We start from the raw sequence: 51,343 nt of genomic DNA, 5'->3' as shown, positions 1-51,343 counted from the left end.
GCCCCTTCCAGGTCGCCAAACTAAATAAGCGGGAATAGTTCAGTGGTAGAGCGCAACCTTGCCAAGGTTGAAGTCGCGAGTTCGAATCTCGTTTCCCGCTCCATAATAACTTGGGTGCATAGCTCAGCTGGATAGAGCAACGCCCTTCTAAGGCGTGTGTCCGGGGTTCGAATCCCTGTGCGCTCATTAAGAAAAGTTTACTATATTTTATAGTAAACTTTTATATTGTTTAAAAAGACACAGGATACATGTATATTACCTGTGTCTTTTTCTTTACAAACTTTAAACCTTCTAAGAGTTACAGTATATTCATTAATATTGTAAACATATAAATGCTAATGTATAATAGTTTACAAGACATTTATAAAAGTTCTAGTTAGAAGGAATCACTAACTATAGGATAAAGTCTATATACATTATATTGTATACTTTATAGTATTAATATATTAGAATGATTAATTAACTTATAAATTAATTGTACTTATATAATGAATTATGAAAAATTAAGTATTATAGAGAATTGACAATGTAATGTAACATTTATAGGTTATACTAAATGAATTATAATAGTATAGGTAATAGATGCATAAGTTTGAGAATATGTGTGTTATTTTACCTATAGAAAATAATTTCTAATAGTATTTGTAGTAGTATATTAAAATAAATTTATCTAGACTAGTTATAAAGCAGATTATTATTTTAAGGCAAGAATTACATTAATAAGTTAATAAGATAATATTTATGATAGATAATGTTTCAGTTATATAATTAATGAGCAGATTATAAAATTTATTTTAGTAAATATATATTAATTAATGATATATTAAATAGGTTCTATAGCATAAAACTGTGTTAAGGCGCGAGTACTATTTTGTATTCGCGCCTTGATGGTTTGAATTATTTGACCTAAAACTAACTTTAATAAAAATATACATTTATTGAATCAATATTTTTTATGTCTTTAGAGATTATTTAACAATCTCGAACCATAAAATTAGAATTATTTACACAAAAGTTAAATAGTTTGTATAGAGTTAGATTTATATAGTATAATACATAGTGTAAATAATTAAGAAGTTATCAAACAGGAGGATAAAACTGTGTTAGATATAAATTCTTTTTTAAATGGATTTTTTAATATAATATTAAGAATGAGTATATATGATTTAATTGACATATCTATAGTAGCGTATATTTTTTACAAAATATTTATGTTTATAAAAGATACAAGAGCAGAACAAGTATTTAAAGGGATAATATTTCTTTTACTAGCAACTCAACTTAGTAACACTTTTAAACTGCATACCGTTTATTGGATATCTCTTAAAGCTCTAGATTATGGAGTTATAGCTGCCCTTATAATTTTCCAGCCAGAATTTAGAGCAGGACTTGAGCATATAGGAAGAGCAAAATTTAATTTATTTGGAAAGAATGTAAATACATCAGAAGAGACTCTTAATAGAAATATAGAGGAAATTGTAGAGGCATTATATTCACTTTCTAGACAAAAGATAGGCGCTCTTATCATAATGGAAAGAGAAACTAGAATAAGTGACATAATAAATACAGGAACTATTATTGATGCTGAGATTTCTAGACAGCTATTAATAAATATATTTATACCAAATACACCACTACATGATGGAGCTGTTGTAATTAGAGATTCCAAAGTAAAGGCAGCTGCATGTTTTTTACCTCTGACAGAAAGTAAGGATTTAAGCAAAGATTTAGGTACTAGACATAGAGCGGGAATAGGTGTAAGTGAAGTATCTGACTGTATTACACTGATTGTGTCTGAAGAAACTGGAGGCGTTTCAATCGCTAAATCAGGTAAGTTATATAGAGATATCTCTAGAGAAAGAATGATGAATATATTACGTAGTAATCTAAAAACAAATACAGAAACAAGAAGTTTTTTCAAAGGTGGTATATTTAAATGATAAATAGACTGAAAAATAATACCAAAATAAAAATAATATCATTTTTAAGTGCAATTGCATTATGGATGTATGTTATGGCTGTAGTTGACCCTGAAGAAACTAAGGGGTTTGAGGATATACCTGTATCGATAAGTAACATGAGTGATTTAAAAGATAAAAATCTTGTTATATATCCAGACGAAAAATTAACAGCAGATGTATATATAAAAGGTAGTTTATCAAAGGTACAAAGTGTAAAAAAAGAGGATATACATGTATATGGAACTATTGAAGACCCAATACAAGGACAGAAAGAAGTATATTTAAAAGCAAATATTCCTCAAGGTGTCACTATAGAATTTAAACATGATGTTTTAGTAGTGAATCTTGAAAAAAATATAAAAGAAAAAAGAGATATAAAGGTAGAAGTAAGTGGAAATTCAAAAAGAAATATAAACAAAATTGAACTTAGTAAGAATGTTGTCGATGTTTCGGGACCAAGAAGTCTGGTTAATGAAGTCAAAAGTGTAAGAGCTAACTTAGATGTTGGAAATCAAACAGAGGACTTTTCTAAAAAATTAGAATTAATTCCATTAAATAGTAGTGGAACAAAGGTTGAAGGTGTAACATTAAGCTCATCTTTTGTAACTGCACAAATAGAATTATTAAAAGAAAAGATGGTACCAATAAGAGTGAACTTGAAGGATGGTAAAGATAATGATGCACTGAAAAACTATAAATTAAGTGCAGAACAAGTTACAATAAAAGGAAAAAAAGAAAATATAGACAAAATAAATTATATTAAGACAAAACCTGTTGATTTAGCTGATTTAGCTGATGGAGGAGAAAAAGAAGTGAGTTTAGAGGTTCCAGAAGGTATAACTCTTGAAGACAGTTCTATAACAATAAAATTAAATGAAACAAAACAGTTAAGTGCAGAGTTTCTATACAATGTAGAGGATATTGAATTAAGAAATATACCAGCAAATATGGATAATCCAAGTATAATTTCTGATGTAAATATAAAAGTTGTAGTAGAATCGACAGAAGACTTAAGCAAGTTAAATAAAAAAGATATTTCATTGTTTATCGATTTATCACAAGGACCTGAAGAAGATAGTAAATACAAAGTAAAATATGAAACAACATATCAATTTAAAAAAATAAATATAGAACCTAATATTGTTGAAGTGGAATGAACAAATATTTCGAATATTTAGTTGTTACAAGATGCGACAAAAAAACCTATAAAATTAAGTTTGTTAATTTTATGTTTTTGTTGCATCTTGTTTATTTTAGTTATATTATAAAATAAGGACAATGAGATATTTGTTAAATCTAAAAAGTACTAGAAATTATGAAAAAAGACTGATAAATAGATTTAAATAAATATTTTTGAATTAAATATTTCAATTATCCCTAGGAAAACGTTGCTGAACGAGTTATAATTTAATTGAGATATAAAAAGTTCTATTTCAAAAAATTCAAGATGAGGTGGAAATGCATGAAAAGCTTTGAAGAAGTAATTAAGTTTGCAAAAGAAAGAGGACCTAAAACTATATCAGTAGCATGTTGTCAAGACAAAGAAGTTTTAATGGCAGTTGAGATGGCTAGAAAAGAAAAAATAGCAGATGCTATTTTAGTAGGTGATATAGAAAAGACTAAAGAAATTGCAAAAAGCATAGACATGGATATCGAAAATTATGAACTGATAGATATAAAAGATTTAGCAGAAGCATCTCTAAAATCTGTTGAATTAGTTTCACAAGGAAAAGCCGACATGGTAATGAAAGGCTTAGTAGACACATCAATAATACTAAAAGCAGTTTTAAATAAAGAAGTAGGTCTTAGAACTGGAAATGTATTAAGTCATGTAGCAGTATTTGATGTAGAGGGATATGACAGATTATTTTTCATAACTGACGCAGCTATGAACTTAGCTCCTGATACAAATACTAAAAAGCAAATCATAGAAAATGCTTGCACAGTAGCACATTCATTAGATATAAACGAACCAAAAGTTGCTGCAATATGCGCAAAAGAAAAAGTAAATCCAAAAATGAAAGATACAGTTGAAGCTAAAGAACTAGAAGAAATGTATGAAAGAGGAGAAATCAAAGGTTGTATGGTTGGTGGACCTTTTGCAATTGATAATGCGGTGTCTTTAGAAGCAGCTAAACATAAAGGTATAAATCATCCTGTAGCAGGAAGAGCTGATATATTATTAGCTCCAGATATTGAAGGTGGTAACATATTATATAAAGCTTTAGTATTCTTCTCAAAATCAAAAAATGCAGGAGTTATAGTTGGAGCTAAAGCACCAATAATACTAACTTCTAGAGCAGATAGTGAAGAAACTAAACTTAACTCAATAGCTTTAGGTGTTTTAATGGCAGCAAAGGCTTAAATTTAAGGGGGAAATAGGCAAATGAGCAAAATATTTAAAATCTTAACAATAAATCCTGGATCGACATCAACTAAAATAGCTGTATTTGATAATGAGGATTTAGTATTTGAAAAAACTTTAAGACATTCTTCAGAAGAAATAGGAAAATATGAGAAAGTGTCAGACCAATTTGAATTCCGTAAACAAGTAATAGAAGAAGCTCTAAAAGAAGGTGGAGTAAAAACATCTGAATTAGATGCTGTAGTAGGTAGAGGAGGACTTCTTAAACCTATAAAAGGCGGTACTTATTCAGTAAGTGCTGCTATGATTGAAGATTTAAAAGTAGGAGTTTTAGGAGAACATGCTTCAAACTTAGGTGGAATAATAGCAAAGCAAATAGGTGATGAAGTAAATGTTCCTTCATACATAGTAGACCCTGTTGTTGTGGATGAATTAGAAGATATCGCTAGAATTTCTGGTATGCCTGAAATAAGCAGAGCAAGTGTAGTACATGCTCTAAATCAAAAGGCAATAGCAAGAAGATACGCTAGAGAAATAGGTAAGAAATACGAAGATATAAATCTTATAGTTGCTCACATGGGTGGAGGAGTTTCTGTTGGAGCTCATAAAAATGGTAGAATAGTAGATGTTGCAAACGCATTAGATGGAGAAGGTCCTTTCTCTCCAGAAAGAAGTGGTGGATTACCAGTAGGTGCATTAGTAAAAATGTGCTTTAGTGGAAAATATACTCAAGATGAAATTAAAAAGAAAATAAAAGGTAATGGTGGATTAGTTGCATATTTAAATACTAATGATGCTAGAGAAGTTGAAGAAAGAATTGAAGCTGGTGATGAAAAGGCTAAATTATTATATGAAGCTATGGCATATCAAATCTCTAAAGAAATAGGAGCTAATGCAGCAGTTCTTAAGGGAGATGTAAAAGCAATACTATTAACTGGTGGAATCGCATATTCAAAAATGTTTACAGAAATGATTACAGATAGAGTTAAATTTATAGCAGATGTAAAAGTTTATCCAGGAGAAGATGAAATGATTGCATTAGCTCAAGGTGGACTTAGAGTTTTAACTGGTGAAGAAGAGGCCCAAGTTTATGATAACTAATGATAAAAGAATAAGAATCATAACTGGTCACTATGGAAGTGGTAAAAGTGAATTTGCGATGAACTATGTTATTAAATTAAGAGATATGGTTTCTGGCAAAGTTGCTATAGCCGATTTAGATGTGGTAAATGTATACTTTAGAACTAGAGAAAAGAAAGAACTAATGAAATCTTTAGGTATACAACCAATTGATAGCTCAATCAATGCTCCAACATTAGACTTACCAGCAGTATCAGCAGAAGTAATGTCTCCTATGGTGGACAATTCATACAATTCTGTTATAGATTTAGGTGGAGATAATGTAGGTGCCAGAGTTATAGGAAGATTTAGTCATTTGTTAAAAGAAGGCGACTATGATATGCTTTTTGTAATAAATGCAAATAGGGAGAAAACTCAAACTTCTGAAGAAGTTATCCAATATATAAAGGAAATAGAAAAATCTTCTAAGTTAAAGGTAACAGGTCTAATTAATAATACTCATCTTATTAGATTTACTACTATTGATGACGTTTTAAGAGGACAGAAAGTTGCAAAAGAAGTTTCTGAGAAATGTAATATACCTATAAGATATGTTGCATGTTTAGAAAATCTTGTTGAACAGTTACCAAAAGACATAGAAGGAGAAATTTTTCCTATAAAATTATATATGAGAGAAGATTGGATGTAGTTTGAGCTCAAATATATAGAAAGTTTAAGGAGGCTTAGGTAAATGGCTAAAGGAAAAGTATCTTTTAATGAAGAACGTTGTAAAGGTTGTGGATTATGCGTTGAAGCATGTCCAGTAAAAATCATACAATTAGACTCAAATGTAATAAACAAAAAAGGGTATAACCCAGCAACTGTTTTTGAAATGGAAAAATGCATAGGATGTGCAAGTTGTGCAACTATGTGTCCAGATGTAGTTATAACAGTAGAAAGAGATTAATTTAATTAATATTTAAGGGGGAATTTTAATGGCTAAGATACTTATGAAAGGTAACGAAGCATTTGGAAAAGCAGCTATAGAAGCTGGTTGCAAATATTTCTTCGGTTACCCAATAACTCCACAAAGTGAATTACCAGAATATTTATCAAGAGAGTTACCAAAGATAGGTGGAGCGTTCGTTCAAGCTGAATCAGAAGTTTCTGCAATAAACATGGTTTATGGTGGAGCAGGTGCAGGAGCAAGAGTTATGACTTCTTCATCTTCACCAGGAGTTGCTTTAAAACAAGAAGGTATAACATATGCAGTAGGTGCAGAAGTTCCTTGTGTTGTACTTAACGTAATGAGAGGTGGTCCAGGACTAGGAAGTATACAACCTTCACAAGCTGACTACTTTATGTCTACAAGAGGTGGAGGAAATGGAGACTACAGAACTCCAGTATTCGCACCAGCTACAGTTCAAGAAGCTGTTGATATGATAATGGAAGCTTTTGACGTTGCAGATTACTACAGATCACCAGTTATGGTAGTTGCAGATGGTATGATAGGTCAAATGATGGAGCCAGTTGAATTTAAAGCTCCTGAAAAGAAAAGAGAATTGCCTCCTAAAGATTGGGCAACTGTTGGAACTAAAGGAAAAAGAGTACCTAATGTAATAAACTCTCTATACTTAGAGCCAGAAGTACTAGAAGACCATTGTTGGCATTTACAAGAAAAATTTGAAGCAATGGAAAAAAATGAAGTTCAATACGAAATGTACAAAACAGAAGATGCTGAATTTGTATTTGCAGCTTATGGAACTACTTCAAGAGTAGTAAAAAGCGCAATTGATATATTAAGAGAAGAAGGAATAAAAGCAGGTCTTATAAGACCTAAAGTATTATGGCCATTCCCATTTGAAGCATTTGACCAAATTCCTAATGCTAGAAACATATTAACTGTTGAAATGAGTATGGGACAAATGGTGGAAGATGTTAAAATGGCAGTAGAAGGTAAATTACCAGTTTACTTCCATGGAAGACCAGGAGGAATGACTCCAACACCAGCAGAAATAGTTGAAAAAGCTAAAAAAATTATTGCCGGAGAATTGGTTGCAGGAGGTGCTAGATAATGGCTGTTGTATTTAAGAAAACTGAAGGATTACAAGATACCCAAACTCACTACTGTCCAGGATGTACACATGGTATAATCCATAGATTAGTTGGTGAAGTATTAGAAGAATTAGGAGTATTAGGTGATGCTGTAGGTGTTGTTCCAGTTGGATGTTCAGTTCTAGGATATAAATATTTTAACTGTGACACTCAAGAGGCTGCTCATGGTAGAGCACCAGCAGCTGCTACAGGAATAAAAAGAGTTCATCCTGAAAATACAGTATTCACTTATCAAGGTGATGGAGACTTAGCTTCAATCGGTACTGCTGAAATAGTTCATGCAGCTGCTAGAGGAGAAAAAATAACTACTATATTTGTAAACAATACAACATATGGTATGACTGGTGGGCAAATGGCTCCAACTACACTAGTTGGACAAAGAGCTACTACTGCTCAATCAGGAAGAAATGCTGAAACTCAAGGTTATCCAATAAGAGTAAGCGAAATGTTAGCTACATTAACAGGAGCTGTATTTGTAGAAAGAGTAGCAGTTGATACTCCAGCTCATGTTAGACAAGCTAAAAAAGCTATAAAGAAAGCATTCCAAGTTCAACAAGCAGGATTAGGATTTGGAATAGTAGAAGTATTATCTACTTGTCCTACAAACTGGGGACTAGCTCCAAATGATGCTTTACAATGGTTAAGAGACAATATGATACCATACTATCCATTAGGAAATTTCAAAAATGTTGAAGTTGAGGAGGTGAAGTAAATGTCTACAGCTAGAGTAATATGTGCAGGCTTCGGAGGCCAAGGTGTTATGTCTATGGGACAATTACTTACTTATGCAGGAATGCTAGAAGGAAAAGAAGTTTCTTGGTTACCATCTTATGGACCAGAAATGCGTGGAGGTACAGCAAACTGTGCAGTAACTGTATCTAGTGAACCAGTTGGTTCTCCACTTATAACAGATGATGCAACTGCAGCTATATTATTAAACATACCAGCATTTGAAAAATTCAAAGATGATGTAATCCCTGGTGGAAAAATAATAGTAAATAGCTCTTTAATAAAAGAAAAAGTTGAAAGAACAGATGTAGATGTTTATTATATACCAGCAAATGAATTAGCAGTTGAGTTAGGAAATGACAAAGTTGCTAATATGATAATGTTAGGAGCTTACTTAAAAGTAGCTGATACTGTAGATATAGAATCTGTATTAGAAGCATTTAAGAAAGTTTTCGGACCTAGAAAAGAAAAATTCGTTCCATTAAACAGAGAAGCTCTACAAAAAGGTATGGATGCTGCATGTTCTGTAGCAACTAACTAATAAAGAAAAAAGATGTCAAAAAAAAGACAATAGAATTATTTCTATTGTCTTTTTTGCTGATAAGTATTAAAATGTTTTTATGACTGAAATTAAGAATATAATGATATTTTATGAACTATAAAAATATAATATAAATTGCAAGCTTTTCAATTATGGAAGGAGAATCTTTAGTGAGAAAGTATTTTGGAACTGATGGAGTTAGAGGAGTAGCAAATACAGAATTAACATGTGACTTAGCATATAAACTTGGTAGAGCTGGTGGTTTTGTCTTAGCTCAAGGAGACCACAGGGTAAAAGTAGTGGTAGGTAAAGATACGAGAATATCAGGAGATATGTTAGAAGCATCTTTAATAGCAGGACTTATGTCTGTTGGATGTGATGTTATTACTGTTGGAATAATACCAACACCTGCAGTGGCATATTTAACTAGAAAATATGGTGCTGATTGTGGCGTGGTTATATCTGCATCTCATAATCCTGTTGAATATAATGGAATTAAATTCTTTAATAAGAATGGATATAAATTGGATGATGAAATTGAATTAAGAATAGAAGAGTATATAGATGATATAGATAAAATTGAATGTCTACCAATTGGCGAAAATGTAGGAAGAAAGTTACATGAACATTATGCACAAAGGGACTATGTAGACTATCTGAAATCAATAATAAGTACCGATTTTAAAGGATTAAAAGTAGTATTGGATTGTGCAAATGGTGCATCATATAAAGTAGCACCAATAGTATTTGATGAATTAGGAGCAAGTGTAATTTCAATAAATAGCTCACCAGATGGAAATAATATAAATTATAAATGTGGTTCTACACATCCAGAACAACTTCAAAATGCTGTTTTGGAACATAATGCTGACTTAGGTCTTGCATATGATGGAGATGCCGATAGATTAATTGCTGTAAATGAAAAGGGTCAAATTGTTGATGGAGACCATATAATGATATTGAGTGCTTTAAATTTGAAGAAAAATAATAAATTAGCACAAGATACTTTAGTAGTTACAGTTATGAGTAACATAGGATTAACAATAGCTGCTAAAGAAAATGGAATAAATTTATCTACTACAGCAGTTGGAGATAGGTATGTTTTAGAGGATATGGTTAAGAATGGATACAATCTTGGTGGAGAACAATCTGGACATATGATATTCTTAGATTACAATACAACTGGAGATGGAGTACTTAGTTCTTTAATACTTGCAAATATAATCTTGCAAGAAAAGAAACCTTTATCAGAGCTTGCATCAATAATGAGTCAATATCCACAAGTATTAGTAAATGCAACAATAAAAAATGAAAATAAAACTAAATATATGGAATATCCAGAAATAAAAACTGAGATAGAAAGAATAGAATCTATTTTAGATGGAAATGGTAGAGTTTTGATAAGACCATCAGGAACTGAGCCATTAGTTAGAGTTATGTTAGAGGGTAAAGAGGAAGGTCAAATAAAAGAATTAGCAACAAATTTAGCTAATCTTATACAAGAAAAATTATCGTAATTTATAAGGGTATTCTCAGGTATAAATACTGAGAGCACCTTTCTAAGCGCCAGAACTTAGTTATAGACATAATTATTAAGTAACATAGGAACTAAGTTGACGAGGTCAGAGTTAATCGAATTGTCGGCGGATGCTCTGCGGTGTGTTTACCATCGAAAGACTTCTTTAAATAATAGGAGTAATCCTATGGACAAAGGGAAGCCAAAGTAAACTTATATGACCTAACTCTTAAAATATATAAATAATATTTTTTAGGAGGACACAAATAATGTGTGGAATAGTTGGATATTTAGGAAGTAGAAAGGCAGCAGAAGTTATAGTAGAAGGACTTTCTAAGCTAGAGTACAGAGGTTATGACTCTGCAGGAGTAGCAGTTAATAATTCTAATGGAGAAGAGCTTGATATCAGAAAATTTAAAGGTAGACTTTCTGTATTGGCAGAGGATTTAGAAAAGAATCCTATTGATGGAAATTTGGGAATAGGGCATACAAGATGGGCAACTCATGGAGAACCATCTGATGTAAACTCTCATCCTCATTTTAATCAAGCTAAAACAATAGCAGTTGTTCATAATGGGATAATAGAAAATTATATGGAAATAAAAGAGGAGTTAATCTCTGAAGGTGTTAAATTTGAATCTCAGACAGATACAGAAGTAATAGCACATTTAGTAGATAAATATTATGAAGGTAATTTATTAGATGCTGTATACAAAACTATATCAAAATTAAGAGGAGCTTATGCACTAGGTGTTATCTGTAAAGAACATGGAAATGAACTAGTTGCAGTAAGAAAAGATAGTCCTCTTGTAGTTGGTGTTGGTGAAGGAGAAAACTTTATAGCGTCAGATATACCTGCCTTATTAAAATACACTAGAGATGTTTATTTCTTAGAAAATGGAGAAATAGTTCATCTAAAAGATGAAAACGTAACAGTTTATGATTCTAATAGAAATCTAGTAGAAAAAGAAGTATTCCATGTAACTTGGGATGTAGAGGCTGCATCTAAAGGTGGATATGATTACTTTATGTCAAAAGAAATTCATGAGCAACCAACAGGTGTTAGAGAAACGCTAGAAAGAAGACTTGATGACAATGGAAGCATAGTTTTAGATAGTATAAATATTTCTAAAGAAGATTTAGATAAAATAAATAAAGTTTATATAGTGGCTTGTGGAACAGCATATAATGCTGGATTACTTGGTAAGTATGCTATAGAAAAATTTGTAAATATACCAGTAATAACTGATATAGCATCAGAGTTTAGATATAGTGACCCATTTGTAGATGAAAATTCATTAGTAATATTAGTTAGTCAATCTGGTGAAACAGCAGATACTTTAGCAGTATTAAGAGACTCAAAGGCTAAAGGAGCAAGAATACTTTCTATAACTAATGTTGTAGGTTCATCTATAGCTAGAGAATCAGATGATGTTTTCTATACTTGGGCAGGTCCTGAAGTAGCCGTTGCATCAACTAAGGCATATACTACTCAAATAACTTCTCTATATATGATAGCTCTAGACTTTGCTATTAAGAAAGGAACAATAAATAGAGAATTTTATGATAGTATGATTTCTAAGATGAAAGAAATACCATCAAAAATACAAGAAATACTAGATAACGAAGAATATATAAAAGAAATTGCTAAAACAGTTGTGAGTTCTGACCATGCATTCTATTTAGGAAGAGGAATAGATTATAGTTTAGCAATGGAAGGTTCATTAAAATTAAAAGAGATTTCATATATACATGCAGAAGCTTTTGCAGCAGGAGAATTAAAGCATGGAACAATAGCTTTAATAGAAAAAGGAACTCCTGTAATTGCTATAGCTACTCAAGAAAAATTATTTGAAAAAATGGTTTCTAATATGGAGGAAGTAAGAGCAAGAGGTGCTTATGTAGTAGCTATAGCTCAAAGTCACAATAAGGATGTTGAGAAAGCTGCTGATAGAATAATCTATATACCAAATTCAGATGATATTTTATCTCCTATATTAGCAGTTGTACCAATGCAATTACTTGCTTACCATGTTTCTGTATTAAGAGGATGCGATGTTGATAAACCAAGAAATCTAGCTAAGTCAGTAACAGTTGAATAAAAATATATTAAAAATTAAATAGATAATATTTATTAAAAAGCTCATTCTATTGTTTGTATTTTATAGGATGAGCTTTTTTATAAGAATTAAGCATGTTTTTTTGTTATAATTAATTTAATACTTTATGAGAAAACAGTTTTAATTTAATGAAATAATTTCAAATAAAAAAATATTATAAATAGGAGAATAAATTATGTCGGATGATTTTAAAAAGAAAAATAAAGAAGATTTTTTTATTAATCTCGAATCAATTTCTACTGAAATTTTACAAGAAAAAATACAAGATAAATCTTGGATTGTAGTTGATACTCGTTTAAATGATGCATATAATGGATGGAAGTTAGATGGAGTAAAAAGAGGAGGACATATAAAAGGTGCTATAGATTTCTCTGCTAATTGGTTAAGTGTATACTCAGATAAAAAAGATGAAGTACTAGAGCAAGCACTGAGAACTAAGGGAATTGATTTAAATAAAAATATAGTATTATATGATGCCAATGGAAAAGATGCTTTACTTGTAGCAGAGTATTTGTTTAAAAAGGGATATAAGTATTTATATAAATATGATGTTAATCAATGGGCAGAGAATGAGAATCTTCCAATGGAAAGGTATAAAAATTATCAAATGATAGTACCAGCTTCTATAATAAAAGAAATACTGGATGGGGGAATACCAGAGACATTTGAAAATTCCAAACATATAAAAATGATTGAAGCAAGTTGGGGAGAAGAAAAAGAATCGTATGCGAAAGGTCATATACCTACAAGTGTTCATATAAATACTGATATTATAGAACCACCTCCAACATGGATGCTAGACAATGATAATAATCTGACTCAGTTTGCATTAAATTATGGATTTACGAAGGATGATACTGTAATAGTTTCAAGCAGTACAACTATGGCATCTTATAGACTAGCTGTTATATTAAGATATATAGGAGTAAGAGATGTAAGGGTTTTAAATGGTGGAATAAATTCATGGATATCAGCAGGATATGAATTAGAACTTACTAGTAACTCAAGGCATTCATGCACTAATTTTGGAGCAAATATTCCAGTCAACCCGCAATTAATTGTTACAACATCTCAATTAAAGCAAAGACTAAAAGAAAGAAATAAATGTGCATTAGTAGATATTCGTACTTGGGATGAGCATATAGGTAAAATATCTGGATATACATATTATGATAAAAAGGGACGTGTACCAGGGGCTTTATATGGGCATTCAGGTAGTGATAGTGTTTCACTAGAAGAATATCGCAATATTGATGACACAATGAGAAATAAATATGAGATTTTAGAAATGTGGAATAAAGAAAGTATAGATGTGAATAAACAGCTTATATTCATGTGTGGAAGTGGATGGCGTGCTGCTGAGGTATTAACATATGCAAATGTAATGGGTGTTGAAGAAACATCTCTTTATAGTGATGGATGGATGGGATGGAGTCTTGATAACTCAAATCAAATTGAAGTTGGAGCATATAAATAGAGCCTTTTAAAGTACAATAGAATTACTTAACATAAAGGTGTATTCTCTTTAATAAGTTGAATATACCTTTGTTATGTTTTAAAATATAAACAGAGTTAGAATATGATTATATAAATATAGACTTATTTAAACATATTATTAGCAGTATAGAATTATAAATTTATATTATGAGGTGTAAGAGATGATTAGCAAAGATGAAAAAGCAAAGTTGAAAGCTGAGGGGATATTGGCTCAAAGTCAAGAAGGATATTTCTCAATAAGAATATTAAGTAGAGCTGGAAACTTTACAGCAGAACAACTTATTAACTTGTCAAAGTTATCTGAGAAATATGGTAGAGGTTATTTGGGTGTTACTACTAGACTAGCTGTGGAAATACCATGGATAAAATATGAAGATATAGATTCAATAAAAGACGATTTAAAAACTGTAGGTTTAGAACATGGTGGTACAGGAAAGAAAGTAAGACCACTAGTTGCATGTAAAGGTACTGTATGTCAACATGGAATATATGATACACAAGAATTATGTGGAAAGTTACATGATTTATATTTTGGATATGATTTACCATCTAAAACTAAGATTACTCTAGTTGGATGTCCAAACAATTGTGCAAAAGCGAATACTAATGATGTAGGTATTGTAGGGCAAGTATATGTAAAATTTAATGAAGATAAATGTAAAAATTGTGGATTATGTACATCATCTTGTAGACAAAAATCAGTATATATGGAAAATAAGAAACTAGTGTGGAATAAAGAAGAGTGTGTAAATTGTGGAAAATGTGCTCAGGTATGTCCATTTGGAGCTATGGAAGTTGATAAAAAAGGATTAGCTGTTTATCTTGGTGGTAGAATGGGAAGAGGTTATAGATTTGGAGACAGACTTAGTAATCTGTATACAGAAGATAATATAGAAGAATTAGTTCAAGATGTATTTAATACATATAAACAATTAGCAAGTCCAGGAGAAAGAATAAGTAAAGTATTAGAAAGAATTGGTATCAAAGAGTTTGAGAAACATTTAATGAATATAAAATTGCAAAATGCATAAAAATACCTATTGAGAAAGTATATCTCTCTTAAATTTGTTAATAATTCTGTTATAAGGAAAAACATATTTAAGGGGGATTTTTTATTATGAAAAGGATAAAATTAGCTATATGCTTTTTTATATTAATGACTATAGGGATGACGATATCTTATGCAGATACAAGTATAAATACTAGGTATAATAAATTAACTAATGCACTTGAAATTTCGGAAGCAGACTTTAAATTTTATAATGTTAAAATTAATTCTGTTATAAATTATAATTTATCAAATAAAGAATTTCGTAATATTTTTATAGAAATAATTAACAATCTAAAGCTAGATGGAAAAGGAATAAATTGGAATCAAAAAGGGTATGGCGATAAAATGCAATTATGTGCTACTATAAAAGGTAGCGATAAAGAAATTTCCATAAAAGGAATAAATAAAAATAATAAAGAAAGTTACATAATAGTTGACATATTGGATAACAAAGTATATAAACATAAAGAGGATATTTATAGTAACGTAGAAAATGTGTTAAATAAATATTCATCTCAAGTAGATGTGTCTGCTTGTATTGTTGGAGAATACACAAAAAGGTTACAAAACAACAAATATGATGATATTTTACAAAAAATATTATATAATATGAATGCTAAGCAAATAGATAAAGTTAAAGACGTAAACTTTTTATCAGTAACAGCATATAGTAAAGTATTAAATGATGATGATTTAGAATATTTAGGGGAAAAAATTAATTTAAATATAGGAATTAGATATAATGAGGATGAAGGAAAAACACTCATATATATTGCCACACCAATTATAAAATTAGATTATTAATTATGAGGAGATCAAAAAATATGGCTAAGATAATAGTAAAAAAGAGTAATCCACTTAAAGGTAGTGTTAAAATAGATGGTGCAAAAAATGCAGTTTTACCAATAATAGCAGCGACTTTATTAGCGAACGGAAAATCAACATTGAATGGAGTACCAAATTTAAGAGATGTTCATGTTATATCAGATTTATTAAGACATGTAGGAGCAGAGGTTGAATATAAAGAAAATACACTTACTGTTGATGCAAGTAATATAAAGACTTGTGAAGCTCCATATGAGCTTGTAAGAAAGATGAGAGCTTCTTTTTTGGTTATGGGACCATTACTTGCTAGATTTAATAGTACAAAAATTTCTATGCCAGGAGGATGTGCTATAGGAACAAGACCTATAGATTTACATTTAAAAGGATTTAAAGCTTTAGGTGCAAACATAGAGATGGACCATGGATTTGTTGAAGCAGCAACAGAAAAGTTAGTAGGAAATAAATTATATCTAGATTTCCCATCTGTTGGAGCAACTGAAAATATAATGATGGCGGCTTCTTTAGCAGAAGGTACTACAATAATAGAAAATGCAGCAGAAGAGCCAGAGATAGTAGATTTAGCAAACTTTTTGAATGAAATGGGAGCAGATGTTAAAGGTGCAGGTACTAACACTATAAAGATAAAAGGTGTTAAAGAGCTAAAAGGAGCAGAGCATAATGTAATTCCAGATAGAATAGAAGCAGCAACTTATATGGTTGCAGCAGCTATGACAAAAGGTGATATAACTGTTGAAAATGTTTTAATGGAGCATTTAAAGCCAGTTGTAGCTAAATTAAGAGAAGCTGGTTGTGAAATTACAGAGATGGACAATTCTGTTAGAGTAGTGGGTCCAAAGGTGTTAAAACCAATAGATATAAAGACTTTACCACATCCAGGGTTTCCTACAGATGTTCAAGCACAATTTATGGCTATGCTTACTGTAGCAAATGGAACTGGTGTAGTTATAGAAACTGTTTTTGAAAATAGATTTATGCATGTTGCAGAGTTTAATAGAATGGGAGCTAATATAAAAATAGATGGAAGAAGTGCTGTTGTTAATGGTGTAGATGAATTACATGGTGCAGCAGTAAATGCTACTGATTTAAGAGCAGGTGCAGCACTTATTTTATGTGGTCTTATAGCAGAAGGAGAAACTCAAATAGGAGAAATATACCATATTCAAAGAGGTTATGTTGATATAGATAAGAAGATAACAGCATTAGGTGGTCGAATCGAAATAGTAGAAGATTAATAATTGGTTTAGAGAAGAAAGTTATAAATTAATAGGGTTGTTCATATACTTAAATACAAGGTTTTAAAAGCTAAGGAGGAGAGTATATGAAGAACCCATTGGTTGTTTTGTTAGGATTCGTGACTTGTTCTGTGTTAGTTCCATCACTTATAACTTTAGTCTCTTATAAAAATGTAGAACTAACTGAAAAACCAGAGAAGTCAGTTTCTATAAACAAAACTATTAAAAAAAGCGATATTAAAGAAGAAAGTAATGAAGAAGAAAAAAAGATAGTGAACTATGAAACTGTAAATAAAAAAACACCAATCATCAATGTGTACAATCATATAACAGGAAAAACTGAAAAAATGGACATGGAAAATTATTTATGTGGAGTGATAGCTGGTGAGATGTCTTCAGATTTTGACATAGAAGCTTTAAAAGCTCAGGCTGTGGCAGCTAGAACATATGTAGTATATAAGCAAGAGCATGGACAATCAGGTAAACATAAAAATGCAGTAGTATGTACTGACTATAAGCACTGTCAGGAATACAAAAGTTATGCTACTCTCAAAAAGTTAAATGGAGAAGAATGGATTAAGAACAAATATTCTAAAATCCAAGAAGCAGTTGGAGGGACTAAAGGACAGATAATAACTTATAGTGATAAGGCAATACTTCCTCTTTATTTTTCTACATCTTCAGGAAAAACAGAAAACAGTGAAGAAGTATTTTCTGCAAAATATCCTTATTTAAAATCTGTAGAAAGTCCTTATGATAAGTATTCTCCTAAGTTTGCATCCACACTTAAAATAAGCAATACAGACTTTGTCAAGAGTCTTAGAAGAGCATATAGTACTATTGTAATAGATGCAAATAATTTAAGTAAACAAGTTTCAATAACTCAAAGAAGTGATGCAGGAACTGTAGAGAAAATAAAACTAGGAAATAAAGAGTTGACTGGAAAAGACATTAGAACTGTTTTTAAGTTGAACTCTGCAAATTTTGACATAAAGTTTGGAGAAGGATACATAGATTTTGTAGTAAAAGGATATGGTCATGGTGTTGGTATGAGCCAGTGGGGAGCAGAAGGAATGGCGGAAGAAGGCTATAAATATTATGATATATTATCACATTACTACACAGATACAAAAATAAAAGATATATACTAATAATTGTATAAAATACCAAAAACACGTCAATAATCCAAATGTAGAAATATATTTGGAGGTGCAAAATGAAGAAAAAGCTATTAGAAAAAGATGGTTTTTATTTATCTTTATTTGTATGTGTTTGTTTATTAGCAGTAGGTGGAGTTTGGTTTACAAATAATAATGTAGATAAATTAGCTTCTAATAAAGGCATGATAGAAAATGCTAATAAAGATAGTGAAGAGGAAATACATTTGATTGAAAAAGATAAGAAAGATGCTATTCCCACTTCAACAGATTCAAAACAAAACTTAGAAAAAGCTAAGTCAAAAGAGGAAAATAAGTCGAGTACAACAAAATTAAACTACATTGGAGATAAAATAATAAGAGGATATTCAGAAAAAGAACCTAGTTATTCAAAAACACTAGATGTCTGGGAGACTCATAAAGGTGTAGATGTTAGCTGTACTAAAGGTAAAGAAATAAAAGCTCTATTAAACGGAATGGTAGTAGATGTATTTGATGATGAAGAATATGGAAAATCAGTAAAAATAAAAAGTGACAATAATATTGTAGTTGTATATTCAAATTTAGATGAAAATGTTAGTGTTAAAAAAGAACAAAAGGTAACAGAAGGACAATCTCTAGGTACTGTAGGAAGTACTTCTCAAATAGAAAGTGAAGAGGGTATCCATGTACACTTAGAGGCATATAATGGAGAGAAATCTATAGACCCAATGAGTCTAATTAAGTAAAAGTATAACAAGTTTAATCATATTTGGTTAAGCTTGTTATATTTTTTGGTGTTTTTACATATATATCATTAAAGCTATTATGTGAGGGGGGTAATCTTTGAGATCTCATATAGAGGAAAGGGCCATAGTGGTAGCAAAATATATACTTGAAAAAAACACTACAGTAAGACAAACCGCCAAGACATTTGGAGTAAGTAAAAGTACAATTCACAAGGATGTTACAGAAAGATTGAAGGAAATAAATCCATCCCTTGCCAAAGAAGTTAAAAGTGTGCTAGACAAGAATAAATCAGAGAGACATATTAGAGGGGGATTAGCAACTAAATTAAAGTATGAGAAGGAACATAAAAAAATGTAGGTTAAAAACCTACTTTTTTTATTGAATTAGATTATTGTAATAAATATATTAAATAATTATAAATAGCAAAATAATAATACCCTCAAAACATTTATTTTCTCTTGATTAAAGCGAGTTTTTTGTATATGCTTTATTATAGGAGTATTAAAGTAGACTTATAATATAATCTAATATATAAATGAAGGAGTTGAAAAAATGGCTGGAGCTGATATAGGCATAGATTTAGGTACTGCAAACGTACTTGTTTATGTTAGTGGTAAGGGAATCGTTTTAGAAGAACCATCTGTTGTAGCAATAGATAATAGGACAGATTCTGTTTTAGCTGTGGGAGAAGAAGCTAAAAAAATGATAGGAAGAACACCAAGTAATATAGTTGCTATAAGACCTTTAAGAGATGGTGTAATTTCGGATTATGATGTAACTGAGAAGATGTTAAAATCTTTTATAGATAAGATAGTTGATAAAAAAGGATTTGGAAGATTCTTCATGCCAAGAATTATGGTATGTGTGCCAACTGGTGTTACAGAAGTAGAAAAAAGAGCAGTAGAGGATGCTACTAGACAAGCCGGAGCTAGAGAAGTATATATCATAGAAGAACCAATAGCAGCAGCAATAGGAGCTGGAGTAGACATATCACAACCTAATGGTAATATGATTATAGATATTGGTGGAGGGACTGTGGATATAGCCGTAATATCTCTAGGAGGAGCTGTTGTAAGTGAATCTATAAAAGTTGGTGGAGATAGATTTGATGATTCTATAGTTAAGTATATGAAAAAACAACACAATCTTCTTATAGGTGAAAGGACAGCAGAGAAAATTAAGTTTGAAATAGGTTCTGCATTTAAGAGAGAAGAAGAAAAATATATGAAGATAACAGGAAGAAACTTAATTACAGGGCTTCCTAGTTCTATAACTATAAATTCAACAGAAATGCTAGAAGCGCTTAGAGAATGTGTTGAGCAAATAGTAGTTGCCACTCATGCTGTTTTAGAAAAAACACCACCTGAATTAGCAGCAGATATAGGAGATGTTGGTATAATAATGACTGGTGGAGGTTCATTATTATACGGATTGGATAAAATAATAGAACAAAGAACAGGGATAACTGTTACAATAGCAGAGGAGCCATTGTCTTGTGTTGCAAAAGGGACAGGAATAGCTTTGGGTTCAATAGACTTACTTGAAACAGGTGGGTCTTTTAGAAGAAAATAATTAGGAGAGTTAAGAATGCTAAATATAGATGAAATAAAAAAATTAATACCACATAGATATCCATTTTTATTAGTGGACAAGATTACAGAGTTAGAAGTTGGGAAAAGAGCCGTTGGTATAAAAAATGTAACAGTGAATGAGCCATTTTTTCAAGGTCACTTTCCAGAATATCCATTGATGCCAGGAGTATTGATAGTAGAGGCTTTGGCACAAGTGTGTGGAGTTGCAATGATGTCTGTAGATGAAAATAAAGGAAAATTAGGTGTATTTGCAGGTATAGATAAGGTTAGAATTAAGAGAGAAGTAAGACCAGGAGATACATTAACTATGGAAGTTGAAATGACAACTCTTAGAAGAAATATAGCTAAGGCAGATGCTAAGGCATATGTTGGTGATGAGCTTGTCTGTAAAGGTGAATTAATGTTCGCTTTGGTGGAAAAGTAAAGATTCACAATATAAAAGTAAAAAGGTAGATAATTTGGAGTATTCAATTAGATACTCTAAAATATCTACCTTTTTATATAAAAAATTTTATCAGTTACTTCACATTGGACTTAGGTGGATACTAATAAAGCTAAGGCTATTGTTTCAGCTAAGTCCAATATAAAGCTAAGACGTATATTATTAAATGAAAGTCTATTATTTTCATCAATTTTATCTACAATTCCTACTATAGAATAATTTCCTATTTGAGGTAGTTTTTTGCCAACACCTTTTCCGGGCAGGATAGGTCCTTCTCTAATTTGTATATTACCTATGTTACTCTGCGACCCCAAGCAAGCATCTATAGCCAAGAAGTTACCTTGTATATGTGTATTTTTTATAGTGTCTAAAGATTCATATATATTTAAGGCGTGAATAGGGTTATCTAGTGTACCGTAAACGGGGTATTTAAATTTACTGTTCTTAAGTATTGTTCCAACTAAAGGGCCTAAAGTATCACCTATAGCCCTGTCTGTTCCTATGCAAACAACAATCGTATTTTCATTAATTATAGTTTTTAGAACTGAACTTAGCATCTGTATAACATCATCATCGCTGTAATTTACTTTAGCTAAATACAATAGGAACACCCCCTTCAAAAAAATATATGAATAAAAAACAATAAAAAGACCTAACTTTAAATTTCAGATAGAGATAATATTTTATTTGTCTTACAAAAAAAGGAATGGGAAAAATATGACTAAAAATCTTGACAAAATTTTAAAAAAATAGTAAGCTAGTAAAGTAAAACAAAACTTAAATCTTGATTACCTTATCAAGAGCGGCTGAGGGATAGGCCCTGTGAAGCCCAGCAACCACCCAAATGGGAAAAGGTGCTAATTCCTACAAGACAAAAGTCTTGAAAGATGAGGTCAGTTAATTAGTATGCAATTACGATTATTAACCTCTTCTTATAAAGGAGAGGTTTTTTATTTTGAGTAAAATTTCTAAAATTAAAAATAAGGTAAAACCTATAATAAAAATTGAGAATGTATAAGGGGGAATAAAAATGGCAAGACATTTATTTACGTCAGAATCAGTTACAGAAGGACATCCTGATAAGATATGTGACCAAATATCAGATTCAATATTAGATGCATTATTAGAAAAAGACCCACAATCTAGAGTAGCTTGTGAAACTACAGTTACGACTGGATTAGTTTTAGTAGCAGGAGAAATAAGTACATCTGCTTATGTAGATATTCCTAAACTAGTAAGAGAAACAGTAAAAGAAATTGGATATACAAGAGCTAAATATGGATTCGACTGTGATACTTGTGCAGTTATAACTTCTATAGATGAGCAATCTGGAGATATAGCTATGGGAGTTGATGAAGGTCTAGAAAGTAAGACTGGAGAAGAAATAGAAGAAGAAATAGAAAAAGTCGGAGCTGGAGACCAAGGAATAATGTTTGGATTTGCATGTAATGAGACTCCAGAATTAATGCCACTTCCAATATCTTTAGCTCATAAATTATCAAGAAGACTTACAGAAGTTAGAAAGACAGGTATAGTTGATTATTTAAGACCAGATGGAAAAACTCAAGTTACTGTTGAATATGAAGGAAATAAAGCTGTAAGAGTACATACAGTTCTTATATCAGCTCAACATTGTGAAACAGTATCAAATGATAAAATAAGAGAAGATATAATTAATCATGTTATTAAAGCAGTTATACCAGCAGAATTACTTGATGAAGAAACTAAAATTTATATAAATCCAACAGGAAGATTTGTTATAGGAGGACCTCAAGGAGATACAGGTCTTACAGGAAGAAAAATAATAATAGATACTTATGGTGGATATTCTAGACATGGTGGAGGAGCTTTCTCAGGAAAAGACCCTACAAAAGTTGATAGATCTGCTGCTTATGCAGCTAGATATGTTGCTAAAAATATTGTTGCAGCTGGTCTTGCAGATAAATGCGAGATAGAACTTGCATACGCTATAGGTATAGCTAGACCGTTGTCTATATTCATAGATACTTTTGGGACAGGTAAAGTTTCAGAGGAAAAACTTGTTGAATTAGTAGAAAAACACTTTGATTTAAGACCAGGAGCTATAATAAGAGACTTAGATTTAAGAAAGCCTCTTTACAAAAAAGTTGCTGCTTATGGTCATTTTGGTAGAACTGATATAGATTTACCTTGGGAAAAAATTGACAAAGTTGAGCAATTAAGAAAAGATGCCTTAGGTGAATAATTTTTAATTAATAAACTGTTAGAATGTAATTTCACAATTATATTCTAACAGTTTTTTTATTGTAGATTAAATATTTTTAATAAATGTTAATTTCCCATCATATAATAAATAAACAGTATTTAATTAGATTAGTGTATTATATTTTTTAATATTATACTAAATCAGTACATATCATGGAAAATATGTTAAAGAATGGTTAAGATTGTGTTAACTACTGTTAAATAATTGAAAATATATTGAAATATCACAACAATACATCTAATATAATCTTAATAAACTTACACTTTAAAAATTATTTTAATTAGGGGGGAGTAGTGTATGTCAGGAAAAGTAAATATTAAAACTGTTATAAGTTTTGCTGGAGCTTATGTAGCTACTGTAATAGGTTCTGGATTTGCAACTGGTCAAGAGATATTGCAATTTTTTACGTTTTATGGGTATGCCGGTATTATAGGTGGAATAATATCTATGGTATTATTTTCATGGTTTGGAGCAGAAGTTATAGATAAAGGAAGAGAGCTAAAACTTAAGGAGCCAATAAAGATTTATCAAGTATATTGTGGAAAATATCTTGGTACATTCTTTGAATGGTTTGGACCATTGTTCTTATTTGGAACACTAGTAATAATGATTGCAGGGGCAGGAGCTACATTATCAGAGTACTATGGATTAAATCCATATGTAGGTAGGATTGGTATGGCAATCGTTTCCCTAATAACTGTTTCTTTAGGTCTAACAAGACTTTCTAAGATACTAGGTAATATAGGTCCTATAATAATAATATTTACACTTTTAGTAGGAGCTATTAGTCTATGTAGTAATATTGATGCTTTACCAAATGCTGGGGCTATGGTTGATAGTCTAAACATTAAAACTGCTACATCAAGTGGGTATTTCTCAGGCGTGCTTTATACTTGTTATAATGTAATTATAGTAATCACATTCTTAACAGGAATGGGCTCTTCTGCAGTAAACAAAAAAGATGCTGTATGGGGTGGTATAGTAGGAGGAATAGCTCTTATGGCAGCAGCTATAATGATGAATCTAGCATTGCTTTCAGACATAGGAAATATATATACAAAAGAGATACCAGCACTTTACTTAGCTGATAAAATATCTCCAATAATAGGTGTTTTATTCTCAGTAGTACTTTTATTAGGAATATACACTACAGCTGTTCCACTATTATGGTCAGTAACTAACAGATTTGTAGAAGATGACCATCCTAAATTTAGAATTATAACAATAGTAGTAAGTATATTAGCGTGTATAGGAGGCTTATTACCATTTGATAAACTAGTAGGAACTCTATATCCATATACAGGTTACATGGGAATTTTAATTTTACTATGTATGCTTTATAGAAGAATTACTAAGACCAGTGGATATAAGGAAAATAAATCTGAAATAAGTTAGCATTAGGATAATTTTATGAAATTTAATTTGTAGTTTACACATAAAGTGATTAAAATAAAATAGTTATTAAAATATGGCACCTGTTTTTTAAGGTGTCATATTTTTGGATGCACAATTTTTTTGTTTCTGATAAAATGTATAATAGTTGGAAATTACGTTAAGTATAAAAATATAAAAACTTTTCTAGAACTATCACAGTTTGACATATAAAACATACTGACTTAACAGGAGCGAGTATTAGTATTTTTAGGAGATAAAAATGGAAAAATTAGAAGGAATGATAAGTGAAATAGTCTTTAAAAATGAGGACAATGGATATACAATAGCTCATCTAGTAAATGAAAAAGATGAAATTGTAATTGTAGGATGTATGCCTACTTTGGCAACTGGAGAAAGTATAGAAGTTGAAGGTAAATGGGTAAACCATAAGATTTATGGTACTCAGTTTGAAGTAAATAGTTTTATGCCAGTGACACCCTCATCCTTAGAAGGAATTTATGTCTATTTATCTTCTGGAATGATACATGGTATTGGTGAAAAAATGGCTAAGAGAATAATTGATAAATTTGGTGTAGATACACTAAATGTCATACAAAATTCACCAGAGAGACTACAAGAAGTAGAGGGTATAGGGAGTAAAAAGGTAAAACAAATAGTAAAAAGTTATGAAGAAGATAGAGAACTGAGAAATATAATAATAGAGCTATCTCCTTTTGGAATAACACCAAATTACTGTCTAAAAATATACAAGAAATATAAAAGTAGCGCAATAGAAGTTATAAATAAAAATCCATATCAACTTGCTGAAGATATAAGAGGAATTGGATTTAAGGTGGCTGACAGTATAGCCAATAAAATTGGTATAGATAAAAATTCCAAGGATAGAGTTTGTCAGGGAATTTTATACACTTTAAATAAATCTCTAAGCAATGGACATACATATTTACCAGAGCATATCCTAATACAAGATTCGGAAAAATTATTGGAGCTAAAAGGAGAAATAATAAAAGAGTGCATAATGATGCTAGTTTATAATCAAAAAATACATATAGAGAAAGTAAACAATGAAAATCTTATATATCTTATGCCATACTACTTAGCTGAGAATGGAGTATGTAGCCAAATAGTAAAACTATCACAGTATGAATTCGAAGACTTGAAAATAGATATAGATAGTGAAATTAATATTTTGGAAGAAGATAAAAAAATCAAGTTAGCAGAAAAACAAATTTTAGCAGTCAAAGAATCTATTAATAGTGGAGTATTAATTATAACTGGTGGTCCAGGAACTGGTAAGACAACCACTATTAATTCTATCATAGAAATATTTGAGAATAATGGTAAAAGTGTCACCTTAGCAGCTCCTACAGGAAGAGCAGCAAAGAGAATGAGTGAAACTTCTGATAAAGAAGCAAAAACTATACATAGATTGTTGGAAATGGGTTTCTCAACAGATGATGATTTAACTTTTTTCAAAGATGAAGAAGACCCAATAAATTCAGATGTAATCATTGTTGATGAGGTATCAATGGTAGATATTATTTTAATGTACAACTTGCTTAGAGCTATAAAATTAGGAACAAGAGTTATTTTGGTTGGAGATAGTGACCAATTACCTTCTGTAGGAGCTGGAAATGTACTTAAAGATATGATTGATTCTAATATTATAAATGTGGTTAAATTAAATGAAATATTTAGACAAGCACAAGAGAGCATGATAATTGTAAATGCTCATAAAATAAACAATGGAGAACCTCTTTATTTAAATACAAAAGAGAAAGATTTCTTTTTTATAAGAAAATCTACTAATGAAGAAATATTAAATGAAATAATAGGATTAGTTAATGAAAGATTACCTAAATTTTATAAGGTTGATAAATTAAAAGATATACAAGTTTTATCTTCAATGAGAAAAGGTGAGTTAGGAGTTACTAATCTCAATATAGAGTTACAGAAGTATCTTAACAAAAAAGAAAAATTTAAAGTTGAAGAAAGTTTTTCTAAAAGACTATTTAGAGTTGGCGATAAAGTAATGCAAGTAAAAAATAACTATACAAAAAAATGGGAGACAGAAGACCAAAAAGAAAGTGGAGAAGGTATCTATAATGGAGACATTGGATATGTCTACCACATAGATAAAGATAAGAAAACCATATATGTATTATTTGACCAAACTAAAATTGTATCTTATCTATATGATGAATTAGATGAAATCGACCATAGTTTCTGTACAACAATACATAAAAGTCAAGGAAGTGAATTTCCAGTTGTAGTATTACCAATAACTTGGGCTCCACCTATGTTGCTTAGCCGTAATTTGTTATATACAGCTGTAACAAGAGCAAAAAAATTAGTTGTATTAGTTGGAGATGTAAAGTATCTTGAATATATGATAAAAAATAATAGAGTGAATCAAAGATATTCAAATTTAGGATATAAGTTAAATAAATTTAAGCGAGAAGGGCTGTTGATAGAATAAATATGAAAATATGCAATGATAATTTTATTAAGCGTTTACAAAACATGATTAATAAATGTCTGGATTTTATATATCCTGAGAATATAAGTTGCATAATTTGTGATAAATCCATAAAGAAAACAAATACTTATTCAATATGCAAAAGCTGTTTTAATGAAATGAATTTTATACAAGATGGTTGTATGAAATGTGGAAAACCAATAATACATCATTCAATTGAAAAGGAGTTTTTTGAAGAGTGTAGTTACTGTTTTAATAAAGATTTTTATTTTGATAAATCTATATCCTGTATTGAATATAATGATGTAACCAAAAAGATAGTATTAGGGCTAAAATATAATCAGAAAACATTTATGGCTAGGTATATAGCTGAGATAATGAAAGAAAAGTTGCATTTAGAAAACTTGAAATTTGATTATATACTATTTGTTCCTCTTCATAAAAAAAGGTTGAACAAAAGAGGCTTTAATCAAGCGCAAAAAATAGCGTCTAATTTAAGTAAGATACTTAATATTCCATTATTAGATTGTATAAGTAGAAAAAAATATACAAGAATGCTCTATAAATTAAACAAAAAAGAAAGAAAAGAAGAACTAAAAAATGTATTTGAAGTTAAAGAAAATATAAAATTAATAAATGATAAAAATTTACTTTTAATAGATGATATATTTACTACGGGTTTGACAACAAATGAAATTTCTAAACTTCTAAAGTTATCTGGTGCTAATAAGGTATTTGTATTGACTCTACTGACAAGAGCAAGTGATAATTATGTTATGGAATAATCTTATATGTTGACAATTTTAATTTAAAATATTAAAATGAATAAGTGATATTTAGGTCTGTGGTTGAAAGTCCAAGCCAGTCGCAGGCAAAAGGATCCACGTAAGTTAACACTAAAAATTGGGTTAATGATCATGGTGCGGCTTAGAAGTAAGACCTACCGGTAATAAAATCGAGAGAGAGTAGTAGTGCGGCGAACCCAAGCGAACCCTCCAGTAGGCGAGTGTGGGGTCAAAAACCAGGTCAGCTAAATATCATATTAAAGAGAGCTAGCATAATACTTTTATGTGTAGCTCTTTTTTGTGTATAATAAATTAAAATTAAGTCATAAAGAGGTGATATATTTGAACAAAAGACAGGAAAACTTGTTAACGACATTGCTATTAGAAAAAGATTTTATAAATGTAAATGAGATTGCTAATGATTTTGAATGTTCAGAAAGGACAATAAGAAATGATTGCAAATATATTGATGACTGGTTATCTACTTTCTGTAATGCTTATATAAAAAGAAAACCTAACATAGGAGTTAAATTTAGTGGAGATGATACAGATAAAATACTAGTAAATCAGAAGTTAAGAGGTGAAGTTAAAAGAGTAAATAGTGAGCTACATAAGCAAGTTGAGATATTGAATTTACTGCTTTGTAACAATAAGAAAATCACCTTAAATGATTTATCTAACAAATTATATATAAATAAAAATATTGTCAGAGAAGAAATAAGTAAATTATCATTGTTATTAAATAATTATAACTTAAATGTATTAACTAAAAAAGGCAGTGGTATATGTATTGAAGGAGATGAGAAAGACATAAGAGTAATGTTAGTATCATTCTTGTTTAAGTACATAGATAAATATAGGCTAAATATAGATGAAATAGAGTATTTTCATATAGTAGATATAATAGTTGTTAAAAATATAATGTCTACCATAGAAGAGAATATGGATATAAGACTTACAGATATATCATTCAGACAATTAATGTTGTTTTTACTTATAAATATAATACGAATAAGATTAGGAAATTCTTTGGAGGTATTAAATGACAAGAAAGAGCTCAAATTAAAAATGCTTATTTTAGATATAGAAGATGAATTAAAATCTAATTTATCTATAGTGTTAAATCATGAAGAAAAATTGTTTATAGAATCTTTAATATTTGGTATGAATAAGCAAATAAATAGTAGTAACACTAAAAGAGCATTATATTTAAATGAAGAGTTAGTAGAATATACAAAAAAAATTATAAATTTAGTATCAGAAGAATCAGGAATAAATTTCAATAATGATATATTGCTTTATGAGCAATTAATATGTCATTTAAATGTTACAATGCACCAAATGAAAAGTAATGTATATTTGGAGAATCCACTTTTAGATAATATAAAAACTAAATTTTGCTTTTTATTCACAGTAATATCAAATTCAATAGGAATTGAATTAAAAGGAAAACAAATAACAGAAGATGAAATAGGTTACCTTACACTCCACTTTCAAACATCTTTAGAAAGGAAATATAATAAGAGGGAATCAAATAAGAAAGCAAGTATTGTATGCCCATTTAGTTTTGGGGTAAGTATGTTATTAAAAGTGAAAATAGAAAAGAGATTTGATAATATAGAAATTGTTGAAACTCTAAGAGAGGAAGATTTAAAAAGAGACAACTTCAATAAAATGATAGACTTTATAATTGCATTTCAAGAATATGAAAATATTCAAAAGCCAATTTTCATAACAACGCCGTTATTTACTGATGAAGATGAAAACAAACTTAAGGAATTTACAAATAAAATAAAAGAAAAAGATACATCATACAAGCTTATGAATAGATTAATGATGTCTGATTATTTAATAAGAGAGTTAGAACACGATGATATTTATGAAGCTATAACATATCTAACTAATTTGTTAATTGAAAAGCATTATGCTGAAAAAGAGTATTTAGAATCTATTATAACAAGAGAAAAATCATATCCAACCAATGTTGGCAAAGGAATACTATTTCCTCATGGAGATATGAAATACATAAAGCAATCTGTGTTATGTTTTGCAAGATTAAAGACACCAATAAAAATTAGAAATGGAAAAGATATAAATATTATACTTTTATTAGCTTACAAAAAGGATGATGATAGAAAAATATTTAGAGAGTTATTTAAAGAAATATCTAGTTTAACAGAAGATGAAGGTATGTTGGATACTCTAAGTAAGTGTGATATATCAAAAATAAAAGATGTTCTTATTTAAAATTCATAGTGAGATGTAAATAAGCACAAAATTTTCCATGTGATGGAAAAAGTTGTGCATGTTTTTTTGTTTTTATACGATATTATATATTTGTAAGATATAAACTATCTAAAAGCAGAGAAGCAACTTAGGAGGAAAAAAATGGAAGAAATAGTTTTAAAGATTATAATTCACGCTGGAAATGCAAAATCCATGCTTTATGAAGCACTTAGTTGTGCTAAGGAAAACGATTTTAAGAAAGCAGATGAATTGATTGAAAGTGCAAACGAAGAAATTTTAAAAGCACATAAAGTACAAACTGAACTTATACAAAAAGAAGCTGGAGGAGATAAGTCAGATATATCTATATTGTTAATTCACTCTCAAGACCATCTAATGACTTGTATGAGCGAGAGAAATCTTATCAAAGAAATGATTATATTAAGAAAAGAAATTCAAAAATTAAAATAAAAAAGATTAAGGGGGATTTAGAAGAATGAAAAGAAAAGTATATTTATTTTGTAGTTTTGGAATGTCAACAAGTTTGCTTGCAGGTAAGATGCAAAAGGTAGCTGATGAGCATAATTTACCAATAGAAGTAGAAGCATTTCCGATAGCAGAAATTGATAAAATAGTTGTAGAAAAAAATCCAGATTGTATATTATTAGGGCCACAAGTTAAGTACATGTTAAAGGAATTAAAGCCAAAGTTTGAAGCACAAGGTAAGCCTATAGATATGATAAATGAAGCTGATTATGGAACTATGAATGGTGAAAAAGTATTAAAACTTGCTATAAAGTTAATAAAATCTAAATAAGTGTAGGATTATAATAGAAAATAATTGGAAATGAGGGTGGATAGATGAATAAATTGGAAAGAATACTTATGCCATTGGCTGAGAAAATAGGTAAAAATAAATTATTAATTGCAATTAGAGATGGTTTTTTAGTATCATCACCATTATTAATAATAGGTTCGTTATTTTTATTGGTAGCAAATTTTCCGATAAAAGGATGGGATGAATTTGTAGGCCAAATTTTTGGTTCAGATTGGGCTGTCAAATTACAACAACCAACTATAGCGACATTTGAAGTAATGACTCTACTTGCAGTTCTAGGAATTGGATATTCTTATGCAAAACAAATAGATGTAGACCCAATAGCATCAGCAGCAGTTGCAATAGTTGCTTTTTTTATAGTAACACCATTTGTGATACCATATACACCAGAAGGAACAACATCAGTTTATATGGTCACAGGAATACCACTAGGGTGGATGGGCTCTAAAGGAATGTTTGTAGGTATGATAACAGCAATAACTTCTGTAAAATTATTTGCAGCAGTCGTCAAAAAAGGATGGACATTAAAAATGCCAGATGGAGTTCCTCCAACTGTATCAAAATCATTTGCTGCATTAATACCAAGTGCAATAGTTATGATAGTCTTCTTTTTAGTTAAGATAGCCTTTGAAGCTACGCCATATGGAAGTATACATGAATTTATATTTAAATTTTTACAGATGCCATTGTTAAAACTAGGAAATAGCTTGGGTGCTATGGCAATCGCTTACATATTCTTACACTTATTCTGGTTCTTTGGAATAAATGGAAGTAGTGTTGTTGGAGCTGTATATAATCCTATATTAAAGATTTTATCAGCTGAAAATTTAGCTGCATTTCAAGCTGGTTCAAAAATACCAAACATAATAACTGGTCAATTCCAAGATATGTTTGCAACATTTGGTGGAGCAGGTAGTACACTATCATTAGTCATAGCCATGTTATTAATATGTAAAAGTAAACGTATAAAGTCAATGGGAAAATTATCAATCTTACCAGGAATATTTGGTATAAATGAGCCATTGATATTTGGTCTACCAATAATGCTTAACCCAATATTATTGATACCATTTGCAATAGTTCCAACAATAAATATAATAATAGCTTATTTCTGTATGTCAGCAGGTTTGGTACCACTTACAAATGGAGTCCAATTACCATGGACAACTCCAATTATATTCTCTGGATTTCTAACAACAGGATGGCAAGGGGCTGTCTTACAATTAGCACTTCTTGTACTAGGAATATTTATGTATATGCCATTTATAAAAATGTTGGACAAACAATATTTGAGAGAAGAAAAGACAAATGTTGAAGAGGAAGATGATGATATATCTTTTGATGATTTAGTATTATAGGAGGAATATTATGAAAAAAATAGTTATGATATTGGATCAAATACAAGCTGGTGCTGGAGGAAAAGAAAAAAATAATATACCTCCTGCTGGAAAATCAAGCCCATTAGGTCCAGGTATAATGATGGAACCATTTTTAGATGATTCTAAAGTAATAGCTACATTATTTTGTGGAGACGAATTTTTTATAAATAACGAAGAAGATGTAACAAACAAAATGATAGCCATGGTAAAAAAATTAAATCCTGATGTAGTAATTTGTGGTCCAAGTTTCAATTATGAAAATTTTTCTAAGATGTCAGCTATATTATGCAAAAATATAAATGATAAGACTGATATATCAGCGTTTGCGGCTATGTCAGAAGAAAATATAGATATAATAAACGAATATAGAAATGATATATGTATAGTTAAAACACCAAAAAAAGGTGGGATTGGGCTTAACGATTCATTAAACAACATATGTAAATTAGCAAAATCAATGGCAAATAAAGAGGATATAACTTTAATGAGAGAAGAATTTTGTTATTAATACAAATCTAAGTAATATAATATTTATAATGAAAACAGATTATTAGAATCTATATAATAAGGAGGGGAATTTTGACATGTGGGGAATGATAGCAACATGGAGAATGGCTCTAGAAGGTATAACTGAGGCATCAGAGAGTTTGAAAAAAGGTATGGAAGCAGGAGATGCAGTAGAGCTTGCTGTAAGAAGAGTCGAAGATTATCCATTCTATAAGTCAGTTGGTTATGGAGGACTTCCAAATGAAAACTGTGAGGTAGAACTTGATGCTGCATTTATGGATGGTAATACATTAGATATTGGAGCAGTTGCTGGGATAAGGGATTATTCTAATCCTGTCAGCATAGCAAGAAAACTTAGTTATGAGAAGGTAAATAATTTCTTGGTCGGAATAGGTGCTGAAGAGTATGCCCATAAAAATGGATTTGAAAGAAAAAATATGTTGACTGACAGAGCAAAGTTGCATTATAAAAAGAGAAAAAAAGAAACTTTAGACAAGGGATTAAGTCCATATTCGGGTCATGATACTGTTGGAATGATATCTTTAGATAAAAATGGGAAGATGTGTGCAGCTACTTCAACAAGTGGATTATTTATGAAGAAAAGAGGCAGAATAGGAGATTCTGCACTATCAGGTTCGGGATTTTTTGTTGATAGTAGTATAGGAGGAGCTACAGCTACTGGTCTAGGAGAAGACTTGATGAAGGGATGTATATCTTATGAAATAGTTAGACTTATGAAAGAAGGAAAACATCCACAAGAAGCTTGTGATATAGCAGTAAATGAACTTGATAAACAGCTTATTAAAAGAAGAGGGAAAGCTGGTGATTTATCACTAGTCGCCATGAACAATAAGGGCGAATGGGGAGTAGCTACAAATATAGCTGATTTTACTTTTTCAGTAGTAACTGAGGAAGAAGCACCTACAGTCTATATTTCAAATAGAGTGAATGGGAAAACTATACATAAGGTTATATCAAATGAATGGATGGAAGCATATGAAGCTAGAATAAAAGCTCCAATAGAAGTGAAAGAATAAATCAGTCATATAATAATGTAGAGTTTTTTATAATAAGGAGATTTTTATGAATATCATAAATAATAAAGTAGATGAATTAAGAGAAGACTTATTAAGTGATATTATAGATATTGTAAAAATACCTAGTGTTAAAGGGGAGTCAGAAAATGGCTTCCCTTTTGGCGAAAAAGTAGGTAAAGCACTTAATAAAGCATTAGAAATATCAAAAAAATTGGGATTTAAGGTTAGAAACTTAGATAATTATATCGGTTACGCAGAATATGGAGAGAGTGAAGATTACATTTGCGTGATTGGTCATGTAGATGTTGTACATGAAGGTGAAGGTTGGGAGTATCAACCTTATAAAGGAGAAAAAGTCGATGGAAGAATTTATGGTAGAGGAGTATTAGATAATAAAGGACCTATAATATCTGCTTTATATGGATTGTATGCTATTAAAGAATTGGCTTTAGATTTAGATAAAAAAGTTAGAATAATCTTTGGTACAAACGAAGAGAGTGGATTTGAAGATATACCATATTATTTAGAAAAAGAAAAAGCTCCTCTTATGGGATTTACACCAGATTGCAAGTATCCTGTTGTATATGGTGAAAAAGGAATGGCAAAGATTAGAATCAAAAGCAAAAATACCTATGAAGACACATTTTTAGGCTTTATAGAAAACATGTCTGAAAATATGCTTGTTACATATAAAGAGTTAAATAAAGAGAATAGTGATATTATATTGGATATAAAGGTAAAATACGATTTTAGTTATAAACTAAAAAATGTATTAGATGAAATAAAATTTAGTTTTCCAAATAGTATTGAAGTAGAAGTAATTTCTAATTTTAATCCTGTATATTTTGATAAAGAGAGTGAGCTTATTAAAAAACTTCAGATAGCATATGAAAGAGTTACATTATTAGATGGAACTCCAGTAACAACCAATGGAGGTACATATGCAAAAGTAATGCCAAATATAGTTCCATTTGGACCTTCATTTCCAGGACAAAAAGGAATAGCTCATAATCCTGATGAATACATGGATATAGAAGATATAATTTTAAATGCAAAGATATTTGCAAATGCAATATATGAATTGGCGAAGGAGTAATTATGTTAGAGATAATAGGAATGACAGTAGAAGACGCTAAAATTATAGAAGATTGTGGCGCAGATAGAATAGAGCTGGTTAGTGCTTTAACTGAAGGTGGATTGACACCAAGTTTTGGTCTTATAGAAAGAGTTGTTAACAGTGTAAAGATACCTGTGAATGTAATGATAAGACATCATGCAAAAAGTTTTACTTATAGTGAAGAAGATATAACAATCATGCAAAAAGATATAAGCATAATTAAAGATATTGGTGCTAATGGAGTTGTATTTGGTATGTTAGATAAAAACAATAACATAGATGAAAAAAATTTAAATGTTTTGTTAGAATGTTGTGATAATCTTGATGTTACATTTCATAGAGCTATAGATGAATCAAGTATAATGGATAGTATTAAAATTTTGAAGGATTATAATAAAATTACAAATATATTAACATCAGGTGGAAAGGGCAATATAGTTGATAACATACAAACAATAAATAATATGATACTTAATTCTAATCATATAAAAATTCTTTTAGGTGGAGGACTTAATTTTAATAATATAGAGAAGATAAAGGAATTAACTAAAGCAAGCAATTTTCATTTTGGTACAGCTATTAGAATAAATAACAGTCCTTTTGAAGATATAGATAAACAAAAACTTAAACAGCTTGTAAATATAATTTCAAAATAATACAAACATTAAATATTTAATCTAAATAATGAGTGTGAGTTAATTATAATTTGGGTATATGCATGATAATAGGTATTAAGTATGAAATTATTGTTGGAGGTGCTTTACTACTTTTATATAGTCTTGAATACTAATAATGAAAGAAAAAATAAAATATGGAGGTTTTAGAGGGTTTATATTTATAAAAGATTTATAAAAGTCGAACGGCATATAATACATATAATTTCCTAAAATTACCAACTTATGACATGAATTCACATATTAATAAACAATTAATGGAGATATTTGTGGATATAAACAGTAGCAAAAATAGCTTTAAATAAACAAATACAAGAGTTATTAACAATTTTATCCACATTATCCACAGGTAGTTGTAATAATATTAATCCACATAAGTTTTTAAATAACTAAAAATGATAAATAATTCTATCAATTGAATATAAAAAATCATAAAAGTTAATAATAAAAAGAGGATTATGAAAGTTCGTGTAGAATATATTATTAAAGTATAAATTTTCTTATACTGGCATAATTGAAGGGAGATGTACTTATGAACATAATTATATCTGGAAAACAAATCGAATTAACTGATGCAATAAAAAGTAAAATCGAAAACAAACTAAGTAAGTTAGATAATTACATTCATCCAGACACTGATGTAAAAGTTACAGTAAGTGCTAAAAAAGCAAGACAAAAAATAGAGGTAACAATAGCTACTGTAAATGGTCCTATAATTAGAGCAGAAGATATGCAGGAAAATTTATACACAGCTATAGATGTTGTATATGATAAATTAAGTAAACAATTAAAAAAATATAAAAAGAGATTACAAGATAAACATAAAGACAACAAGAGCATAAGATTCCAAGATGCAGAAATAAATCTAGCTGATGAGCAAGAAGATTATGGGGATGAAAATCAAGAATTAGTAATTCAAAGACGTAAAAAATTTAGTGTTAAACCAATGAGCGAAGAAGAAGCTGTATTACAAATGGAGTTAATAGGACATGACTTTTATATGTTCAAGAATATAGATTCAGATGAAATAGCAGTAGTTTATAAGCGTCATAATGGTGGATATGGTATAATAGAACATGAATAAAGCAATTTAGATTTAATCATATTAGCTATCGATAAATAAATTATCGATAGCTTTTTAAATTAATATTAAAAGTATAGTTTTTATGGTAAAATGAATAATAGTACAATAAAGAACGAGGAGAGATGTAAAATATGAGCTTTATGGATAATTTATTCAACATGGCAGATAAAAAAGAATTAAAAAAGTTCAATAAAACTGTTGATATAATAGATTCATTAGAACCTAAATTTGAATCTATGGCAGACTCGGAACTTAAAAATATGACAAATATATTTAAAGAAAGATTAGCAAATAATGAAAGTATAGATGATATACTTCCAGAAGCTTTTGCAGTAGTTAGAGAAGTTTCTAAGAGAGTGTTAGGACTTAGACACTATAGAGTCCAAATGGTTGGAGGTATAGTGTTACATCAAGGAAGAATAGCCGAAATGAAAACAGGTGAAGGTAAAACTTTGGTTGCAACTGCTCCTGTTTATTTGAATGCCCTTACAGGAAAAGGTGTACATGTTGTAACAGTAAATGATTACCTTGCAAAACGTGATAGAGACCAAATGGCAAAAATATATGAATTTTTAGGAATGAGTGTAGGTGTTATTATACATGGTCAAAATCCAAAAGTTAGAAAAGAGCAATATGATTGTGATATAACTTATGGTACAAATAATGAGTACGGATTTGACTACTTAAAGGACAATATGGTAATACACAAAGAGCAAAGAGTTCAAAGAGGATTAAATTATGCTATAGTGGATGAGGTTGACTCTATACTAATAGATGAAGCTAGAACACCACTTATCATATCTGGGCCTGGCGACAAATCAACTCACTTATATTCAGATGCAAATACATTTGTGTTAACTCTAAAACCAGATGATTACGAATTAGAAGAAAAAGACAAGGCGGTATCTCTAACAGCATCAGGTATACAAAAGGCAGAAGTATATTTTAATGTTGATAATATAACTGATATATCTCATACAGAGTTATACCATCATATAAATCAGGCTTTAAGAGCACATGTAATAATGAAGAAAGATGTTGACTATGTTGCTAAAGATGGAGAAATAGTAATAGTTGATGAGTTTACTGGTAGACTTATGTTTGGTAGAAGATATTCAGAAGGTTTACACCAAGCAATAGAAGCTAAAGAAGGTCTTAAAATACAAAGAGAATCTAAAACACTAGCTACTGTAACATTCCAAAACTACTTTAGAATGTATAAAAAACTTTCTGGTATGACTGGTACAGCAAAAACAGAAGAAGAAGAGTTTAAAGCAATTTATAAAATGGACGTTTTCCAAGTACCTACCAATAAGCTTATGGTAAGAGAAGATTTACCAGATTCTGTATACAAAAGTGAAATAGGTAAATTTAATGCTGTAGCACAAGAAATAATTGAAAGACATAAAGTTAATCAGCCAATACTTGTAGGTACAGTATCGATAGAAAAATCAGAATTATTATCACAAATATTAAAGAAAAAAGGCATTAAACATGAAGTATTAAATGCTAAGCATCATGATAAAGAGGCAGAGATAATAGCACAGGCTGGTAGATTAGGCGCTGTTACAATAGCTACAAATATGGCTGGTCGTGGTACAGATATAGTTTTAGGTGGAAACCCAGATTTCTTAACTAAGAGAGAAATGAGAAGAAATGGATTTAAAGAGGAAATAGTAAATAGGGTAGATACTCCAATAGAAGGTATACCTGTAAAAGGTAATGAGACTCTATTTGAAGCTAGAGCGGAGTATGAAAGACTATTTGAAAAGTTTAAACAACAAACACAAGAAGAACAAAAACAAGTTGTAGAAGCAGGTGGACTTGCTATAATTGGTACAGAGAGACATGAATCTCGAAGAATAGATAACCAGTTGAGAGGTCGTGCTGGTCGTCAAGGTGACCCAGGTAGTTCAAGATTTTATATAGGTCTTGATGATGACCTTATGAGATTGTTTGGAAGTGATAGGATATCTGGAATTGTAGATAAAATAGGTCTTGAAGAAGATATGCCAATAGAACATAGAATATTATCTAAATCTATTGAAGGAGCACAAAAGAAAGTTGAAGGTAAAAACTTTGGAATAAGAAAGCATGTACTTCAATACGATGATGTTATGAATAAACAAAGAGAAATAATATATGCAGAAAGAAAGCGTGTATTAGAAGGCGAAGATTTACAAGAGCAAATACAGTCAATGACTCATTCTATAATAGAGGAAGCTGTGACTCTTTATACACAAGATAAAGGGTTTGATGAAGATGGATTTAAAGAGCATATGTATAATCTGTTCTTACCAAAAGGTAGCATAGAGATACCAGAAATAGAAAAACTTAATCCAGTTGAAATAACAGAAAAAGTTTATGAAATAGCTATGAAGATATACACTTCAAAAGAAGAACAAGTAGGCTATGAAAGAATGAGAGAGGTTGAGAGAGTAATCTTACTTCAAGCTGTTGATAACCATTGGATAGACCATATAGATGCTATGGACCAATTACGTCAAGGTATCGGTCTTCGTGCTGTAGGTCAACAGGACCCAGTTATTGCTTATAAAATGGAAGGTTTTGACATGTTTGATGAAATGAATAAACATATCAAAGAAGATACTGTAAGATATTTATTTAATATAACAATAGAAACTCCAGTGGAAAGAAAAGCAGTTGTAGATGTTGAAAATCTATCTTCACCATCAGATGGGACACTTCCAACAAGTAAAACAGTTAAAAAAGATGAAAAAGTTGGAAGAAATGACTTATGCCCTTGTGGAAGTGGTAAAAAATATAAAAACTGTTGTGGTAGATAATCTTGGAGGATTAAATGTTAAAGATACAAGAGTATAGACATAGCGTGGAGCAAATAGCTTCAAATTTAGAAGAATTGAGGGTTTCTCTTTGACATAGCTTCATTGATGGAAAAGATGCAGATTAATGAAGAAAAGATGAACAAACAGGATTTTTGGAATGATAATGAGTTTGCTCAAAGAGTACTTCAAGAAAATAAATCTTTAAAAGAGACACTAGAAGAATATGAAAGCTTAAAAAATTTATTAGAAGATATAGAAGTATTAATTGAAATAGGTCTAGAAGAAGAGGATGATTCTGTAGAAAAGGATATAGAAAAGTCCATAGAATCAATAGAAGAAAAATTATCTGAAATTAAAATAAAAACTCTTCTAAGTGGAGAATATGACAAAAATAATGCCATATTATCTATAAACGCTGGAACAGGTGGATTAGATGCCCAAGATTGGGCTCAGATGCTTTTGAGAATGTATATAAGATGGTCAGAAGGCAAGGGCTATAAAGTTAAGCTTTTAGATATAATATCAGACCCTGAAGCAGGAATAAAGACAGCTACAATTCTTGTAGAGGGAACAAATGCTTATGGATACTTAAAGAGTGAAAAAGGTGTTCATAGGTTGGTAAGAATATCTCCTTTTGACCCATCAGGAAAAAGACATACTTCATTTGCATCTATAGATGTAACACCAGAGCTAGATGAGAACATAGAAGTAGAAATTAATCCATCAGATTTAAAGATAGACACATATAGAGCATCTGGAGCTGGAGGGCAACATGTAAATACAACTGATTCAGCAGTTAGAATAACACATATCCCTACAGGTGTAGTAGTTCAGTGTCAAAATGAGAGGTCTCAACATCTAAATAAAGATAGAGCTATGAGATTTTTGATGGCAAAATTGATAGAATTAAAAGAATTGGAACAAAAAGAAAAAATAGAAGACATACAAGGGAAATATTCACAAATAACATGGGGTAGTCAAATTAGGTCATATGTTTTTCAACCATATAAATTGGTTAAAGACCATAGAACAAATGCTGAGTTTGGAAATGTAGATAGTGTAATGAATGGAAATATAGACCTATTTATTAATGAATACTTAAAAATGAATAAAACAGTTTAATAAATATGCACTGTAATTAAGAGATATGTATAAGAAGGTTAGTGCTTACTATGCACTTACAGCACTTAGGCTGAGGACGACAACCCTCAGCCTTCGTTCTGTTTATTATTATACTTATGAAAAAAATAACATTAGGAGTGAAAAAATTGGATATAAATCAAATCTTAAAAAAAGAATTTAATCTTAGAGATGAGCAAATAAACAATACATTAAAACTTATTGATGAGGGTAATACAATACCATTTATAGCTAGGTACAGAAAAGAAATGACTGGTGAGATGAGTGATGTCACACTAAGAGAATTTCATGAAAAATTGATGTATTTAAGAAACCTTCAAAGTAGAAAAGATGATGTAGTTAGACTAATAGATGAGCAAGGAAAGCTAACAGATGAAATAACAAAAAATATAGAAAAAGCAAAGACATTACAAGAAGTAGAAGATATCTATGCTCCATATAAACAAAAGAAAAGAACTAGAGCAATAATAGCTAAGGAAAAGGGATTAGAAAACTTAGCATTGTCAATACTAGAGAATAGTCTAGATAGTATAGAAATAGAAGCAAAGAATTATATTGATGAGGAGAAAGAAGTTCTCTCTGTTGAAGATGCATTAAAAGGTGCGAGAGATATAATTGCAGAATTAGTTTCAGATGATGCTAAGATTAGAAAATATATAAGAGAATTAGCTTTAAGAGAAGGCATGATAGTTAGCAAAAGTTCTACTGATGAGAAATCAGTTTATGATATGTATTATGATTATAATGAAGCAGTGAAGAGTATGGCTCCACATAGAGTTTTGGCGATAAATCGAGGAGAAAAAGAGAACTTCTTAAAAGTTAAGTTAGAAATAAATAATGATAAAGTTTTAAATTACATAATAAATGAATATGTAAATGATAAAAATTTCAAAAATAAAGAAGAAATCGTAAGCTCAATAGAAGATTCTTATAAAAGATTAATTTTTCCATCAATAGAAAGAGAAATAAGAAATCATTTAACAGAAATAGCTCAAGAAAGAGCTATAAGTGTATTTGGAAAAAATGTTAAAAGTTTATTGCTTCAACCACCAGTTAAAGACAAGGTAGTTATGGGATTTGACCCCGCATTTAGAACTGGATGTAAAATAGCTATAGTAGATAAAAATGGTAAACTATTAGATTATACAACAGTATACCCAACAGACCCTCAAAATAATGTGGAAGGGGCAAAGAAAGTTTTAAAAGGATTGATTGAAAAATATGATATAGATATAATTTCAATCGGTAATGGTACTGCATCTAGAGAATCAGAAACTTTTGTATCAGAAATGATAAAAGAGATAGATAGGGAAGTACAATATGTTATAGTTAGTGAAGCTGGAGCCTCTGTTTATTCGGCATCTGAACTTGCGAACGAAGAACATCCAGATATAAATGTATCAATAAGGGGAGCTATATCTATAGCTAGAAGATTACAAGACCCATTAGCAGAGCTTGTAAAAATAGACCCTAAAAGTATAGGTGTAGGTCAATATCAGCATGATTTAAATAAAAAGAGACTAGAAGAAGTACTAGATGGTGTTGTTGAAGATTCTGTAAACAGTGTTGGAGTAGATTTAAATACAGCATCATACTCTCTACTAGAGCATATTGCAGGAATAAGTAAGGCCATTGCAAAAAACATAATAGCATATAGAGAAGAAAATGGAGACTTTACATCAAGAGTACAACTTAAAAAAGTAAAAAGACTTGGACCTCAAGCATTTACTCAATGTGCTGGATTTATGAGAATCTTAGATGGTAAAAACCCACTAGATAATACAGGTGTGCATCCTGAAAGTTATGATATATGCAAAAAAATGATTGAGATAATAGGATACTCTTTAAATGATATAAAAAATAAAAATATAGAAGAAATAGATGAGAAAATAAAAGAGATTGGATTGAGAGAATTAAGTGAAAAACTGGAAGTAGGTCAAGTCACTTTAAGAGATATTATATCTGAAATTAAAAAGCCAGGAAGAGACCCAAGAGAAGAAGGAATAAAACCTATTCTTAGAACTGATGTCTTAAAAATTGAAGACATACAAGAAGGAATGTCTTTAAAAGGTACAATAAGAAATGTTGTAGATTTTGGTGCATTTGTAGATATCGGAATAAAAAATGATGGATTAGTCCATAAATCAGAAATGAGTAATAGCTTTGTAAAAGACCCTATGAGTATTGTTACAGTAGGAGATATAGTCGATGTAAAAGTTATTGGAATTGACTTAAATAAAAAGAGAGTAGCTCTATCAATGAAAAAATAAATAAGCTTATGTATGTTTGTTGTTGATACTATATTTGTAAGTATGATTTATAGAATATATAAGTATTAAAAAGTGTAAAATTATATTGTAAAAAACAATGTTAGAAAGAAGTACGAGAGTCTTGAAAATCAGGAGGAAAATGAATGATTTTTATAAAAAATGGTAAAATAAATACCGTAACAAATGGAATAATTCAAGGAGATATCCTTATAGATGAAGGAAAAATAATAGAAATAGGGGAAAATCTAATAGCACCTTTAGATGTTGATATAATAGATGCAAGTAATAAACTTGTGTTCCCTGGATTTATAGATGCTCATACTCATTTGGGGCTATGGGAAGATGGCATAGGTTTTGAAGGGGCAGATGGAAATGAAGAAACTGACCCAATAACACCACAACTAAATCCTATAGATGGTATTAATCCAATGGATAGAACATTTAAAGAAGCTTTTGAAGGTGGTATAACTTCTGTATGTACAACACCTGGAAGTGCAAATGTTATGGGCGGTCAATGTATAGCCATAAAAACATATGGAAGAAGAATTGACAAAATGGTAATAAAAAATCCAGTTGCATCTAAAATAGCATTTGGAGAAAATCCAAAAAGTTGTTATGGTCAAGATGATAAATCTCCACAGACTAGAATGGCTATAGCGGCTTTGCTTAGAGAGAACTTAAAAAAAGCAGAAGAATATCTAGAGGATATTGATGTATATGAGAGCCATGATGATGAAGACTGTGAAAAGCCTGAATATGATATAAAAATGGAAAGCTTAATACCTGTATTGAGGAGAGATATTCCATTTAAGGCACATGCTCATAGAGCTGATGATATGTTTACAGCAATAAGAATTGCAAAAGAATTTAACTTAAAACTTACATTAGACCATTGTACAGAAGGTCATCTTGTTGTAGAAGAATTAGTAGAAGAAGGATTTCCTGTAATAGTAGGCCCATCTTTATCAGAAAGGTCTAAGTTTGAACTTAGAAACTTGACATTTAATACAGCTGGAATACTTTCAAATGCAGGTCTTGATGTATGTATAATGACAGACCATCCAGTGATACCAGTTCAATATCTTCCAATATGTGCAGGCATAGCTGTTAAACATGGTATGAAAGAAGAAAAGGCAATAGAATCAATTACAATAAATCCAGCTAAGACTTTAGGAATAGAAGATAAAGTAGGTTCTATAGAAGTTGGTAAAGATGCAGACATAGTAATATGGGATAATTCCCCACTAGAGATTCAAAGTAATGTGATTTACACTATAATAAATGGAAAAATAGTATATGAGAAAAAATAACTTGACAATTATTAAAAAATTAACTAATATAAGAGTGTAAGGAAAATTAAAAAATCAAAGAAGATCTTCGGGGCAGGGCGAAATTCCCTACCGGCGGTATAGCCCGCGAACTACTTAGGTGGTTGATTTGGTGAGATTCCAAAGCCGACAGTAAAGTCTGGATGAGAGAAGATATTTATGGAATATAAATAAGTTTATTTTAGTTTGTTTAAACTATGTCCATAAAAACTCGAAGATAGGATCTTCGAGTTTTTTGTTTTTCCTAAAAAATATAAACTATTGATTAGGAGGAAAGTAGTTATGCAAAATACAGTAAAAAGAGGAAATATGATTTCAACAAGAACTTTGGTGGTTATGTCAATTTTATCTGCAATATCTTATTTATTGATGTTTATTCAAGCACCAATACCAGGTATTTTTCCAGATTTCTTAAAAATTGACTTATCAGATATCCCAGCAATATTTGGCGGAATGTCTTTAGGACCATTAGTTGGATTTGGTGTAGTTGTAGTAAAAAATATACTACAAATGATAACAGCGACAACAACTGGAGGAGTAGGAGAATTTGCAAATATATTAATTGGTGGCTCTTATGTACTTATACTTTGTTATTCATATAAGAGAAGTAAAGATTTAAAAGGTGTAGTAATTGGATTTGTATTAGGGACAATAACTATGACTATAATTGGTTCATTGGTGAATTATTTTGTAATGTTACCACTTTATGGGCAATTAATGGGACTAGATGCTATAATAGGTCTAGGTTCAGCTATAAACCCTCAAGTTCATGATTTATTTACTTTTGTAATTTGGATGATAGCTCCATTTAATGTATTAAAGGCTGTTGTAATATCCTTAGTAACGTTACCACTTTACAAAAAAATGGGTAATGTAATAAAAAAATAATTAGACAAGAAAATATAAAATTTTAAAATTAAACGCATTGAATAGCCATAATTTATTTGTAACTTCAGTCCTACACTGTGATTGATATATTAAATATATTATGGCTTTATTAATTTATCAAAAATTGTATATAAAATAAGAAATATTTAGACAAGTTTAATTTTTGAAATAAAGGAAGAATTAAAACGATTAACTATTAAAATACTAAAAAGGTATCTATAATACACAGAGCGAATTTATAATAAACAAAAAATAAAGATATTATTAAAAATAAATAAAGATTTATGCTTTATTTTTTAATAATATCTAATTTAATAATGATAGGGGTGTATATAGATGAACATATCTAAAAAATTGAAAAATTTATTTTTAGATGATAAAGGGTATTATTTTAATAGTAATTGGGAAAATATTCATATAGGTATTGATAACTCAAAATTGGAAAAGTCTTTAAAGTATATTACAAATGAATATATTGAAAATATGGAAAGTGTAAAGTATGATTATCGTGAATTAAAAAATATAAAAAATCAAACTGATGGAATGTGTATACTAGCAATAAGGCAGAATTATAAAGCACTAGAGTATATAAAAGAACAAACAGAAGAATTATGTTTAGAAGCGATAAGATATAACTATAAAGCACTAGAATATGTAAAAGAACAGACAGAGTATATATGTCTTGAAGCCATAAAAAAGGACTGTAATGCACTTAAATATGTAAGAAATAAAACTGATGAGCTTATTATAAAAGTAATAAGGTGTTCTTCTAATATAGATGTTGTAAGTATTTTAAAATCTTTAGAAGTTCAAACAAGAAGTATATGTTTAGAAGCAATTAAAAAAGATGGTAGATGTCTTGCATATGTTAGAGAGCAGAGCGAAGAATTATGTATGGAAGCGATTAGGCAAAATTATAAAGCACTACAATATGTAAAAAATCAAACAGATAAAATGTGTATAGAAGCTGTAAATCAAAATGGTATGGCATTGCAATATGTAAATAAACAAACAGATAATATATGTATGGAAGCTGTCAAACAAGATGGAAGAAGTCTACAGTTCGTTAATAATAAGACAGAAGCAATATGTATAAAAGCCATAAGATATCTAGATAAAAGATACAATATTAAAGATGTGTTAAGTTACATAGATAGCTATACAGAAGATATATGTATAGAAATTGTAAGGCGAAATGGAAAGATGTTAATGTATATAAAAAATCAAACAGAGAGAATGTGCATTGAAGCAGTAAAGGAAAATTATAAATCTCTCAAGTATGTAAAAGAACAATCTGAGAAAATATGTAGAGAAGCCTTAAAGCAGAATTGCAAGGCAAAGGAATATGTGAAGATTTATATTGAAGAATGTATATAAGATTTAGATAGGATTATTAATATTGAAAGATAAAAAAGATAAATAGAAGTACTTTATAATAATTGAGGCTTATACTATAATTAATTAAGCAGTGATATAAATTCACATGACGATTATATCAAAATGGAGATGAATTAATGGCAAAAATATATTTGGAAAATGAAAGCAAAACTAGAGAAATAGGATATAAATTAGGTAAACTCTTAAAAGAAGGTAGTGTTATCTGTTTAGTAGGAGATTTAGGGGCTGGGAAAACTACAATGACACAAAGTTTGGCAGATTCATTAGGCATAAAAGACTATATAACAAGTCCAACTTTTACTATAATAAATGAATATGAAGGCAAAGTACCTTTGTATCATTTTGATGTATATAGAATAGGTAGCAGTGATGAAATGTATGATATTGGATATGAGGAATATGTAAATTCAAATGGAATTTGCATAATTGAATGGGCTAATCTAATAGAAGATATACTTCCAAAAGAATATTTAAATATAGAATTAAAATATAAAGATGAAGGAAGAGAAATGATATTAACTCCAAAGGGAGAGTTTTACAAAGAGATAGTTGAGGAGTTGATTAAATAATGAAAATACTAGGTATGGATACATCTTCTATGGCAGCAAGTGTGTCAGTTGTAGAAGATGATAGCTTAATATGTGGGTTTACAGTAAATAACAAAAAAACTCATTCGCAAAAACTTATGCCAATGATAGAAAGTATGTTGAACATGAGTGATTTAAGTATAAAAGATATAGATTTATTAGCTATATGTATAGGTCCTGGCTCATTTACAGGTCTTAGAATAGGTATGGCTACAGTAAAAGCTATGGCTCATGTAAATAATATACCAATAATAGCAGTGAATTCTTTGGAATCCCTAGCAAATAACATGAATCTATGTGAGAGGAAGATATGTTGTATATTAGATGCACAGAAGAATCAAGTCTATTCAGCTAAATATAAACTTGAGAATGGAGAGCTAATAGAATTAGAGGGTGTTAATGTTGTAGAATTTGATACTTTATTAGAGGAAATAGTATCAAGTGATGAAGAATTTATAGTAGTTGGAGAAGCTGTATATAAATATAAAGATAGGTTAGAGAATGTAAAAAATATAAAAATACCTTCGCCAGTTAACAATGTGTCTAATGCAGGAAGTTTATGTTCTTTGGCATTAAGTAAATATAATAAAAATATAGATGTACATACTTGTTATACAATAAATCCTATGTATATCAGAAAATCTCAAGCTGAAGTACAATACGATGAAAAAATGAAGAGGCTAAATGATGAAAGATAATACAAAACTAATAGTAGATGATATAAAAATAGAAGAAATGACTATTAAAGATATAGATGAAGTTTTTGAAGTAGAAAAAAATTGTTTTGAAGATTATTGGTCAAAAGAATCTTTTAGAAAAGAGTTATCTAATGAAGTAGCAAGGTATATAGTCGCTAAACTAGATGGAAAAGTTGTTGGATATGTGGGAATTTGGCTTATACTTGATGAAGGGCATATAAATAATGTGGCTGTTCATAGTGACTACAGAGGCAAAAAAATAGGAGACAAGTTGATAAAAGGTATAGTTGATTTGTGCAAAGACAATAATATTGTGTCTATGACATTAGAAGTTAGAGCATCAAATAAAATAGCACAAAATCTATATAGAAAATATGGATTTAAAATGGGTGGAATAAGAAAAGAATACTACAGTGATAATAAAGAAGATGCAATTATAATGTGGAACCAATTAAAGGAGGTGTAGAGTTTATGAGTGATATAATAACATTAGCTATAGAGAGTAGTTGTGATGAAACAGCTGCATCAGTTTTAAAAAATGGTAGAGAAGTACTTTCAAACATAATCTCTACCCAAATAGAAACACATAAAAAGTTTGGTGGTGTAGTCCCAGAAGTAGCCTCAAGAAAACATGTGGAAAATATTGATATAGTTGTCCAGGAGGCTTTAGATAAAGCAAATATAGGATTTAATGATATAGACCATATTGCAGTTACATATGGACCTGGGTTGGTAGGAGCTTTACTAGTAGGCTTATCTTATGCTAAAGCACTTGCATATACTTTGAATATACCACTTGTAGGAGTAAATCACATAGAAGGTCATCTAAGTGCAAACTATATAGAGCATAAGGATTTGAAACCTCCTTTTATAACATTAATAGTATCTGGAGGTCATACCCACTTGGTTGAGGTCAAAGACTATGGTAAGTATGAAATCTTAGGAAAAACTAGAGATGATGCATCTGGAGAAGCATTTGATAAGATTTCAAGAGCGATGAATCTAGGCTATCCAGGAGGACCTATTATTGATAATCTCGCCAAAAAAGGAAATAAGCATGCTATAGAATTTCCAAGAGCATATTTAGAAGAAGATAGCTATGATTTTAGTTTTAGTGGATTAAAATCTTCTGTGTTAAACTATCTAAATGGAAAAAGAATGAAAAATGAGGAAATAGTAGTTGAAGATGTAGCAGCATCTTTTCAAGAGGCTGTGGTAGAGGTTTTATCTACTAAAGCACTAAAAGCAGCAAGAGATAAAGGCTACAATATTATAACTCTTTCTGGTGGAGTTGCTTCTAATTCAGGGCTCAGAGCTAAAATAACAGAGATTGCAAAAGATAGTGGTATCACTGTTAAATATCCGCCTTTAATTTTATGCACAGATAATGCAGCAATGATTGGGTGTGCAGGATATTATAATTTTATAAATGGTAAAACACATGATATGAGTTTAAATGCAGTTCCAAATTTAAAAATAAATCAGTAATATGAAATAAATTTATAAATATATTAAAGAATTGTTTCAGAAAAATAAATATAAGTAAAAATAAATATAGTATATGTTAAAACTTGAAGTAAAACGATGTATAACCTTTATATTCTAATGAATTGCAATACATTTAGGATATAAAGTTTATCTTTGGTGTGAATTTACTTCAAGTTTAATTTTTTTGTAGAAAGATTATTTTAAAAAGTGGGTAATATACCCTTTTTTTCCCTTATTAAAAAGTTTTATACTAATTATAGAAAGATTAAGGAGGGGAAGAAATGCGTCAAAGTAAAGAAGACAAAATAAGAAGTATTTTAGAAGCAAAAAATATTAAGGCAAATTTTCAAGATAAAGAAAATTTAGATGAATTTAGTGAAAAAAAAGCAAGTAAAAGGGCTGATGATTTATTAAATGTATATTATAATACATTGTCTACAGCTGATATGGAATTTCCATATTGGTATAATAGAGAATATAGAAAATCAGATGGTGATATACCTGTAGTTAGAAGAGCTAAAGCTCTTAAATCTGCTTTTTCTCATATGACACCAAATATAATACCAGGCGAGAAGATAGTAATGCAAAAAACACGCCACTATAGAGGGTCATTCCCAATGCCTTGGGTAAGTGAGAGTTTCTTCGTAGCTCAAGGGGAACAAATGAAAGAAGAAGCAAATAAGTTAGCTAGTAACACAGCAGATGAACTTACAAAATTTGGTTCTGGTGGGGGAAATGTAACTGAGAGTTTTGGAAATGTTGTTTCAATAGCTGGTAAATTTGGAATGAGAAAAGAAGAAGTACCTGTACTTGTAAAAATGGCTAAGGAATGGGTTGGAAGATCAGTTGAAGATTTAGGCTTTCATTATGAGAAAATGATGCCAGATTATGATTTAAAAGAAAAATTAATGAGTACACTTATTTGTATGTTTGATTCAGGATATACACTTCCTCAAGGTAGAGAAGTTATAAACTATTTTTATCCTTTGAATTATGGGCTAGATGGAATCATAGAAATGGCAAAAGAATGTAAGAAAGCAGTTGCAGGAAACGCATCTGGAGATGGACTTATTGGAATGGACCGTCTATATTTCTATGAAGCAGTTGTTCAAGTTATTGAGGGTCTACAAACTTGGATTTTAAATTATGCAAAACATGCAAAATATTTAGAAAGTATAGAGAAAGATTTAGAAGCTAAAAAAGAATATTCAGATTTAGTGGAGATATTAGAGCACATTGCACACAAACAACCTCGTACATTTAGGGAAGCGCTTCAATTGACTTATACAATCCATATAGCATCAGTAAACGAAGATGCTATATCTGGTATGTCTATAGGGCGCTTTGGTCAAATCTTATATCCTTGGTATGAGCAAGATATAGAAAAAGGAATAATCACAAAAGAAGAAGTAATTGAATTATTAGAGCTTTATAGAATAAAGATTACTTGTATTGACTGTTTTGCTTCAGCAGGAGTAAATGGAGGAGTATTATCAGGAAATACATTTAACACATTATCTATAGGTGGGCTAAGAGAAGATGGCTCTACAGGAGCAAATGAATTAGAAGAATTACTATTAGAAGCAAGTATGAGATGTAGAACTCCTCAACCTAGTTTAACTATGTTGTATGATGAAAAACTTCCAGAAGATTTCTTGATGAAGGCTGTTGAATGTACAAAGCTTGGTTCTGGTTATCCAGCATGGGTAAACAACTCAAATGGGACAACTTTCATGATGAGACAATTTGGCGATGAGGGTATGACTGTTGAAGAAGCTAGAGCTTTTGCACTAGGCGGATGTCTAGAAACATCTCCAGGATGTTGGAAACAGTTAACTTTAAATGGGAAAACATATTCTATAGCAGGTGGAGCAGGGCAAACAGCTGGTTCTGGAGTGCATTTTTTAGCTAATCCTAAAATATTAGAACTTGTTCTTATGAATGGTAAAGACTACCGTATGAATGTGCAAGTATTTGAACCTCATAATAAACCTCTAGATACATATGAAGAGGTTGTAGAA

45 protein-coding genes, 2 tRNA genes and 2 riboswitches (1 of these 49 running past the window's edge) are annotated in these 51,343 nt (G+C 30.1%); of the genes, 46 read left to right on the top strand and 1 reads right to left on the bottom strand.

Translation table 11 applies throughout. From position 1 onward, the window contains the following. Positions 1-28 precede the first annotated feature (28 nt). The 22 genes from Q3287_RS10455 to fabZ all read left to right on the top strand — a co-directional run bounded on the left by Q3287_RS10455 (position 29) and on the right by fabZ (position 20,934). Positions 29-103: transfer RNA gene (locus tag Q3287_RS10455), tRNA-Gly, on the top strand. Positions 104-112: 9 nt separating this feature from the next. After that, positions 113-186: transfer RNA gene (locus tag Q3287_RS10450), tRNA-Arg, on the top strand. A gap of 914 nt (positions 187-1,100) precedes the next feature. Beyond that, positions 1,101-1,940 carry a diadenylate cyclase CdaA gene (cdaA, locus tag Q3287_RS10445; protein WP_021382536.1) on the top strand — a complete coding sequence of 280 codons (840 nt, stop codon included), beginning with the start codon at positions 1,101-1,103 and terminating at the stop codon, positions 1,938-1,940. Then, positions 1,937-3,118, top strand: coding sequence for a YbbR-like domain-containing protein (locus Q3287_RS10440; protein WP_407964045.1), 1,182 nt, complete (start codon positions 1,937-1,939; stop codon positions 3,116-3,118). Before cdaA ends, Q3287_RS10440 begins: the two co-directional genes overlap by 4 nt. 305 nt (positions 3,119-3,423) lie before the next feature. Continuing rightward, positions 3,424-4,326 (top strand): phosphate butyryltransferase, encoded by a 903-nt coding sequence (gene ptb / locus Q3287_RS10435; RefSeq protein WP_021382540.1) that lies wholly within the window; start codon positions 3,424-3,426, stop codon positions 4,324-4,326. A 21-nt stretch (positions 4,327-4,347) separates the two neighbouring features. Further along, the gene (gene buk / locus Q3287_RS10430) at positions 4,348-5,427 is read left to right on the top strand and encodes a butyrate kinase (protein WP_054268695.1); all 1,080 of its coding nucleotides are present in this window, start codon (positions 4,348-4,350) and stop codon (positions 5,425-5,427) included. Continuing rightward, positions 5,417-6,094: a hypothetical protein gene (locus tag Q3287_RS10425; protein ID WP_054268696.1), complete on the top strand. Its 678-nt coding sequence runs from the start codon at positions 5,417-5,419 to the stop codon at positions 6,092-6,094. Before buk ends, Q3287_RS10425 begins: the two co-directional genes overlap by 11 nt. Positions 6,095-6,136: 42 nt before the next feature. Then, on the top strand, positions 6,137-6,352 hold the full coding sequence (locus Q3287_RS10420) for a 4Fe-4S binding protein (RefSeq protein ID WP_021382532.1): 216 nt from the start codon (positions 6,137-6,139) through the stop codon (positions 6,350-6,352). 28 nt (positions 6,353-6,380) lie between these two features. Further along, positions 6,381-7,460, top strand: a complete 1,080-nt coding sequence (locus Q3287_RS10415; RefSeq protein ID WP_021382548.1) for a 3-methyl-2-oxobutanoate dehydrogenase subunit VorB — start codon at positions 6,381-6,383, stop codon at positions 7,458-7,460. After that, the gene (locus tag Q3287_RS10410) at positions 7,460-8,212 is read left to right on the top strand and encodes a thiamine pyrophosphate-dependent enzyme (protein WP_003420710.1); all 753 of its coding nucleotides are present in this window, start codon (positions 7,460-7,462) and stop codon (positions 8,210-8,212) included. The genes Q3287_RS10415 and Q3287_RS10410 overlap by 1 nt, the downstream gene beginning before the upstream one ends. Continuing rightward, positions 8,213-8,770 carry a 2-oxoacid:acceptor oxidoreductase family protein gene (locus Q3287_RS10405; protein ID WP_054268697.1) on the top strand — a complete coding sequence of 186 codons (558 nt, stop codon included), beginning with the start codon at positions 8,213-8,215 and terminating at the stop codon, positions 8,768-8,770. A gap of 170 nt (positions 8,771-8,940) precedes the next feature. Next, a complete protein-coding gene (gene glmM / locus Q3287_RS10400; protein WP_054268698.1) occupies positions 8,941-10,287 on the top strand; it encodes a phosphoglucosamine mutase in 1,347 nt (448 codons plus the stop codon). 268 nt (positions 10,288-10,555) lie between these two features. After that, positions 10,556-12,388: a glutamine--fructose-6-phosphate transaminase (isomerizing) gene (gene glmS, locus Q3287_RS10395; RefSeq protein ID WP_074179926.1), complete on the top strand. Its 1,833-nt coding sequence runs from the start codon at positions 10,556-10,558 to the stop codon at positions 12,386-12,388. A gap of 193 nt (positions 12,389-12,581) precedes the next feature. Further along, positions 12,582-13,883, top strand: coding sequence for a rhodanese-like domain-containing protein (locus tag Q3287_RS10390; RefSeq protein WP_407964044.1), 1,302 nt, complete (start codon positions 12,582-12,584; stop codon positions 13,881-13,883). Positions 13,884-14,064: 181 nt separating this feature from the next. Continuing rightward, positions 14,065-14,934: a 4Fe-4S binding protein gene (locus Q3287_RS10385; RefSeq protein ID WP_074179928.1), complete on the top strand. Its 870-nt coding sequence runs from the start codon at positions 14,065-14,067 to the stop codon at positions 14,932-14,934. Positions 14,935-15,020: 86 nt separating this feature from the next. After that, on the top strand, positions 15,021-15,758 hold the full coding sequence (locus Q3287_RS10380) for a YwmB family TATA-box binding protein (RefSeq protein ID WP_054268702.1): 738 nt from the start codon (positions 15,021-15,023) through the stop codon (positions 15,756-15,758). Between the two features lie 20 nt (positions 15,759-15,778). After that, positions 15,779-17,032, top strand: a complete 1,254-nt coding sequence (murA, locus tag Q3287_RS10375) for a UDP-N-acetylglucosamine 1-carboxyvinyltransferase (protein WP_054268703.1) — start codon at positions 15,779-15,781, stop codon at positions 17,030-17,032. Positions 17,033-17,118: 86 nt separating this feature from the next. After that, the gene (gene spoIID / locus Q3287_RS10370; protein ID WP_054268704.1) at positions 17,119-18,183 is read left to right on the top strand and encodes a stage II sporulation protein D; all 1,065 of its coding nucleotides are present in this window, start codon (positions 17,119-17,121) and stop codon (positions 18,181-18,183) included. A 65-nt stretch (positions 18,184-18,248) separates the two neighbouring features. Further along, the gene (locus Q3287_RS10365; protein ID WP_407964043.1) at positions 18,249-18,917 is read left to right on the top strand and encodes a peptidoglycan DD-metalloendopeptidase family protein; all 669 of its coding nucleotides are present in this window, start codon (positions 18,249-18,251) and stop codon (positions 18,915-18,917) included. Between the two features lie 97 nt (positions 18,918-19,014). Beyond that, positions 19,015-19,275 (top strand): sporulation transcriptional regulator SpoIIID, encoded by a 261-nt coding sequence (gene spoIIID / locus Q3287_RS10360; RefSeq protein ID WP_044212029.1) that lies wholly within the window; start codon positions 19,015-19,017, stop codon positions 19,273-19,275. A gap of 195 nt (positions 19,276-19,470) precedes the next feature. Further along, on the top strand, positions 19,471-20,490 hold the full coding sequence (gene mreB, locus Q3287_RS10355; protein ID WP_021382530.1) for a rod shape-determining protein MreB: 1,020 nt from the start codon (positions 19,471-19,473) through the stop codon (positions 20,488-20,490). 15 nt (positions 20,491-20,505) lie between these two features. Then, positions 20,506-20,934 carry a 3-hydroxyacyl-ACP dehydratase FabZ gene (fabZ, locus tag Q3287_RS10350; protein WP_054268706.1) on the top strand — a complete coding sequence of 143 codons (429 nt, stop codon included), beginning with the start codon at positions 20,506-20,508 and terminating at the stop codon, positions 20,932-20,934. A 110-nt stretch (positions 20,935-21,044) separates the two neighbouring features. Here fabZ and yyaC read toward each other — a convergent pair whose 3' ends face one another. Continuing rightward, complete coding sequence (yyaC, locus tag Q3287_RS10345; protein WP_161803358.1) at positions 21,045-21,554, bottom strand: spore protease YyaC; 510 nt, start codon at positions 21,552-21,554, stop codon at positions 21,045-21,047. Positions 21,555-21,742: 188 nt separating this feature from the next. Beyond that, positions 21,743-21,846, top strand: a riboswitch (SAM riboswitch). A gap of 136 nt (positions 21,847-21,982) precedes the next feature. On the opposite strand from yyaC, the gene metK reads away from it, so the two are divergent. The 24 genes from metK to hpdB form a co-directional block, all read left to right on the top strand. After that, on the top strand, positions 21,983-23,176 hold the full coding sequence (gene metK, locus Q3287_RS10340; RefSeq protein WP_054268707.1) for a methionine adenosyltransferase: 1,194 nt from the start codon (positions 21,983-21,985) through the stop codon (positions 23,174-23,176). A gap of 318 nt (positions 23,177-23,494) precedes the next feature. Next, entirely contained in the window at positions 23,495-24,592 is a 1,098-nt protein-coding gene (locus tag Q3287_RS10335) for a hypothetical protein (protein WP_054268708.1), read from the top strand. A gap of 259 nt (positions 24,593-24,851) precedes the next feature. Beyond that, positions 24,852-27,071, top strand: a complete 2,220-nt coding sequence (locus Q3287_RS10330; RefSeq protein WP_223153382.1) for an ATP-dependent RecD-like DNA helicase — start codon at positions 24,852-24,854, stop codon at positions 27,069-27,071. A gap of 2 nt (positions 27,072-27,073) precedes the next feature. Then, positions 27,074-27,856, top strand: a complete 783-nt coding sequence (locus Q3287_RS10325) for a ComF family protein (protein ID WP_054268710.1) — start codon at positions 27,074-27,076, stop codon at positions 27,854-27,856. Positions 27,857-28,189: 333 nt separating this feature from the next. Further along, a complete protein-coding gene (locus Q3287_RS10320; protein ID WP_074179954.1) occupies positions 28,190-30,103 on the top strand; it encodes a PTS sugar transporter subunit IIA in 1,914 nt (637 codons plus the stop codon). Between the two features lie 141 nt (positions 30,104-30,244). Further along, a complete protein-coding gene (locus Q3287_RS10315; RefSeq protein WP_054268712.1) occupies positions 30,245-30,553 on the top strand; it encodes a PTS lactose/cellobiose transporter subunit IIA in 309 nt (102 codons plus the stop codon). Between the two features lie 25 nt (positions 30,554-30,578). Further along, positions 30,579-30,899 carry a PTS sugar transporter subunit IIB gene (locus Q3287_RS10310; protein WP_407964042.1) on the top strand — a complete coding sequence of 107 codons (321 nt, stop codon included), beginning with the start codon at positions 30,579-30,581 and terminating at the stop codon, positions 30,897-30,899. Between the two features lie 44 nt (positions 30,900-30,943). Beyond that, complete coding sequence (celB, locus tag Q3287_RS10305; protein ID WP_054275587.1) at positions 30,944-32,278, top strand: PTS cellobiose transporter subunit IIC; 1,335 nt, start codon at positions 30,944-30,946, stop codon at positions 32,276-32,278. A gap of 10 nt (positions 32,279-32,288) precedes the next feature. Then, complete coding sequence (locus tag Q3287_RS10300) at positions 32,289-32,807, top strand: GrdB-related putative oxidoreductase (protein ID WP_054268715.1); 519 nt, start codon at positions 32,289-32,291, stop codon at positions 32,805-32,807. A 76-nt stretch (positions 32,808-32,883) separates the two neighbouring features. After that, entirely contained in the window at positions 32,884-33,843 is a 960-nt protein-coding gene (locus tag Q3287_RS10295) for a N(4)-(beta-N-acetylglucosaminyl)-L-asparaginase (RefSeq protein WP_407964041.1), read from the top strand. A 46-nt stretch (positions 33,844-33,889) separates the two neighbouring features. Beyond that, a complete protein-coding gene (locus Q3287_RS10290) occupies positions 33,890-34,939 on the top strand; it encodes a Sapep family Mn(2+)-dependent dipeptidase (protein WP_407964040.1) in 1,050 nt (349 codons plus the stop codon). Between the two features lie 2 nt (positions 34,940-34,941). After that, positions 34,942-35,616, top strand: a complete 675-nt coding sequence (locus Q3287_RS10285; protein WP_219673442.1) for a copper homeostasis protein CutC — start codon at positions 34,942-34,944, stop codon at positions 35,614-35,616. A 550-nt stretch (positions 35,617-36,166) separates the two neighbouring features. Next, positions 36,167-36,718: a ribosome hibernation-promoting factor, HPF/YfiA family gene (gene hpf, locus Q3287_RS10280; RefSeq protein WP_054268719.1), complete on the top strand. Its 552-nt coding sequence runs from the start codon at positions 36,167-36,169 to the stop codon at positions 36,716-36,718. A gap of 131 nt (positions 36,719-36,849) precedes the next feature. Beyond that, positions 36,850-39,525 carry a preprotein translocase subunit SecA gene (secA, locus tag Q3287_RS10275; protein WP_054268720.1) on the top strand — a complete coding sequence of 892 codons (2,676 nt, stop codon included), beginning with the start codon at positions 36,850-36,852 and terminating at the stop codon, positions 39,523-39,525. Between the two features lie 14 nt (positions 39,526-39,539). Further along, a protein-coding gene (prfB, locus tag Q3287_RS10270; protein WP_187130378.1) for a peptide chain release factor 2 occupies positions 39,540-40,647 on the top strand; the annotation gives its coding sequence in 2 pieces (ribosomal slippage) (positions 39,540-39,614 and positions 39,616-40,647; 1,107 coding nt in all). 146 nt (positions 40,648-40,793) lie between these two features. After that, positions 40,794-42,935: a Tex family protein gene (locus tag Q3287_RS10265; protein WP_054268722.1), complete on the top strand. Its 2,142-nt coding sequence runs from the start codon at positions 40,794-40,796 to the stop codon at positions 42,933-42,935. Positions 42,936-43,078: 143 nt separating this feature from the next. Continuing rightward, positions 43,079-44,245, top strand: a complete 1,167-nt coding sequence (locus Q3287_RS10260; RefSeq protein ID WP_407964039.1) for an amidohydrolase — start codon at positions 43,079-43,081, stop codon at positions 44,243-44,245. A gap of 59 nt (positions 44,246-44,304) precedes the next feature. Beyond that, positions 44,305-44,422: riboswitch (FMN riboswitch) on the top strand. Positions 44,423-44,545: 123 nt separating this feature from the next. Further along, positions 44,546-45,151, top strand: coding sequence for an ECF transporter S component (locus Q3287_RS10255; protein WP_054268724.1), 606 nt, complete (start codon positions 44,546-44,548; stop codon positions 45,149-45,151). A gap of 336 nt (positions 45,152-45,487) precedes the next feature. Beyond that, the gene (locus Q3287_RS10250; protein WP_407964038.1) at positions 45,488-46,528 is read left to right on the top strand and encodes a DUF4116 domain-containing protein; all 1,041 of its coding nucleotides are present in this window, start codon (positions 45,488-45,490) and stop codon (positions 46,526-46,528) included. Positions 46,529-46,665: 137 nt separating this feature from the next. Further along, positions 46,666-47,118: a tRNA (adenosine(37)-N6)-threonylcarbamoyltransferase complex ATPase subunit type 1 TsaE gene (tsaE, locus tag Q3287_RS10245; protein ID WP_054268726.1), complete on the top strand. Its 453-nt coding sequence runs from the start codon at positions 46,666-46,668 to the stop codon at positions 47,116-47,118. Next, on the top strand, positions 47,118-47,834 hold the full coding sequence (gene tsaB / locus Q3287_RS10240) for a tRNA (adenosine(37)-N6)-threonylcarbamoyltransferase complex dimerization subunit type 1 TsaB (protein ID WP_054275593.1): 717 nt from the start codon (positions 47,118-47,120) through the stop codon (positions 47,832-47,834). The genes tsaE and tsaB overlap by 1 nt, the downstream gene beginning before the upstream one ends. Further along, positions 47,824-48,300 (top strand): ribosomal protein S18-alanine N-acetyltransferase, encoded by a 477-nt coding sequence (gene rimI, locus Q3287_RS10235; RefSeq protein WP_054268728.1) that lies wholly within the window; start codon positions 47,824-47,826, stop codon positions 48,298-48,300. Before tsaB ends, rimI begins: the two co-directional genes overlap by 11 nt. Before the next feature lie 5 nt (positions 48,301-48,305). Further along, positions 48,306-49,322 carry a tRNA (adenosine(37)-N6)-threonylcarbamoyltransferase complex transferase subunit TsaD gene (gene tsaD, locus Q3287_RS10230; protein WP_054268729.1) on the top strand — a complete coding sequence of 339 codons (1,017 nt, stop codon included), beginning with the start codon at positions 48,306-48,308 and terminating at the stop codon, positions 49,320-49,322. A gap of 281 nt (positions 49,323-49,603) precedes the next feature. Further along, on the top strand, positions 49,604-51,343 hold the 5' portion of the coding sequence (hpdB, locus tag Q3287_RS10225; protein ID WP_407964037.1) for a 4-hydroxyphenylacetate decarboxylase large subunit. Its footprint extends 969 nt past the window's final position; only the first 1,740 of its 2,709 coding nucleotides appear in the window; its start codon is at positions 49,604-49,606; its stop codon lies off the right edge, out of view.

Origin of the sequence: Clostridioides sp. GD02404 (genome assembly GCF_045898275.1) — a bacterium.
Classification (GTDB): Bacteria; Bacillota; Clostridia; order Peptostreptococcales; family Peptostreptococcaceae; genus Clostridioides; species Clostridioides difficile_A.
Note: the sequence above shows the minus strand (reverse complement) of the source record. Positions and strands in the feature narration are given on the sequence as shown.

Bases quoted from the DNA above. Each gene is read 5' to 3' on its own strand.
- Q3287_RS10440 (WP_407964045.1), top strand. From the start codon at position 1,937: ATGATAAATAGACTGAAAAATAATACCAAAATAAAAATAATATCATTT.
- ptb (WP_021382540.1), top strand. From the start codon at position 3,424: ATGAAAAGCTTTGAAGAAGTAATTAAGTTTGCAAAAGAAAGAGGACCT.
- buk (WP_054268695.1), top strand. From the start codon at position 4,348: ATGAGCAAAATATTTAAAATCTTAACAATAAATCCTGGATCGACATCA.
- Q3287_RS10425 (WP_054268696.1), top strand. From the start codon at position 5,417: ATGATAACTAATGATAAAAGAATAAGAATCATAACTGGTCACTATGGA.
- Q3287_RS10420 (WP_021382532.1), top strand. From the start codon at position 6,137: ATGGCTAAAGGAAAAGTATCTTTTAATGAAGAACGTTGTAAAGGTTGT.
- Q3287_RS10415 (WP_021382548.1), top strand. From the start codon at position 6,381: ATGGCTAAGATACTTATGAAAGGTAACGAAGCATTTGGAAAAGCAGCT.
- Q3287_RS10410 (WP_003420710.1), top strand. From the start codon at position 7,460: ATGGCTGTTGTATTTAAGAAAACTGAAGGATTACAAGATACCCAAACT.
- Q3287_RS10405 (WP_054268697.1), top strand. From the start codon at position 8,213: ATGTCTACAGCTAGAGTAATATGTGCAGGCTTCGGAGGCCAAGGTGTT.
- glmS (WP_074179926.1), top strand. From the start codon at position 10,556: ATGTGTGGAATAGTTGGATATTTAGGAAGTAGAAAGGCAGCAGAAGTT.
- Q3287_RS10390 (WP_407964044.1), top strand. From the start codon at position 12,582: ATGTCGGATGATTTTAAAAAGAAAAATAAAGAAGATTTTTTTATTAAT.
- Q3287_RS10385 (WP_074179928.1), top strand. From the start codon at position 14,065: ATGATTAGCAAAGATGAAAAAGCAAAGTTGAAAGCTGAGGGGATATTG.
- Q3287_RS10380 (WP_054268702.1), top strand. From the start codon at position 15,021: ATGAAAAGGATAAAATTAGCTATATGCTTTTTTATATTAATGACTATA.
- murA (WP_054268703.1), top strand. From the start codon at position 15,779: ATGGCTAAGATAATAGTAAAAAAGAGTAATCCACTTAAAGGTAGTGTT.
- spoIID (WP_054268704.1), top strand. From the start codon at position 17,119: ATGAAGAACCCATTGGTTGTTTTGTTAGGATTCGTGACTTGTTCTGTG.
- Q3287_RS10365 (WP_407964043.1), top strand. From the start codon at position 18,249: ATGAAGAAAAAGCTATTAGAAAAAGATGGTTTTTATTTATCTTTATTT.
- mreB (WP_021382530.1), top strand. From the start codon at position 19,471: ATGGCTGGAGCTGATATAGGCATAGATTTAGGTACTGCAAACGTACTT.
- fabZ (WP_054268706.1), top strand. From the start codon at position 20,506: ATGCTAAATATAGATGAAATAAAAAAATTAATACCACATAGATATCCA.
- metK (WP_054268707.1), top strand. From the start codon at position 21,983: ATGGCAAGACATTTATTTACGTCAGAATCAGTTACAGAAGGACATCCT.
- Q3287_RS10335 (WP_054268708.1), top strand. From the start codon at position 23,495: ATGTCAGGAAAAGTAAATATTAAAACTGTTATAAGTTTTGCTGGAGCT.
- Q3287_RS10330 (WP_223153382.1), top strand. From the start codon at position 24,852: ATGGAAAAATTAGAAGGAATGATAAGTGAAATAGTCTTTAAAAATGAG.
- Q3287_RS10325 (WP_054268710.1), top strand. From the start codon at position 27,074: ATGAAAATATGCAATGATAATTTTATTAAGCGTTTACAAAACATGATT.
- Q3287_RS10315 (WP_054268712.1), top strand. From the start codon at position 30,245: ATGGAAGAAATAGTTTTAAAGATTATAATTCACGCTGGAAATGCAAAA.
- Q3287_RS10310 (WP_407964042.1), top strand. From the start codon at position 30,579: ATGAAAAGAAAAGTATATTTATTTTGTAGTTTTGGAATGTCAACAAGT.
- celB (WP_054275587.1), top strand. From the start codon at position 30,944: ATGAATAAATTGGAAAGAATACTTATGCCATTGGCTGAGAAAATAGGT.
- Q3287_RS10300 (WP_054268715.1), top strand. From the start codon at position 32,289: ATGAAAAAAATAGTTATGATATTGGATCAAATACAAGCTGGTGCTGGA.
- Q3287_RS10295 (WP_407964041.1), top strand. From the start codon at position 32,884: ATGTGGGGAATGATAGCAACATGGAGAATGGCTCTAGAAGGTATAACT.
- Q3287_RS10290 (WP_407964040.1), top strand. From the start codon at position 33,890: ATGAATATCATAAATAATAAAGTAGATGAATTAAGAGAAGACTTATTA.
- Q3287_RS10285 (WP_219673442.1), top strand. From the start codon at position 34,942: ATGTTAGAGATAATAGGAATGACAGTAGAAGACGCTAAAATTATAGAA.
- hpf (WP_054268719.1), top strand. From the start codon at position 36,167: ATGAACATAATTATATCTGGAAAACAAATCGAATTAACTGATGCAATA.
- secA (WP_054268720.1), top strand. From the start codon at position 36,850: ATGAGCTTTATGGATAATTTATTCAACATGGCAGATAAAAAAGAATTA.
- Q3287_RS10260 (WP_407964039.1), top strand. From the start codon at position 43,079: ATGATTTTTATAAAAAATGGTAAAATAAATACCGTAACAAATGGAATA.
- Q3287_RS10255 (WP_054268724.1), top strand. From the start codon at position 44,546: ATGCAAAATACAGTAAAAAGAGGAAATATGATTTCAACAAGAACTTTG.
- Q3287_RS10250 (WP_407964038.1), top strand. From the start codon at position 45,488: ATGAACATATCTAAAAAATTGAAAAATTTATTTTTAGATGATAAAGGG.
- tsaE (WP_054268726.1), top strand. From the start codon at position 46,666: ATGGCAAAAATATATTTGGAAAATGAAAGCAAAACTAGAGAAATAGGA.
- tsaB (WP_054275593.1), top strand. From the start codon at position 47,118: ATGAAAATACTAGGTATGGATACATCTTCTATGGCAGCAAGTGTGTCA.
- rimI (WP_054268728.1), top strand. From the start codon at position 47,824: ATGAAAGATAATACAAAACTAATAGTAGATGATATAAAAATAGAAGAA.
- tsaD (WP_054268729.1), top strand. From the start codon at position 48,306: ATGAGTGATATAATAACATTAGCTATAGAGAGTAGTTGTGATGAAACA.